At 52.6% G+C, this 45,419-nt stretch carries 37 protein-coding genes and 2 tRNA genes (1 of these 39 only partly in view); 20 read left to right on the top strand and 19 right to left on the bottom strand.

Translation table 11 applies throughout. The features are described from left to right. Nucleotides 1-421: 421 nt before the first annotated feature. Nucleotides 422-4,297, bottom strand: a complete 3,876-nt coding sequence (locus QEH59_RS11170) for a methionine synthase (protein WP_308985454.1) — start codon at nucleotides 4,295-4,297, stop codon at nucleotides 422-424. Nucleotides 4,298-4,426: 129 nt separating this feature from the next. Beyond that, on the bottom strand, nucleotides 4,427-5,488 hold the full coding sequence (locus tag QEH59_RS11165) for a lipid A deacylase LpxR family protein (protein WP_308985453.1): 1,062 nt from the start codon (nucleotides 5,486-5,488) through the stop codon (nucleotides 4,427-4,429). A 92-nt stretch (nucleotides 5,489-5,580) separates the two neighbouring features. Here QEH59_RS11165 and QEH59_RS11160 point away from each other — a divergent pair, with 92 nt between their 5' ends. Beyond that, entirely contained in the window at nucleotides 5,581-7,215 is a 1,635-nt protein-coding gene (locus QEH59_RS11160) for a Na+/H+ antiporter NhaC family protein (protein WP_308985452.1), read from the top strand. Nucleotides 7,216-7,229: 14 nt separating this feature from the next. Here the strand turns inward: QEH59_RS11160 and hemA are convergent, their stop codons facing one another. The 7 genes from hemA to QEH59_RS11125 form a co-directional block, all read right to left on the bottom strand. Further along, nucleotides 7,230-8,279 carry a glutamyl-tRNA reductase gene (hemA, locus tag QEH59_RS11155; RefSeq protein ID WP_308985451.1) on the bottom strand — a complete coding sequence of 350 codons (1,050 nt, stop codon included), beginning with the start codon at nucleotides 8,277-8,279 and terminating at the stop codon, nucleotides 7,230-7,232. Nucleotides 8,280-8,297: 18 nt separating this feature from the next. After that, nucleotides 8,298-9,158: a cytochrome C assembly family protein gene (locus QEH59_RS11150; protein ID WP_308985450.1), complete on the bottom strand. Its 861-nt coding sequence runs from the start codon at nucleotides 9,156-9,158 to the stop codon at nucleotides 8,298-8,300. A 9-nt stretch (nucleotides 9,159-9,167) separates the two neighbouring features. After that, the gene (locus QEH59_RS11145; RefSeq protein WP_308985449.1) at nucleotides 9,168-9,632 is read right to left on the bottom strand and encodes a type II toxin-antitoxin system VapC family toxin; all 465 of its coding nucleotides are present in this window, start codon (nucleotides 9,630-9,632) and stop codon (nucleotides 9,168-9,170) included. Then, nucleotides 9,622-9,873, bottom strand: coding sequence for a hypothetical protein (locus QEH59_RS11140; protein WP_308985448.1), 252 nt, complete (start codon nucleotides 9,871-9,873; stop codon nucleotides 9,622-9,624). The genes QEH59_RS11145 and QEH59_RS11140 overlap by 11 nt, the downstream gene beginning before the upstream one ends. Nucleotides 9,874-10,003: 130 nt before the next feature. Beyond that, a complete protein-coding gene (gene hemH, locus QEH59_RS11135; protein WP_308985447.1) occupies nucleotides 10,004-11,074 on the bottom strand; it encodes a ferrochelatase in 1,071 nt (356 codons plus the stop codon). A 152-nt stretch (nucleotides 11,075-11,226) separates the two neighbouring features. Then, nucleotides 11,227-11,856 (bottom strand): hypothetical protein, encoded by a 630-nt coding sequence (locus QEH59_RS11130; RefSeq protein ID WP_308985446.1) that lies wholly within the window; start codon nucleotides 11,854-11,856, stop codon nucleotides 11,227-11,229. Beyond that, nucleotides 11,846-12,532, bottom strand: a complete 687-nt coding sequence (locus QEH59_RS11125) for a DUF502 domain-containing protein (protein WP_308985445.1) — start codon at nucleotides 12,530-12,532, stop codon at nucleotides 11,846-11,848. Before QEH59_RS11125 ends, QEH59_RS11130 begins: the two co-directional genes overlap by 11 nt. A gap of 218 nt (nucleotides 12,533-12,750) precedes the next feature. On the opposite strand from QEH59_RS11125, the gene QEH59_RS11120 reads away from it, so the two are divergent. The 4 genes from QEH59_RS11120 (at nucleotide 12,751) to QEH59_RS11105 (ending at nucleotide 17,579) form a co-directional block, all read left to right on the top strand. Next, a complete protein-coding gene (locus tag QEH59_RS11120) occupies nucleotides 12,751-13,329 on the top strand; it encodes an HAD family hydrolase (RefSeq protein WP_308985444.1) in 579 nt (192 codons plus the stop codon). Nucleotides 13,330-13,583: 254 nt separating this feature from the next. Continuing rightward, nucleotides 13,584-14,924 carry a bifunctional UDP-3-O-[3-hydroxymyristoyl] N-acetylglucosamine deacetylase/3-hydroxyacyl-ACP dehydratase gene (locus QEH59_RS11115; RefSeq protein WP_308985443.1) on the top strand — a complete coding sequence of 447 codons (1,341 nt, stop codon included), beginning with the start codon at nucleotides 13,584-13,586 and terminating at the stop codon, nucleotides 14,922-14,924. 17 nt (nucleotides 14,925-14,941) lie between these two features. Beyond that, nucleotides 14,942-15,718, top strand: coding sequence for an acyl-ACP--UDP-N-acetylglucosamine O-acyltransferase (gene lpxA / locus QEH59_RS11110; protein ID WP_308985442.1), 777 nt, complete (start codon nucleotides 14,942-14,944; stop codon nucleotides 15,716-15,718). Between the two features lie 229 nt (nucleotides 15,719-15,947). Then, nucleotides 15,948-17,579 (top strand): alpha-amylase family glycosyl hydrolase, encoded by a 1,632-nt coding sequence (locus tag QEH59_RS11105; protein WP_308985441.1) that lies wholly within the window; start codon nucleotides 15,948-15,950, stop codon nucleotides 17,577-17,579. A gap of 60 nt (nucleotides 17,580-17,639) precedes the next feature. Here the strand turns inward: QEH59_RS11105 and QEH59_RS11100 are convergent, their stop codons facing one another. From QEH59_RS11100 to dgt, 4 genes are all read right to left on the bottom strand, one after another. Then, the gene (locus QEH59_RS11100; protein WP_308985440.1) at nucleotides 17,640-18,803 is read right to left on the bottom strand and encodes a MalY/PatB family protein; all 1,164 of its coding nucleotides are present in this window, start codon (nucleotides 18,801-18,803) and stop codon (nucleotides 17,640-17,642) included. A 74-nt stretch (nucleotides 18,804-18,877) separates the two neighbouring features. Then, on the bottom strand, nucleotides 18,878-19,504 hold the full coding sequence (gene tmk / locus QEH59_RS11095) for a dTMP kinase (protein WP_308985439.1): 627 nt from the start codon (nucleotides 19,502-19,504) through the stop codon (nucleotides 18,878-18,880). Further along, nucleotides 19,505-20,614: a PfkB family carbohydrate kinase gene (locus QEH59_RS11090; RefSeq protein WP_308985438.1), complete on the bottom strand. Its 1,110-nt coding sequence runs from the start codon at nucleotides 20,612-20,614 to the stop codon at nucleotides 19,505-19,507. A gap of 164 nt (nucleotides 20,615-20,778) precedes the next feature. After that, the gene (gene dgt, locus QEH59_RS11085; RefSeq protein ID WP_308985437.1) at nucleotides 20,779-22,065 is read right to left on the bottom strand and encodes a dGTP triphosphohydrolase; all 1,287 of its coding nucleotides are present in this window, start codon (nucleotides 22,063-22,065) and stop codon (nucleotides 20,779-20,781) included. 56 nt (nucleotides 22,066-22,121) lie between these two features. Between dgt and QEH59_RS11080 the strand changes: the two genes are divergently transcribed. Next, nucleotides 22,122-22,754 (top strand): hypothetical protein, encoded by a 633-nt coding sequence (locus tag QEH59_RS11080; protein WP_308985436.1) that lies wholly within the window; start codon nucleotides 22,122-22,124, stop codon nucleotides 22,752-22,754. Nucleotides 22,755-23,070: 316 nt separating this feature from the next. On the opposite strand, the gene QEH59_RS11075 is transcribed toward QEH59_RS11080, so the two are convergent. The 3 genes from QEH59_RS11075 to QEH59_RS11065 all read right to left on the bottom strand — a co-directional run bounded on the left by QEH59_RS11075 (nucleotide 23,071) and on the right by QEH59_RS11065 (nucleotide 25,965). Continuing rightward, nucleotides 23,071-23,158, bottom strand: a tRNA-Ser gene (locus QEH59_RS11075). Between the two features lie 67 nt (nucleotides 23,159-23,225). After that, the gene (locus QEH59_RS11070) at nucleotides 23,226-24,773 is read right to left on the bottom strand and encodes a YifB family Mg chelatase-like AAA ATPase (RefSeq protein ID WP_308985435.1); all 1,548 of its coding nucleotides are present in this window, start codon (nucleotides 24,771-24,773) and stop codon (nucleotides 23,226-23,228) included. A gap of 217 nt (nucleotides 24,774-24,990) precedes the next feature. Continuing rightward, nucleotides 24,991-25,965: a hypothetical protein gene (locus QEH59_RS11065; RefSeq protein ID WP_308985434.1), complete on the bottom strand. Its 975-nt coding sequence runs from the start codon at nucleotides 25,963-25,965 to the stop codon at nucleotides 24,991-24,993. 164 nt (nucleotides 25,966-26,129) lie between these two features. Here QEH59_RS11065 and coaE point away from each other — a divergent pair, with 164 nt between their 5' ends. The 10 genes from coaE to QEH59_RS11015 all read left to right on the top strand — a co-directional run bounded on the left by coaE (nucleotide 26,130) and on the right by QEH59_RS11015 (nucleotide 40,169). Next, nucleotides 26,130-26,750, top strand: a complete 621-nt coding sequence (gene coaE, locus QEH59_RS11060; RefSeq protein WP_308985433.1) for a dephospho-CoA kinase — start codon at nucleotides 26,130-26,132, stop codon at nucleotides 26,748-26,750. An 80-nt stretch (nucleotides 26,751-26,830) separates the two neighbouring features. Beyond that, nucleotides 26,831-28,897, top strand: a complete 2,067-nt coding sequence (rho, locus tag QEH59_RS11055) for a transcription termination factor Rho (protein WP_308985432.1) — start codon at nucleotides 26,831-26,833, stop codon at nucleotides 28,895-28,897. Between the two features lie 45 nt (nucleotides 28,898-28,942). Next, nucleotides 28,943-30,664 carry a GspE/PulE family protein gene (locus QEH59_RS11050; protein ID WP_308985431.1) on the top strand — a complete coding sequence of 574 codons (1,722 nt, stop codon included), beginning with the start codon at nucleotides 28,943-28,945 and terminating at the stop codon, nucleotides 30,662-30,664. A 44-nt stretch (nucleotides 30,665-30,708) separates the two neighbouring features. Then, nucleotides 30,709-31,788 (top strand): type IV pilus twitching motility protein PilT, encoded by a 1,080-nt coding sequence (locus QEH59_RS11045; RefSeq protein ID WP_345785340.1) that lies wholly within the window; start codon nucleotides 30,709-30,711, stop codon nucleotides 31,786-31,788. Nucleotides 31,789-31,828: 40 nt separating this feature from the next. Further along, complete coding sequence (locus QEH59_RS11040; protein ID WP_308985429.1) at nucleotides 31,829-33,517, top strand: GspE/PulE family protein; 1,689 nt, start codon at nucleotides 31,829-31,831, stop codon at nucleotides 33,515-33,517. A gap of 15 nt (nucleotides 33,518-33,532) precedes the next feature. Beyond that, nucleotides 33,533-34,786, top strand: coding sequence for a type II secretion system F family protein (locus QEH59_RS11035; protein WP_308985428.1), 1,254 nt, complete (start codon nucleotides 33,533-33,535; stop codon nucleotides 34,784-34,786). 182 nt (nucleotides 34,787-34,968) lie between these two features. Then, nucleotides 34,969-36,366, top strand: a complete 1,398-nt coding sequence (gene lpdA, locus QEH59_RS11030; protein WP_308985427.1) for a dihydrolipoyl dehydrogenase — start codon at nucleotides 34,969-34,971, stop codon at nucleotides 36,364-36,366. A gap of 77 nt (nucleotides 36,367-36,443) precedes the next feature. After that, complete coding sequence (locus tag QEH59_RS11025) at nucleotides 36,444-37,424, top strand: hypothetical protein (RefSeq protein ID WP_308985426.1); 981 nt, start codon at nucleotides 36,444-36,446, stop codon at nucleotides 37,422-37,424. Between the two features lie 252 nt (nucleotides 37,425-37,676). Next, nucleotides 37,677-38,657, top strand: a complete 981-nt coding sequence (locus tag QEH59_RS11020) for an AraC family transcriptional regulator (protein ID WP_308985425.1) — start codon at nucleotides 37,677-37,679, stop codon at nucleotides 38,655-38,657. 192 nt (nucleotides 38,658-38,849) lie between these two features. Continuing rightward, the gene (locus tag QEH59_RS11015; protein ID WP_308985424.1) at nucleotides 38,850-40,169 is read left to right on the top strand and encodes a PepSY-associated TM helix domain-containing protein; all 1,320 of its coding nucleotides are present in this window, start codon (nucleotides 38,850-38,852) and stop codon (nucleotides 40,167-40,169) included. A 24-nt stretch (nucleotides 40,170-40,193) separates the two neighbouring features. On the opposite strand, the gene QEH59_RS11010 is transcribed toward QEH59_RS11015, so the two are convergent. Next, the gene (locus QEH59_RS11010) at nucleotides 40,194-40,526 is read right to left on the bottom strand and encodes a YkgJ family cysteine cluster protein (RefSeq protein ID WP_308985423.1); all 333 of its coding nucleotides are present in this window, start codon (nucleotides 40,524-40,526) and stop codon (nucleotides 40,194-40,196) included. Further along, nucleotides 40,514-40,951: a L,D-transpeptidase family protein gene (locus QEH59_RS11005; RefSeq protein WP_308950566.1), complete on the bottom strand. Its 438-nt coding sequence runs from the start codon at nucleotides 40,949-40,951 to the stop codon at nucleotides 40,514-40,516. Before QEH59_RS11005 ends, QEH59_RS11010 begins: the two co-directional genes overlap by 13 nt. A gap of 101 nt (nucleotides 40,952-41,052) precedes the next feature. Between QEH59_RS11005 and QEH59_RS11000 the strand changes: the two genes are divergently transcribed. From QEH59_RS11000 to mnmL, 4 genes are all read left to right on the top strand, one after another. After that, a complete protein-coding gene (locus QEH59_RS11000) occupies nucleotides 41,053-42,072 on the top strand; it encodes an aspartate-semialdehyde dehydrogenase (RefSeq protein WP_308985422.1) in 1,020 nt (339 codons plus the stop codon). A gap of 131 nt (nucleotides 42,073-42,203) precedes the next feature. Continuing rightward, nucleotides 42,204-42,596 (top strand): hypothetical protein, encoded by a 393-nt coding sequence (locus QEH59_RS10995; protein WP_308985421.1) that lies wholly within the window; start codon nucleotides 42,204-42,206, stop codon nucleotides 42,594-42,596. A 395-nt stretch (nucleotides 42,597-42,991) separates the two neighbouring features. Next, a tRNA-Ile gene (locus QEH59_RS10990) sits at nucleotides 42,992-43,067 on the top strand. A gap of 400 nt (nucleotides 43,068-43,467) precedes the next feature. Next, on the top strand, nucleotides 43,468-44,412 hold the full coding sequence (mnmL, locus tag QEH59_RS10985; RefSeq protein ID WP_308985420.1) for a tRNA modification radical SAM protein MnmL/YtqA: 945 nt from the start codon (nucleotides 43,468-43,470) through the stop codon (nucleotides 44,410-44,412). 61 nt (nucleotides 44,413-44,473) lie between these two features. On the opposite strand, the gene QEH59_RS10980 is transcribed toward mnmL, so the two are convergent. Next, on the bottom strand, nucleotides 44,474-45,419 hold the 3' portion of the coding sequence (locus QEH59_RS10980) for a type II secretion system F family protein (protein ID WP_308985419.1). It continues 200 nt past the right edge of the window; 946 of the gene's 1,146 nt are visible here — the last part of the coding sequence; its start codon lies beyond the right edge, outside the window; the stop codon is at nucleotides 44,474-44,476.

The raw sequence follows: 45,419 nt of genomic DNA, 5'->3' as shown, positions 1-45,419 counted from the left end.
GCCATTGGCCCAAAGTCAGGATAAGAAGCGAATCCAGAGAACCAGTTCTAATTACGGTCTTAGAAAGGGCACTTTGAATTATGCAATGGCATTGTGACAAGTCGCGCCCCTACGAGAGAATTAATCTTCGTTGGGTTAATATTTTTGGTAGCTTCGGTTCTCAGAACCGGGGAGATGCCGCTCGCCCCCGAAACTTAGTTTCGAGGTTACCCTTTCGGAGCGTCTACTAGAGCATACAATTCTTAGAATTGCCTTCAGTCTTGGCTTGGCCGCGGTGGGCGTGACAAGTCGTGTGCTTAATTCGGTGTTGCCTGGGGGCGCTACGTTTGCTGCGGGCGGCGGCGGAGCTAACCCGCCTACGTTGTGAACTTTCCACTCCTCACTTCCCACTCTCCACTTCCTACTGGCGCGCGCAGCGCGCCTAGTAGCCGCGGATCGGCGCTAGCCAGCGTTCGGCTTCTTCGAGGTCGAAGCCTTTGCGCTTTGCGTAGTCTTCCATCTGCTCTTTGGCGATGGGGCCGACTTGGAAATACTTGGCCTCGGGGTGGGCGAAATACAAGCCGCTGACGGCGCTGCCGGGGGCCATGGCGAAACTGCTGGTCACGGTGGCGCCGGTGTTTTTCTCGGCGTCGAGGAGCTCCCAAATTGTGGCCTTCTCGGTGTGGTCGGGCTGGCTGGGGTAGCCGGCGGCGGGACGGATGCCGCGATACTGTTCTTTGATTAGGGCTTCGTTGTCGAGGCTCTCATCGGCTGCGTAGCCCCAGAGCTCTTTGCGCACGCGCTTGTGGGTGTATTCGGCCAGGGCTTCGGCGAAGCGGTCTCCGAGGGATTTGACCATGATGGAGTTGTAGTCGTCGCCGGCGTCTTTGAATTCTTGAGCAAATGTATCGACTCCTTCAATACAGCAAACGAAGGCGCCGCAAGCGTCTTTGAGGCCGCTGTCCTTGGGCGCGACAAAGTCACTGAGTGCGAAGTAGGGCTTGTCGGTGTTCTTCTTTTTCTGCTGACGCAGGGTGTGGAAGGTGACGAGTGGTTCGCCGCTGATGGGATCGTAGAGCTCGACGTCGTCGCCGATTGAATTGGCGGGGAAGAGGCCGACCACACTGCGCGCGCGGAAGCGTTTTTCTTCGATGATTTGTTTCAGCAGTTTTTTCGCGTCTTCGTAAATGACCTTGGCTTGCTCGCCGTATTTCTTGTGTTCGAGGATTTTGGGGAAGACGCCCTTGAGCTCCCAGGTCCAGAAGAGGGGGGAGTAGTCGAAGTGTTCGGCTAGTAGCTCCAGGTCGATGTGGTCATCGACGGTGAGGCCGGGCTTTTGCGGTGCGATGAGGTCTGCTTGTTTCCATTCGGGCGCGCAAGCTTGTTTACGCGCTTCGGCGAGTGGAATGAGGTCGGTGGCCTTTTGGCTGGCTGCGAAGCGCTCGCGTTGCAGCTCGTTTTCGGCTGCGACTTCGGCGGCAAAGGTGTCGCGTGTCTTAGGGTTGAGCAGCTTGTTGCAGATCTCAGTCACCAGTGAAGCATCGCCGACGCGCACGACGGGTTGGTCGTAGTGCGGGGCGATCTTGATCGCGGTGTGGGCCTTGCTAGTGGTCGCGCCGCCGATCAGTAGCGGCTGAGTGAAGCCGCGCTTTTTCATCTCTTTGGCGTTGAAAATCATTTCGTCCAACGAGGGCGTAATGAGACCGGAGAGGCCGATGATATCGGCGCCCCAGGCTTCGGCTTCTTCCAGAATCTTGTCGCAGGAGACCATCACGCCGAGGTCTTTGACTTCGTAGTTATTACAGGCGAGCACCACCGCGACGATATTTTTGCCGATGTCGTGCACGTCGCCCTTAACGGTGGCGATGAGGAATTTACCGGCGGAGGAACTTTCGGTGGCGTTGGCCTTTTCTGCTTCCATGAATGGGAGCAAGTGGGCGACGGCGCGCTTCATCACGCGGGCGCTCTTGACCACTTGCGGTAGGAACATGTCGCCATCGCCGAAGAGTTTGCCGACGACTTTCATGCCGTCCATCAGTGGGCCCTCGATGACGTCGAGCGGCTTTTCGTATTTGAGGCGCGCTTCTTCGGTGTCGGCGTCGACGTGGGCGACGATGCCTTTGACCAGTGCGTGCGAGAGGCGCTCTTCGACGCTGCCTTGGCGCCAGTCGTCCTTTAGCTCAGTCGTTTTTTTTTCCGCTGCGGCGGGAATGGCACCACTGCCGGATTTCAAAAAGGCTTCCAGAATCTCCGGATTCTTTTCCTGAGTGGCGCGTTCGAAGAGTGCGCGCAGCGTGTTCATACCTTCCAGCATGGCGGCGTTGATGCGTTCTTCAGGGGTGCCTGCGCCGAGCGTGACGGTGCCGGCTTTGATGGCTTCGGCGAAGTCGATCAGTTTCTCGGTGGCTTCGTCGTTGCGATTGAGTAGCACATCTTCGACCAGCACTTTGAACTTCGGGTCGATCTCGTCGTAGGGCATCAGCATGCCCGGATTGACGATGGCCATGTCGAGGCCGGCCGCGATGCCGTGATGTAGGAAGGCCGCGTGCATGGCTTCGCGCACGGGATTATTACCACGGAAGGAGAAGGAGATATTAGAGAGGCCACCGCTGGTGCGGGCACCGGGGCAGCGTTTTTTAACTTCGCGCACCGCTTCGATGAAGTCGACCGCGTAGTTGTTGTGCTCCTCCATGCCGGTGGCGACGGTGAGGATGTTGAGGTCAAAAATGATGTCCTGCGGGTCCATGCCCACCTCTTCGGTCAGGATCTTATAGGAGCGCTCGGCGATGGCGATCTTGTCATCCTTGGTGGCGGCCTGGCCCTTTTCATCGAAGGCCATCACAATGACCGCCGCGCCGTAGCGCATGACTTTCTTCGCTTGAGCACGAAATTCGTCTTCGCCGCCCTTGAGGCTGATGGAGTTGACGATGCACTTGCCTTGCACGCACTTGAGGCCCGCTTCGATGACCGACCATTTGGAGCTATCGATCATGATGGGCACCTTGCAGATGTCCGGCTCCGAGGCGACGAGGTTGAGGAAGCGTGTCATGCAGGCTTCGCCGTCGAGCATGCCTTCGTCGAAATTGATATCGATGACTTGGGCGCCTTTTTCCACCTGCGAGAGCACGATGGCCAGGGCACCGTTAAAATCGTCGGCCTTGATCAGCTTCTTGAAGCGTGGGGAGCCCGTGACATTGGAGCGTTCGCCCACATTGATGAAGGGCGTCTCGCCCATGATGATGTTGAGCGCTTCCAGACCACTGAGGCGTTGTGCGGGCACCACGGTTGGAATCGGACGTGGAGCGTATTGGGAAACCTCTTTGACCACGGCGCGGATGTGGTCCGGCGTGGTGCCGCAGCAACCACCGACCAGATTGACCAGGCCCGCCTTGGCAAAGCCGCCGACAGCGCTGCCGGTGTGATCGGGCGTTTCGTCGTAACCCGTGGCGGCCAATGGATTGGGTAGGCCCGCATTCGGATAAACGTGCACGTAGGTGTCGGCCACACGTGAGAGCTCTTCCAGGAAGGGCTTCATCAGGTCGGCACCGAGGGCACAGTTGAGCCCGACGCACATTGGCTTGGCGTGGCGGATTGAGTTCCAGCAGGCCTCGACTGTTTGACCCGAGAGCGTGCGGCCCGATTGGTCGGTAATGGTGATCGAAACGATGACCGGGATCTGCGCTTCCAGTGTGTCCTGGAAGTCGGCGATGGCGTGCAGGCAGGCCTTTAGGTTGAGCGTGTCAAAAACAGTTTCTGGCAAGAGCAGGTCGACGCCGCCTTCGACCAGCGCTTCAGTTTGCTCGTAGTAAGCCTTGTAAAGTTCGTCGTAGCTCGTGGCGCGAAAGTCGGGGCTATTGACGTCAGGCGACATCGAGCAAGTGCGATTGGTGGGACCGATCGCGCCCGCGACGAAAGTTGGGCGGCCCTCTTTTGCGGAGACCTCATCGGCTACCTTGCGGGCCAACTTTGCGGACTCGATGTTGATGTCGCGCACGCGGTGCTCGAGGCCGTAGTCGGCCTGTGCGATGGTGGTGCCACTGAAAGTGTTGGTCTCGATGATGTCCGCGCCCGCCTCGAGAAACGCGCGATGGATGTCGGAGATGATGTCCGGGCGGGTGATGGAGAGCAGGTCGTTGTTGCCCTTGAGGTCGCCCTTGACCGCGTCAAAGGAAGCGTCACGAAAGTCCTTTTCCTCCAGCTTGTGTTGCTGGATCATGGTGCCCATCGCGCCGTCCAAAAAGAGGATGCGCTCCGCAAAAAGATCGGCCAGTTGTTGGCCCTTGGCAGTCAGTGGTTTGTTGGAAATTGGATGGCTCATATCTAAGTATCAACATATCCTTATATCTTGATATGTTTAATGCAAGTGGAGAATGGACTTATTTTGGTAAAGGATCGTGTTGTGTTTGAGGGCTATGCAGGAGCCGGGACACTCCCGATACCTTGCAGTTTAAAAGCTGCTGGTGAGTCGTAGTAGGATAGAACCGTAGCGGGAGCGGTTCTCCTGATGTTCGAACTCGTCGCCGCGAAGGGTGTGTGAGAGGCTGACTTCGATCCATTTATAGCGGGCTGCGATGCCGAAGCTGAATTCGCCGACCCAAGGTTCTGAGTTGACTGATTCATCCCAATCGCGAAAGACGGGGCCGTCGAGTGTGATGTCGTGGAGCACGGCATATCCGCGTGCTCCAGTGTAAGCGTAAATAGAGAAGTCTTGGTTGGCAGCACGTCCATTGTCGAAGATGGTTGCGGTGAAGCTGCCGAGCTGTACGCGAGGAGTGATATAGCTGTTGGGGAGGTTATGTCCTATGCGAAGGAGTGCGCCGAGGTAGGCGTCGGTGCGGAAATTACCAAGAGCGGCGCCCCATTCGTAGAAACCGTCGATTTGCAGTGGCCAGTTCTGAGTGTGATCGAAGAAGCGGAGTCGTTGTTTATGATCCAAGTGTACGTTAATAGTTAATTCTGCGGGTGCTTGTGAGTCCCACCCTTGGAAGATCGGGCTGTCCGATATATTATTATGAACCCACTCTTGTACTTCCTGCGCGTAGCTATGTTGGCCAGTCGTGCCGATGGAAAGTGTGGCGCTGCTGGCAGAATCACCCGCGCTGGCTTGTAGGGAAAACTCCAATCCCATCCAGCCTGCGTAGGGGCGTTCGCCTTGTGGAGGGGTGGCTGTGGTGGTATTCTCCGGGGTGAACATGAGCTGCGTAAGGCCGATGCCATATTGAAAAGTGCTTTCCCCTTCATCGGGGAAGCGGAAGTGATTGATTGTATTGCCACGTTCGGCTCCTGTTAGGCGTCGCAGCGTTTTTTCTAGAATGTAGTGTTCTTCGGAACCAGATGCGAGTTGTCGTGCAAATGCGATGCGTGCACCATTGGTGTAGCCCTCGTCAGTGCCTGTGAGCAGGTCGTTATCCCATTGCCCGATAAGTTGCCACGGACGTTCTGCTGCGGTGGAGAGGAGGGAACTGCCGAGACTGCAGAGGACTAGAAGGAGTTGATGGTGTATTGCCATGGAGGGACAGTTTTAGCAACAATCTGTCGCTGGCAAGGCAGGTTTCATGCAGGTGCTGGACAAATTATAAAATCTTTGCAGGCTGCGTGGATATGCCAACAAAGACTACACATCGCGTTTGGGGCGCAATCGTGACGACGGTGGTCGCTTTGGGGGCCAGCATGTATGTGGCCAATCACGATAGTGAGTGGCGCACGTTGTGGCCCAGTTTGGCAGCTTTGGCAGTGGTGTTCGCTTCGGGGAGTGCCTTGGTTGGTTTGTTGGTGGGAGCGATGTGTGGCGCGATTTTATTGGCCGAGGGCTCGTTCACTGGCACCGTTGAGCAGTTAGTCATCAAGCAGTTTTGGCCTATCTTTGGTTCTTCTTGGAAGTTGAGTGCGATGCTTTTTACTTTGGTATTGGGAGGTTTCGTGGCTTTAGTTGAAGCTGGAGGTGGTTTACAGGGCTTAGTGCGTCGCTTGCTGGGCACGGGGCATGCGGCGCATCGGCGCATGCAAACCACTGTTCTAGGTTTTGGTTTATTGGTGTTTTTTGATGGTTTAGCGAATACGATGCTGATTGGTCGTCTTTTACGTTCGGCGGCAGATCGGTGCGGTGTCTCACGAGAGAAGTTAGCCTACTTGGCGGATACGACGGGTTCTGCAGTGGCGTGTTTGGCCTTTATATCAACTTGGATCGCCTTTCAGCTCTCGATGATTCGTGAAGGTTTTGAGTTGGCTGGGCAGAATGAGGTGAGCGCATATAGCTATTTCTTTAGGTCGTCGCCGACGAATTATTATTGTTGGTTTGCGCTGGTGCTGGCCCTTGTATGCGTCTGGAGAGAGTTTAATCCCGGTCCGATGGGAGGGGTTGAACGTGCTGCGCGTCGCTCGCAAAAGTCTGTTGAGGTTGCGGCGTCAGATGTGAGTGCCAGCCACTGGGGACTGGCGATTATTCCGATCGCAGTGCTGACACTTTCGATTCCAGTGCTAACTTATGTGTTAGGTTCAGATAGTCTGTTTCCGTTTAGTTTGAGTAAATTTGCGCTGGCTTATAGTGTGGCTGAAATTTATGTGCCGCAGATTTTAGTCGTTTCGAGCCTGTTGGCTTCTTTGGGGGCTGCCTTGGCATATAGGATGGGGATGCGCCCAAGTGCCGCAGGTCGCGTAGTTCCCAGTTCGAGTGCAGTTTTTATTGCAGGTGTTCGTGAGATCGCTGTGCCTGTTATGATCTTAATTGCAGCGTGGATGTTGGGAGCGGCGATCAGTCAGCTCGGGACTGCTGATTGGTTGTGTGTGAGTCTGCAAGGGCGCTTGCCCGTTTACTTATTGCCGGCTGGCACCTTTGTCTTGGGGGCTGCGATTTCCTTTTCGACGGGCACTTCGTGGGGGACGATGGGGGTGCTGATGCCGTTGGCGATTCCGGTGATTTATTCTTTAACCTCAGGTGAAGTCGATATGGAACGTGACCGTCTAATTGTGGCGTCGATTGGTGCCGTCTTTAGTGGCGCGGTCTTCGGTGATCATTGTAGTCCCTTTTCGGATACTACTATTGTAGCCTCTATCGCCTCGGGAGTGGAGCCTCTCGATCATGTGTGGACGCAGTTACCTTTCGCATTGATTGCGGCATTCGTGGCGGTGTTTGTGGGCTTTGTGCCACTGGGGTTCGGACTGCCGGCCGTGCTTTGTCTGATCGCTGGTGGCTTGGTGCTTTGGGCACTGCCAAGTGTGTGGAAAACGGTAGGCTGAGATTAGGGTCTAGTTTAGATGTTTCGCATAAGCTCCCTGCGACGAAGTTGCAACCAGAGGTTCCACGCGTGCTTCTTTAGGATTTCGCGGGCGTTATCGATCTCAGCTTTACGGGCGGTCAGGTTTTCGTTGGCGATGGTGGATAGGTCGTCAAGATTGTAGAGGTAGACATTTTCAATGTCTTCGACGGCGGGATCGATGTCGCGGGGGAGGGCTAGGTCGATGAGGAAGCAAGGGCGCTCGGGGCGGCGTTTCATGCTTTGCGCAATGATGCTGCGATCCAGTATGGTGCCGGGTGCGGCGGTGGAGCAGATGACAATGTCGAAGTGTTCCAGTTGCGCTTTGAAATCTTCAAAATCAATCGCAGAGCCGCCGAGTTCGTGTGCCAGTTTGTGAGCATTCTCGAAGGTGCGGCTGCTGACTGCGATGTCGTCGGCGCCGCGGCTCTTGAGCGCTTGCGCGGTCTTTTCGCCCACTTCACCGCTACCGAGTAGCAATACGCGGCTTTTGGATAGCTGGCCGAAGATACGGCTGGCTAGATCGACAGCGACGTTGCCGATGCTGATTTGGCCGCGGGTAATGCCGGTCTGCGAGCGGGCGGCTTTGGCGGCTTGAAAGCTCTTTTCAAAGAGGCGGTTGAGCACATTGCCCGTGCACTTGGCGTCGCGTGCTTTGGTGTAGGCCTGCTTGAGTTGGCCGAGGATTTCGGTCTCGCCGACCATTTGCGAGTCGAGGCCGGTGGACACCTCGAGCACGTGTTGCAGCGCTTCGAGGTTATTATGGCTGTAGGCGTATTGCTGGAAGAGTTCGATCGGCACGTTTTGCTTTTCGCAAAACAGTTCACGGATTTCATCCACGCGTTCGATTCGATCGGCCAGCCCGTAGATTTCGAGGCGATTGCAGGTATTGAGCACTAAGCACTCACGAATACCTTCGTGTCCGTGCAGTCGTTGTTGTAGTTCGAGTGCCTGTGGCTGTGTGAGTGCAAAGCGCTCACGCACATCCAGTGGCGTCGCGTGATGCGAGGTGCCCAGCACAAACAGAGATTGCAATACGTCGCTCATGACCAATACGAAATGTGCTTAACGCTCGACGCGGAGGGGCGCTCCAGTCGCTTGAGATTCGGAGTCGCGGGCAGATTGCACCGGCCAGAGTGAGGCGATTGCTAGCACGAAGAGTATGATCGTAGCTATCGCGTGGCGCCGTGTGACGAGTTTCTTTTGAATGCGTAGCACGAAAACGGTGAGATAGCCGAGCCAGATCAGGCAAGTCGCGGTGAGTTTAAATACAGGCACTAGTTCGTGGTTATTGACCCAAAATATGGAGCCAAAGATCAGTGAGGCACTGAGGACAATTACACCAGTGATCAGTAGGCGTTTGGCCATGAGATCCAATTGTTGCACGGAGGGCAGGTATTGGTAGAGGCCTTTGAATTGCTTCTTTTTGAGCCCGTGTTGCTGGATCAGAAACATGATAGAGACCAGCGATAGGATGGCGAAAACACCGTAGCTAAAGATGGCGAGTGCGGCGTGCAGTTCGATCCAAGGGTTGCCACCGAAGATGCCGGGCGGGTAGGCGCGATCCCATGCGGGCACGGCAAATACGCCGGCCGCGAGCAGGGCGGCGAGGCCGGCGGTGAAGAAGCCGAGTAGGCGCAAGCGGAAGGCTGGACCGATGATGAAAAAGAGCAAGACCAGCGACCAGGCGATGAATTGCGCCACTTCAAAGATGTTGCCCAGTGGGCAGGCCTTGATTTCGGCGCCACGCAGGTTGAGCCCCAGTGTTTGGATTAGAAAGCCGCCCACCAATAAGGCGAACATGACCGCGCGCGGGTAGACGCGCCGCATCAGCAGAGCGACCAGCCCAAAGGCAAACGCGCCCCCGTAAATGGCGGCGGCCACCGCGAAGGCGTTTTTATCGGTCATGGCGATTTCGTTGAGCATGGTTGTGAGTTAATTCTTAAAGGTTTTGCTCAGGTCGATATAGTTTACTTGGAGCCCCGTCTGCTCCGCGAGCTGTGCCTGGCGTTTGTCGCAAGTAACAAAAGTTGTGATCTTGCTAACTATGGCTGTGGCAACGTGGAGAATGTCGAGCGTACGACAAAAAATTGCAGCAGAATGGCAGCGTGAGAGTTCGAAACTCTCATTCTCAATTAGTAAGGGATCGGGGCGCAACCGTAGCAGTCGGCCATTTGCAATATCTTCGTCTATGTAGAGGAGTGCTTGCTCTAGTTCTTCGGCGTGTATTCGCTGGCGGCCATAAAGTACCCGCAGAGAGTTTCTGAGTTCCATTTCCCCAATAAAGCTGAGTGGAAGTATCGCTTGCGATTGAGCGATCGCGACAGTTTCTCGGCTTCCATTTTCTTCGTTGTAGAGCTTTAAGAGGGAACTGGTATCAAAGTAGTGGCTAATATTCACCGCGTCCTTCACTTACAATGTCGGACCCCATGTTATCCATCGGTCTTGGACGGTCTCCGTAAATGCTCTTGAGCCGTGCCATTAAATCCGGCCATGGCTTCGGCTCTTTCGTTTCTTGGGCGGGTGTGATGTAGGCCACGGTGTCTTCACCCATGACCCAGCGCAGTGACTCGCCCGCCACGACGCGTTCACGCACCTCTCGGGTGTGCTTCTGCAGCTCGCGCGTGTTGATTGATTTCATGGTAGACATTGTGTCTGACATCGGATTTGGGTCAACTTTATTTACTTTTTCGCGCTTTAGTGCGAAGCCTATTGAGAATCAGAGCTTAATTAACGCAGGCGTCATAAATGAAGCCTCTACATTAGGATTATTATTTTCGTGCCACGTAGGCGGGCGGTGTGGCGTGTGCGGTCTCGTAGGCGCCGTTCTGCCAGTCACGTACTTTGCTCGCGAGGAAATCTATAAATGCCGGAGACTCGTTGAGGCAAGGGATCTGCTCAAACGCTTCGCCGCCGGATTCGAGGAAGCTCTCGCGTCCGCGCATGGCGATTTCCTCCAGTGTTTCGAGGCAGTCAGCGGTGAAGGCAGGGCAAATGACCTTAACATTCTTGTGCCCGTCTTGGGGCAGCTGCTCCAGCACCTTGTCGGTGTAGGGTTGCAGCCAAGGCTCACGTCCGAGGCGGCTTTGGAAGGTGATCATGTATTTGTCTTTGGGTAGATTCGCCGCAGCGACGAATTTCTCCACTGTCATGGCGCACTGGTGACGATAGCAAGTGGCGTGCGCGGGGTGGCAGGTGTTGCAGCAATCGTGGGTGGTCATGCAGTGACTGTGCGATGGGTCGCCTTTGACCAAGTGACGCTGTGGGATGCCGTGGAAGGAGAATACCAGCTTGTCGAAGTCGCCTTTCTCGATGGAGGGCAGGGCGCGTTGGACCATGGCGTCGATGTAGCTCGGCTCTTGGTAGAAGGGCGGCAGCAGCGTCGTTTTGAGGTCGGGCTTCATCTCTCGCGCGGCGTCCATTAGCGCCACCACTGCGGTCTCGTAACTGGACATTGCGTAGTGCGGATACATCGGGATGATAAAGAGGTCGTCGACGCCTTGATCCAGTAGCTCTTTAAGTGCATCGGGAGTGGAGGGGTTGCCATAGCGCATACCGAGGCCGACGGGAATGTCGATTTGAGCGGCGAGGGCCGCCTGTTGCTGGCGGGAGGTGACGATCAGTGGCGAGCCTTCGTCCAGCCAGACTTCAGAATAGGCTTCAGCAGATTCGCGCGGGCGCGTGGGTAGGATCAGGCAGTTTACCAAGAACCAGCGGATCGCATAGGGCGCGTCCAATACACGGCCATCCATGAGGAATTCGCGCAGATACTTGCGCACATCGCTGACTTCGGTGGAATCGGGCGAGCCGAGATTGAGGAGAATGACGCCTTGTTTGGACATAGGCTAAGAGAAGGTCGCCTAGCGCCATTTTGTCAAACCGAAGAGTTAAATCAAGGTCTAAACCACATTATCAGCCTGACAAAAGAGCGCCACGTAGGGACGACTGGGATTGAGCAACTGCTTGTAAGCTACAGCAGGGGGGGGGGCTGGAGTTACGATTCATGGGGGACGATGAGTTCGGTATGGTGTCGCATCCAATCAGTTAAATGTTGTTCGATACGCTCGCAGTCGGTTTTTGCAGCTTTGTCCAGCTGTGAGGGAGCGGGGCTGCGCAGCAGTTGTCTGGCTTGCCCTCTTAGGTCGATGCGAAGGGTGGGCCACCATGATTCACGCACAGGATAGCCTTCGTCTTTGAGTAGCAGGTAGAGAGCTTTGAGGAGGACTACTTCAGGCGCTTTGCCTGCAGCAAAGGCATCCAAGGAGCGGGCTGTCAATTGGAAGAGTCGTTCAGACTCCGGCATGTGTGAGGCATTGCTGACTAGTAGTTGGCTCAAGCGCGCAGCACAGCTCAAGCTATGATAGTTCTGGCCAATAGCCTCTCTACGTTGAAGTAGCAGATACTCTTGAACAAAGCGCATGGTCCGTTGCTGCGACATTTCAAGTGAGATGGAAGCCTGATCGAAAAGGTCGGGCGTGGTGGATGTCTGAGCCCTCTTAGATCTGGAGAGGCGCTTTAGGCATAGAAAAATACCACTTTCTGCGCTTAATAGGTAGAGCTTTAGAAAGGACTCGCCAGAGGGTTCAGTTTTTAGCACGAGCGCCTCTTCGTATTTAGTTGTCATCGGGAGGGGCGCAGCCTTCTGCTTGGTTTGGGTTCTCAATTGGCACCGCTTCTCCTGTTTTCGGATTGGGGACCAGTGCCCCACCGGAAATGATGAGTTTCATGCCATCTGCAATACTCATGTTGAGGCGAGTGATGTCTGCTTCTGGTAGCATCAGTAGGAAACCACTGGTTGGGTTGGGGGTGGTGGGCACAAAAATATTGACGATATGTTCGCCTGTCACGGCTTGTGTTTCACCCTTGGCAGTGCTGGTTAGAAAACCGAGCACATAGCAATGCTTGCGTGGGTATTCGATTAAAACAACCTCTTGGAAGACTGCCTTTTTTTGTTGGCTGAAGGTGTCGACGATCTGCTTGACTGTGCGGTAGACGGTGTTGATGAAGGGGACTTGGTCTAGCAATCGCTCTAAGCCGCTGAGGATGATGCGGCCCAGCACGAAGCGAGAACCATAGCCGAGTAGGGTAATCAATAAAAAAACAACCAGAACCGAGATCGCCTCGAGCCCGAATTCGATGATGGGCTTACTGCGCCACTCTGGGTCTAGATACCAAAAAAAGAAGTTGCTTGCTGGGGTACCCAACTGTTCGAGTAGAAAGTTGATCACGATGATCGTGACTCCCAGCGGGAGCACGACGACAATGCCAGTAATGAATGCGTTTCGAAGAGAGCGGAACATGATAGGGTGAAGATCGGCGGCGCTAGGAGAGCAGGATTCCCAGGGCGAGGCTTCTCGCAATGAATTAATGCGTGGATGTAGAAGATCTGTCTATACTATACCTGAGCATCGATTGATCAACGATTGTGCGGGTCTAGGCTTTGGGACATTCTCATCGAACGTTGACGAGTTCCAGCTCCTGTGTTCTGTGCTTTTTGAGAACCAATTTTGGAAACTATATGATCAATTTACATCACACCTACGATGGTCTCGTCTTTGACATGGACGGCACCTTGGCAGATACCATGCCGACACATTTTGTTGCCTGGTCGCGTTCCATGGCCGCTCATGGTATTGTGTTTAGTGAAGAACGTTTTTACGCCCTGGGTGGTGTGCCAGCTCCAGTTATTGTCGAGATGCTGGCGCGGGAACAAGGTAAGTCCGTCGATGCGGAGGTGGTGGCCGAGGCGAAGGAGGTCCTCTTTCTGGAATTACTCAAGGATGTGCAGCCAGTGATTCCGGTGCATGCGATCGCTGAGTTTCATCGTGAGCATATGCCGATGGCGATTGCAACGGGCAGCCCTAGATGGGTGGCTGAGAAAATTCTCAAAACGCTTGGCATTTATCAGTGGTTTGGCGCGGTGGTTGGGGCTGATGATGTGGTGAATCCAAAACCGGCTCTCGATACCTACCTGCGTGCAGCGGAGCTCATTGGCGTGGATCCTCTACGCTGTCATGCCTTTGAAGATACCGATTTAGGCATGGAAGCGGCGCGCAATGCGGGCATGACTGTGATTAATATTAACACGCTTCTCTAGGGGCGCTGCGGGTGAAGCAATACCGCTGGTGACTATTTGGAGCATCACTCGATTCGCGATCTGACTTCTAGCAACTTTGGGCGCTTGGCTGTGAATCCTGTTCGAGTGAGGCCTGCCGTGTGTTTGTGTCGTGGGTTCTGGAGTCCTCAGCTAGAGAAAACCCATGCTTTACATAATTGTCACCGAGACTAGGCTCGCACGTTTTTTACAGTTGAGCGGCTTTGCAGCTCCGCATTTCGAATAATCCATTTTTTATGAAACAACGCACCATACTGAGGGAAGTTTCCATCAAGGGCAAATCGCTACACACTGGCGAAGAGGTTAATCTGACCTTGAAGCCAGCGCCAGAGAACTCTGGAGTGGTCTTTCGCCGCATCGACTTATTTGGCAAGCCTGAGCTCAAGCCGCTGATCGATCTGGTTGATGATCTGGTGCGCAGCACTACGATCGCCGATGGACATGCCAAAGTACATACCATTGAGCACGTACTGAGTGCACTAAGTGGTTGCGGGGTCGATAACGTGATTATCGAAATGGATGCTAGTGAGCCTCCTATTCTTGACGGTTCTGCTAAGCATTTTGTGAATCTCATCCAGCAGGCCGAGCCTGTGGAGCAAGATGCGGAGCGTGAATACTTCGAGCTCGAAGAGCCGATTTCAGTCACACGGGGGAATTCATCGATTATCGCTCTGCCGCACAATGGTTTTCGTATCACCTGCACTTCAGCGGACGATCGTGGTATTCATACTCAGCATCTGAGCTTGGATATCGACCCGGAGACATATATCGCGCAAGTTGCGCCTGCGCGCACATTTACTATTTACGAAGACATTGAGGAATTGCTCAAGCTCGGCAAGATCAAGGGAGGAAGTCTCGACAGTGCGATCGTGATCAAAGGCGATAAGATTGTTTCTAAGGAGCCACTGCGCTTTAAGGACGAGTTTGTGCGCCACAAGATGCTGGACATTATCGGGGATATTACCCTCGTTGGGATGCCGATCAAGGCACATATCGTTGGAGTGCGCCCCGGACATGCGTTGAATGCAGAACTGTCAAAGGTACTACGCAAGAAGCTGTTGGAGAAGATTAAAGGCGCCAAACAGAAGAAGGAGGAGCGCAAAAAAAAGTTAGTCTCGGTCGATGCTGCAGAAACGGTTATGGATATTCGGCGTGTGCTCGATATTTTGCCCCATCGCTATCCTTTTGTGATGATTGATCGTGTGATCGAGATTGTTAGTGAAGACGAATTAGTCGCGCTCAAGAATGTGACGATTAATGAGCCATATTTTCAGGGGCATTACCCAGGCCGGCCAGTAATGCCAGGAGTGCTGCAAGTCGAGGCGATGGCACAGGCTGCTGGTGTGTTGCTGCTACGTAAGCTGCCCGTCGGAGAGAACAAAATTGCCTTCTTTATGAGCGTGGATAAGGTTAAATTTCGTCAAGCCGTCGAGCCAGGCGATTCGATCGAGATTCGTGTGAAATTGATCAAAATTCGCGGTAATAAAATCGCGACTGCCACGGGGCAGTGCACGGTCGGTGGTAAGGTCGTGTCTAGTGCGGAACTCATGTTCATGTTGGCTGATGCCACAGATTAACCTTAACTCATAGATCTATGGCCACGGACATTCATCCGACCGCAATTATCGAACCTGGTGCTGAGCTGGAAGAGGGGGTCCGTGTGGGAGCCTACGCTTATATCGGTCCCCAAGTTACAATCGCAAAGGGCACAGTGGTGATGCATCACGCGACGGTGGATGGTGCCACCACGATGGGAAACGATAATGAAGTGCATCCATACGCCTATGTCGGCGGTAAAACGCACGATCTTAAATATCGCGGAGGCTGCCCTGGGCTAAAAATCGGTCGCGGTAACGTCTTTCGAGAGTTTACGACTGTACATTGTGCGACCACTGAGGGGACGGATACCATTGTGGGCGATAATAATCTAGTGCTCGCTTACAGCCACATTGCGCATGAGTGCATTGTGGGAAATCATCTTGTGATGAGTAGCCATGCTGCGTTGGGAGGGCATGTCCAGCTTGGCGATCATGTTAACGTTGGCTGGGGGGCAGGTCTACATCAGTTCTGTCGTGTCGGCGATTATGCAATGGTAGGCGCGGCCTCGAAAGTTGTGCAAGATGTGCCGCCTTACATGATAGCCGATGGTAGTCCTGCAATGGTGCGCACGACTAATAAAGTCGGCCTGGAACGTGCTGGATTCACTCCGGAGGATATTAATCTGGTGCGGCGTGTTTTTAAAATGTTCTATAAAGAAGGGCTTAATCGTCGTCAGGCAGCTGAAAAGCTTAGCGCGGAAATGTCTGTCGAGAGCGAGATCGTTAAGACCTTTTTGAGTTTCGTTCACGCTAGTGAACGCGGGCTCTCTTAAGGGGGCCGTAGCTTAGTCGTTCCCTTCCATTTGCCAGTAGTCAGCAATATATTTGTAGTTACTTGAGTAATTGCGCATAATTGCATTGAGTTTTTCGTGTATTCGATTGCTAGTTTTTGCGAGCAGTTTCACGCGTTTCGTTATCATGTATTCTCACTCAAGCGAGTGACTGAATTGATATGATATTAGAAGGAACCGGCTCATGCAATGAACACTTATTGAATCTACTATGTCTACAGAACTCGAGAATCCTCACTATCCCCGCTGGCTCAAGGATGCGATCTTTTATGAAGTGTACCCACAATCGTTTCGCGACAGTAATGGGGATGGTATTGGTGATCTGCCAGGTGTGATTGAAAAATTGGATTACATTCGCAGTCTAGGTTGCGACACGGTGTGGTTGAACCCTTTTTATGCATCACCTTTTCGCGACGCGGGTTATGATGTAACTGACCATTATGCGGTGGCGGAGCGCTACGGGTGCATGGAAGATGTCATTCGTCTGTTTGAGGAAGCGCATCGCCGTGGCATGCGGGTAGTGCTTGATTTAGTTCCCGGGCACACGGCTGAGTTGCACCCTTGGTTTCAGGCATCGGCCAAACATGAGCGTAATGAGTATTCCGATTATTATATTTGGACGGATTCCGTGCTTACGTTGGGGGAAACTGACTTGCGTATGATTGCGGGTGATGTCGAGCGTGAGGGGGCGCATGCGATCAACTTTTTTTCGCACCAACCTGCGTTGAACTATGGTTATGCGCATCCTGATCCAAACTGTAGTTGGCAACAAGCCACGCATGCACCAGGTCCGACTGCTGTGCGTGCGGAGCTCAATCGGCTGATGAGATTTTGGTTAGAGCAGGGCTGTGATGGCTTCCGCGTAGATATGGCGCATTCCTTGATCAAAGGTGGGGGGAATCAAGCGGCGATGCATGAGTTGTGGGCAGAGGTGAGGGCATGGATGGATATTGATTTTCCTGATGCGGTGCTTCTGGCGGAATGGGGGAAGCCTGCTGAGGCCATTCAAGCCGGCTTTCATATGGATTTTATGATTCATTTCGGAACATCGGCTTACACTTCGCTCTTTCGTAAGCAGTGGGGCTTTAGTTTTAGTCTGAATCCATACGGATGTAGTTTCTTTGATCGCTCGGGGCGCGGTAATATTCGTGAGTTTGTAGACGTTTTTGAACGTGAATACGCAGGTTCTAGAGGAAAAGGCTTTGTGAGTCTGCCGACTGGTAATCACGATGTGGCGCCTCGACTTGCTGATGGCCGTGACGCGGAGGATTTGAAGGTCGCCTACGCTTTCTTGCTGACGATGCCTGGTATACCGACAATTTACTATGGTGATGAAATCGGGATGAAAGGAGTTCAGGGGCTACCCTCGAAGGAGGGGGGCTACATTCGTACTATGGTGCGCACGCCGATGCAATGGGATGCGTCGGAGCAGGCAGGCTTTTCGGAGGCAGCGCAGAGCGCTTTTTATCTTCCGCTGGAGGAACGAGCCGACAGGCCGGATGTGGCGACGCAAATGAGTCAACCAGACTCATTACTGCATTGTGTCAGACAGCTTATTGCTTTGCGCCGGGCAATGCCTGCTTTGGGAAATGAGGCGGACTATCGTACGCTTTTCGCCGAGCCAGGGCAGGTGCCCTATGTCTATCTCCGTTCGAACCAGGAGCAGCGGGTAATTGTTGCAATTAATCCAACGGCTCAAATTGCTAGCGTATCTCTGAGCACTTCGATTGTGAATTTGGAGCGAGCGGAGCTTGTTATGGGAGTAGGAGAACTAAAGTTTGAGGCAGACGCGAGCGTGCTAACTCTGCCTTCAGTTTCATTTGGCATCTGGTGTCTTACTTAAATTTGAGAAGGGAAGTGGGCAGCAGCTAAGCCCTAAGTGCGGCAGTGACTCTGACACTGCTTAAGCTTCATTTGCGCGAGCAGCTTTGGCGATAAGAGCGAGTCCTTCTTCCAATCGCTTACGTGGGCAGCCGAAGTTTAGGCGTAAATGTTGTGCCCCGTCGAAAGGAGTGCCATCGCTGAGGCCGACTCCATGTTTTTCGAAGTGTCCAACTGGGTCCTTGAGGCCGAGCCGACTCACATCAAGCCAAGCCAGATAAGTCGACTCCATCGGGCGGAAGGTGATATCCGGTAGTTCGTCCTTAATGAAGTCGTAAATGAGCGTGTAGTTGTTTTGTAAATACTTGAGTAGTGCTTGGCGCCATGGCTCACCATGATTATAGGCTGCGGTGATGCCGGCATATCCGAAGCAATTGACTTCGGTGATGATACCTCGAATTGTTTTTTGAAATTGAGCGCGCAGTTTCGGATTTTCGATAACGGAGAAGGCGCAGGCAAGTCCGGGTAAGTTATAGGTCTTACTGGGTGCCATTAGGGTGACCGTACGTTGTGCGATGCTTTCATTCAGCGTGGCAGTTGCGATGTGTTGGGCGTCTTCGTCGAAGACGAGGTCACAGTGGATCTCGTCGGAGATGAGGATCAGTTCGTGCCGCTCGCAGAAGTCCGCAATGGAGGTGAGTTCTTCCTTTGTATACACGCGGCCGACAGGGTTGTGTGGGCTGCAAAGTACGAATATTTTAGTGTTGGGGCGCACCGCGGCTTCCATTGCTTCGATGTCGAGGGTCCATTGGTCGTCGGTATTCAAGCATAGTGGAACTTTGATAAGTTCACGCTCGGCGTAATCGGGTGCGGTGAGAAAGGGCGGATAGACCGGGGTGGCTGTCATGACGGAGTCACCGGGCTCAGTGAAGGCGTGGCAGCAGAGATTAATGGCAGGCACTAGACCTGGCAGGAAGTTGAGCCAGCCAGCCTTAGCGCTGTAATCATGTTGCCTCTCCAGGTAGTTGAGCACGGCTTCGACAGGTGCATCATGGGGAATGGTGTAGCCAAAAATGCCGTGGTCGAGGCGTGTTTGTAGTGCAGCGAGGATTTCGGGAGCAGAGGTGAAATCCATGTCGGCGACCCATAGTGGAAGAATTTGGCGTCCTTGATACTTATCCCACTTGAGGCTACCATAGTGATTGCGGTCGGGGCAGGTGTCGAAATTGTACATTGCTTGAGTCATGATAAGTGTAGTGACAAGCTTCCAGCTTGTCGGAGTTAGGGCAAGCAACAAGCTATTAGCTGTTTACTGCGAGATTAAAGGTGAGGGGCGACGATCGCCCAAATTTGTTCCTCCAAGCTCTGAATACTCTGGTTTCCATCTAATACATGGAAGCGTTCGGGATGCGCTGCGGCCAGACTTAGATAGCCCTGTCGAACTGCGTGGAAAAATTTGATACTCTCTTGTTCCATGCGGTCGAGTTGCCCACCGCTGCGTTTGTGTGCGCGAGCTAGACCGATCTCTGGTGGCAGGTCGATCAGCAGGGTGAGGTTCGGCAGCATTGGGCCGACTGCAAATTCGTTGATCGTGGCGACAGAGTGTGGATCGATTGCCCTGGCGACACCTTGGTAGACAGTGGTGGAATCTAGAAAACGATCGCAAATGACGATCTGGTCGGTGGCGAGCGCAGGCTCGATTAATTCACGAACATGCTGCGCGCGGCTGGCAGCGAAGAGCAACAGCTCTGCCTCAGCAGACATACCTTGCCCGGCGTCATCGTGTTGCAATAGCTCGCGAATGGCTTCGCCAAGTGCTGTGCCACCGGGCTCTCGAGTTTGGGTGACGCTGCGTTTAGCGGCCTGCAGCCGAGCTTTAAGAGCGGCGATTTGAGTCGACTTGCCGCTGCCTTCGCCGCCTTCGAATGTAATGAATAACCCAGCCATTTACCAAGTGGCGATGAAATCTGAGAGATCTGAAAGTGTGGGGCTGACAGCTGTGCGCACGTAGAAGCCAGATGTGGCGACGGCAACCGTGAGGGCCGCCTCGGGCGTCAGCCCGATCAGACGGGCAGTGACGAAGCCAGAATTAAAGTGGTCGCCAGCGCCTGTGGTGATTTTAGGTTTCTCGCAATAGGGACCTGCGGCGTAAGCGGTGCCTTCGGGGGTGGCGCAGGCTGCATCTGCAACTGGATGAATTACAACAGTGTTTAACTGAAGTTTCTCACGTATGCGAGCAGCCATACTTTGTAGGTTTTCGGGGGTATTGTTCAGCGGTGCAAAGCCTAGTAGTGCATCGACCTGCTCAGCTTCCCGTAGGTTGAGGCCGAGAATGACTTTACCGAATGCTTCAAACTTAGAAAACACGTCGAGCACTTCGAGTAGATCGGCCTCGGAGCGTTTTTCGGGGTCAGCAAGGTCGAAGAAGAAGGTGCGCTCCCTGTTCTTTGAGCAGCTAGGCAGCACTTTTTTAAGGAAGCTGTTAAATACATCTGTGAGAAAGGGGATCATGGTCCAGTTGACCATTGCGATCAGGTCGGACTGGTCGAATACTTCAATCAGTTTGTCTTCGCCCGGGAGTTCACAGAGCCGCTCGTAGGTGATTTCATCCAGGCTTGCCATGGTACCAAACATAATTTTGCCATCATTAAACTCTGCCGCATGTGTGACGCCTGGGTCGGCGATGGAAATGGCTTTGGTTTTTTTCGCGAAATCGCTAAAGACTTGGTGGATGGCGGGCTTGCCCAGGGCGCCTAGGTAGTGAACATTTAAGCCATGGGCGAATTGCGCATTGGCCATAATGGGACCGTTGCCGCCCAGTTTCTCGACGATAGGGGCCATCTCTATATTCGCGCTCTTGCCTGCGGCTGAGCCGATGCGTTTGGCAAAGTCTGTAATAGTGGCTATCGCCTGAAATTGATCTCCGGGGCCCGAGCGTTGGTCGACTGGATGCACGATAACATCAACGAAGCCGTCGATTCCGACGAGCGCATTTTTTGTCGCGGCGAGTGAACTTTTGTCTGCGAGTTCCTGAAGAGTTTGGGTCTTATATTCCATGCGATTGTAGATAACTATAGCGTGAAGAGATAAGGGGAGGTCTGCTCGCGTGCAAGAATGAACCTTGCCGTGATTTGGATGTATCTGGTGAAATAAGAAGGTGATGCACGCCTTCGTGCTGTGCTTATGCTTAGTCTGTTTTGACTTTGCCCTCGGCACTGAGTCTATTGTATTTCAGCAATCGATCCGAAGTCGGCATCAAAGAGCCGCTTGTAGGTGCGCACCGCCAAGCCGTCAGTGAGTCCTGCAGTGTAGTCGCAGAGTCGCCGATAGCGTCCTGCGGCTGTGGCTTCATGATCTAGTAAGGACTGCACTGAGGCGGGCAGCAGGTTCAGCCCCTTGCTTGTTGGATCTGCGCAATGCTCGCAGAGTGCACTGAATAAACGTTCTAAAATGTAACCACCTTTAAACTCAATCTGTTGCAATTGAGTGGATTTGAAGATGAGATCAAGCGCTATGGATTTATAGAGTACACTCTCGGCCTTGACGACTGGGTCGATTTCCAGATCAAAGGCATAGCGTTGGGTGCGATCACTCATAAAGCCTGTGCGCGGCTTCAGGGTACAGGCATGAACAAAGGTGCCGACTCGGCTGCCAAAGTAGGGCTCATAGCTATTGGCTTTGATTTTTTCGCAGAGCTTTTCGACCAGCTTGCTTTGTGCTGTATCCAGCGTCTGCTGCGAGGCCCAATCTGTTAAGCTGCCTACATTAATGTAGCGGGCGTGAATGCCATCGACGATGTCGTGGAGTGAGTAGGCCGTATCATCAGCCCAGTCCATTATTTGGCATTCGATGCTTTTGAATTTATTGAGAGCCTTGGGAGTCTGTAGCTCGTTTGGGTAGGCTTGCTGGTCGAAGACAACATCGCGCCACTGTGCTTGCTCGTTATAAATGAAGTGGTTTTCCGGCGGGCGCTGAGCATGTTTAATCCAGTCGCTTTGTGTCGCTTTGTATTTCATCACACCGTCGAGAAAGGCCCGTGTCGGGGCGATCCCTTTTGTTCGGCCAGGGCGCTCGTAGATCAGCTCTGTCAAAATGCGGAGCGTTTGGCCATTGCCTTCGAAGCCGCCATGGGCGGACATCAAGTGATTGAGCTTACGTTCGCCAATGTGGCCGAAGGGCGGGTGCCCCAAGTCATGTGCCAAGCATATGGCTTCCGTCAAATCCGCGTCGATGTGAAAGCTTTGATTGAGTCGTTCTGAGCTAGCGAGTAGGAATTCGCAGATGGAGCGTCCCACTTTGGCGACCTCAATTGAGTGGGTCAGGCGTGTGCGGTAAAAGTCGTATTCGCCTGATTGAAAGACCTGTGTCTTCGATTGTAAGCGTCGAAATGGGTAAGAAAAAATGATGCGGTCGCGCTCGATTTGAAAGGCGCTACGATAGTCGCCTGCAGGCGAGGCGGTCTCGGGGAAGCGCTCGAGGTCGAAAGGAGAGTAAAATTTATTCTGCATGCATACGGATTTGTTTGTCTAATAGAGTGAGCGCGTTTAAGAGTGTCATCTCAATAATGAAATACCCCATTCGTATAGGAATACTCGCGACTGTGTTTGCGGGATTAATGATCACTTCGTTGTTTCCATTGACCGTGGATGCACGAATCGGCGAGCGACGTGAGTCGATTGAACGTCGCTTGTTTGGGTCGGGCGGTATTGTTTATCGCGATGAAGATATCGAAAGCAGTCGTCGCAAGGGGATGCCTTATCTGAAGTATTTCGATTATTTGCCAAGCTCATCAGATATTAGAATATACTTTAAGACAGCTGATGGGCGACGTCCGGCTTCCTCAGAGCTGGAGGAAAAGCGTATTGCGGCTGGATGGGATTTGCATGTGATCTATGTCAATGGGGAGTCTAGGATTGAGGTCTACAAGCGTAGTCAGGCAATTACTGAGCCTGAGTTGAATCATTTGTTAGCCCTGCATGCTGAAGGCTCTTTTTGGAAGCGTCTTAGCAAGGAGGAAAAGGCTAAGGTTGTGAGTGCCTTTGAATTTGATATGGTTCGAGATGACGGTCGAGTACGCGCTAAAAAATTGGGGGGGAATGCGATCATGTTCTTCGATACCGAGGTTGACACACGCCTGGCTGCGATGAACACCAGTGACTTACAGGAAAAAGCACCCATGAGTGTGGAAGGTTTTTAGTCGCGGCGGACGACAGGTCGAGTGTTTCACCTTCGGTAACTCCTTTCGTGTATGGGGGGCATGCTCTCCCTTTGGTCGAGCTTCAGACCTATCGTCTGAACGGTCGCTTTTTCCAGCTTCGTGGCTTTGAGGGCTAGAGCTTCGAAATTGAGTTTCGGACGAAGCCTGGCGGAGAGAGAGGGATTGGTTTTGCTTCGCAAAATCTCTTCGAGATCGCCTACGGCGCCCCATCTCCAGTCGCTGCGCTTCTTACGTCGAACTTCGTTCTCATCCCTTGTTCCGGCTGCGCCGGATAGCTTCACTTGGCTTTGCCAAGTGGCGGAGAGAGAGGGATTCGAACCCCCGGAACCTTTCGGCTCAAAAGTTTTCAAGACTTCCGCATTCGGCCACTCTGCCATCTCTCCATGCGCTTGAAGGCGTATGTTTAGAATACGAGTTCGGTTGAGTGCAAGCGGTAATTTTGTTTTTTACTTAATAAAAGAGGTTCCGGTCCAGACTGCGGTACTGAATTGCCTCCAGTAAATGGGCTGTTTCAATGCGTTCGCTGCTCGCAAGGTCTGCGATGGTGCGGGCCACTTTGAGAATCCGATCGTAGGCACGGGCTGACAGGGAGAGTTGCTCCATCGCTTGTTGCAAGAGATCACCTTGTTCTTTGTCAATTGTGCAGTGCTTGCGGATTTGTGAGTGTGACATGCGTGCATTACAGCGATCTGATGCGAGCTGTGTTTCTTGGAAGCGCTCGTTTTGTATGGCTCGTGCGGCTTCGCAGCGGGCTCGCATCATTTCTGAGCTTTCGCCTGGTTGCGAATTGCGTAGCTCTTCGATCCGTAATGCGGGGGCTTCGGTATGTAAGTCTATACGATCAAGTAGGGGGCCGCTGATTTTTGAGCGGTAGCGTTGGATCTGAGGCACCGTGCATCGGCACTCGCGAGAATTGTCACCGGAATATCCGCATGGGCATGGATTCATTGCCGCTACCAACATGACGGAACAGGGGAGTGTGATCTTGCCCGCACTGCGCGAGATGGTGACTTGTCCATCCTCAAGAGGTTGGCGTAGCACTTCGAGTGCGGAGCGTTTGAACTCAGGTAACTCATCCAGAAAGAGTACGCCATTGTGGGCTAAGGAAATCTCGCCGGGGCCAGGGATGGAGCCTCCGCCAAGTAGGCCCACATCGCTGATGGTGTGGTGCGGCGAGCGGAAGGGACGTTGGAAGTAGCGATTGTCGCTGGAGAGTGTGGTGCCTGCTGCGGACTGAATGCTGAGGATTTCCAGAAACTCATCGATCTGAGGCTGCGGCATGATGGTCGGGATTCGTTTGGCGATCATGCTTTTGCCAGAGCCTGGGCTTCCGATCATTAGCAGATTATGGCCGCCGCTGACTGCGATCTCAACGGCGCGTCGCACGGCCTGCTGCCCTTTGACTTCGGAGAAGTCGATGCGCTGGCTTTCTGGAGGCGTTTGAAAAAAGCTGCTTTGGTTTGTTGCTAGGGGCTTAATGATGTGCTCGTGATTCAGGAAGCGCACGGCTTCGTCGAGGCTCGCGACGGGGTAGATGGCAACGTCGTCGACTAATGCCGCTTCATCGGCTGATTCCGTCGGCACGATCAATCCACGTTTGCCGAGGCGCTTGGCTAGCATCGCCATGGCGAGCGTGCCTTTGACTGGGCGGGTCTTGCCAGAGAGGCTGAGCTCGCCCGCGATGAGAAAGTTTTCCAATTCGGCATCTTCGCACTTTTTCATGGAGGCGAGGATGGCGAGAGCGATCGGTAGGTCGTAGGCGGGGCCTTCTTTGCGCAGGCCGCCGGGGGCTAAGTTGATGGTGGTGCGCGTGGCTGGCGTGCGAAAGCCACTATTGGCCATGGCGGATAGCACACGGTCTTGCGATTCCTTGACGGCGGTATCGGGCAGGCCGACTAAGATGAAACGAGGGTCGCCTGCTTCGCCTGTATTGACTTCGACTTGTACGAGGTGTGCGTCGACGCCGACGAGTGCTGCAGACTGTGTGATTCCTAGCATAGCTTAATTGAGTTTTTACGAGGGGTGAACGTTCTTTCACTTATAGTGTTGATGCATGCTTGCTTGTCTAGGTTGTAGTTTATTCTAGAAAAGCAGTCCCGGACGGGCTAAGATTCAGTGTTTGAAGGAAGTGCACCGTTGCTCTGAGGTGTCAAGATGTAGGGCTTTGTCCTCTGTTGCTGCATTTGTGCACCTGCTGGTGAGGCTTATGGGGTGTCTAAGTCTGCTTTGAGATTTTCCAAGTGTGGATGTAGCGTTCAAAATCCCTTTGAAAGTCTGCACTGAGTGAGGTGCTTTTTAGCATGCCATGCAGATGTTCGCGGACTGTGTCCACGTTGGCTTTTAATACAGTGATTTCGTGTGCTTCGCCCATAATTGTGCCGCTGCCTAGGTCGCGTGATTGCTGATCCAATACCTTGGCTATGGATTGGTGTACTTTGGGGTTTGCCCGCAGATATGTGATGAGCATCGCATTGCTTTGCGACCTTGGATCTGCGAAATAATGCAAGAAGTGACTGATCGGTTTTCTGACACTGCTTCTCGGTGGACGGATCTCTGTAATCACGGTGTATTTAGGCCGCTCGGCACTGCCATACCACCAAGAGCTGCGCTTATTTTCGTCGGGCGTGAGCTCGAAGAATTCCTCTAATAAGCGTTCATATTCCCGCATGTAGCTTTTAGAACGACGTTCCCAAGAGGAGTAAATGCTGTTTAGATTGCTGCGGTCATAGCGAGAATCAAAGCCAGACATGTCAAAGAATCCTGTCATCGGTGGCACGTCTAAGGTGATTTCTTGTGCCGCTTCTTTGTTTACTTGATCGATTAATGTTTCCAGCGAGCGAAGGTTTTTGTAGATGCCGAGTTTTAGGTTGATCGGTTCTTCTCCGGCTTGGAGCCTTTTGTAGGCCGCATAGATGCTCGGTTGTCGGGTTTGCAAATCGTCTAGGTCAAATGAAGCCCACTCTACAAAAATCTCCGGTTGGCCTTCCGTCACGGTTAGGTATACGCCACTTGAGTTGGCTTCGCGAAGGCCTGCGAAGTCCAGGACGCTACCATTTGCACCTTTGATTGTGACTGGTGCTGCAAACGAGGTGAATGGAAGGCATGCAATCAGTGAGATAGTCAGCAGTAAGGTGAGGTTTTTTGTTGTTTTTACTGCGGCGGTCCATGGCTTGCTGAAGGGGTTTTTCATTCTATTTTAATGACGTTAGGAGTGAGGCTGCGCAAGTTGAAAACAAGGAGCTCCGCTAGAAAAAAGAAAAGTCCATCCTTGCATCGGTACTTAGCATGCGAATTTTGTGAAGGGGATGTGTCATTTACGATCCGCCTTCGCCTACTGTTTTTATCGATAATCTTATGGATACCAATGCAAGTGTCAGCGAATTTAGACTGTCTTCTCGTTTGATCGGGTTGACGGGAGGAATTGGCTGTGGGAAATCCACTGTAGTGGGTTTTTTTAACGATGCAGGCTGGCGCACGATTGAATCGGATGCAGTCGTGCGAGATTTGTTGTCAGCGAACACTGAGGTGCAAGCGCAATTACGTGGGCGCTGGGGCGAGGCTGTTTTTACCGGGAGTGGTGTGGATCGGCGTGCGGTGGCTGCTCGTGTATTTGAGCAGGAGTCCGAGCTTCGATGGCTGGAGGATCTCCTGCATCCACTGGTTCGAGAGCACTGGCAAGCTAGTATTGAAGAGGCGCCTGACGCTGATTGGTTGGTGGAGATTCCCTTACTCTTTGAAAAAAGGCTTGAAACCCTCTTTGATTTAACTGTCTGTGTTGCAAGTCCTCCTGATGTAGTTGAACGGCGTATGGTTGCCAGAGGTTACACGGGAGCGGAGGTCGCGCAACGCCGTGAGCGGCAGATGCCTCTTGAAGAAAAAGTCGAGCGCGCTGATTATCTTATCTCCAATGCCGGAAGCCTTGAATTTTTGAAACGACAAACCACGAGATTAATTGAGCAGATCACCACACTATAGGGATGGATTACTTTGATTTGCTTGATCCCTCTGAAAATACTTACCCAGCGACGCCTTGAGCGTCCTATAGACATACAGCCATGAGCTCTGACGAAGAAAACAACGCCCTCCCTCTGGAGGATACCTCCACTGCTGCTGAAGCGGCGCCCCGTAAGCGTGCGACCAAGAAGGCCGCGAAAAAGGCGGCTAAGAAAGGCGCCAAGAAAGCTGCTAAAAAGGCAGCCAAGAAGGCTGTGAAAAAACGGGCGACGAAGAAACGTGCGGCGCGCAAGCTTGTGGATGACGCGCAGGCTGATATGTTTACCCCGGGCGAAATTACTCCAGCTGCTGTGCAGGCTGCGGCACTTGAACAGACACCGCGCGGCGAGAAGTCGGTTGCACGCGAGCAGCCGGTTATACGCGAGCAGCCGGATGTGGCTGGTTCCAGTTCTGGGGATGAGGTGACTTTTAGTGCGAACATTAAAGTCGATCAGTTTGAAGAGCCGGAGGCTGCTCCAGCGGGGAAGGGCACGCCTCCGCCCCGTGAAAAACGTGAGCCGCGTGAAAAACGTGAGCCTCGTGAACCTCGTGGGCGTCAGTCCAATGCAGGTGAGTCGCGCGGGGCAGACGCTGCCGAAGGCGGTAAGCCGTCTGGAGCAGGTCCGCGGCAGCCGCATCCGAATGACCGTCACAAGGGCAACGGTAAATTTAACAAGAATAATAAGAATAATAATAACAACAAGCGCAAGCGGGGTAAGAATCGCTGGGATAAGAATAAGGGGCGTCGTAACCGCGAGGAGGATACTCCGATTGAATTTGGCGATTTGTTGGATTGGGAGGTTTTGGCTAAGCGTGAGGAACTGCTTGCCTTGGCTGATGAGTTGCGTTCGGGTGGCGGCGAGCCTTTGGACTACACACGCATATATAATATGCTGTTGCCGGAATTGCGCGAAGAGGTGGCAGGCTTGGACCTTAAGGTGCCGCATGCGCCGAATCGTGATCAGTTGATCAACGCGCTGGTGGCGTATGCTGCAGAGAAAAAGGCAGCGATTCTGACTACTGGAGTGCTTGAGATCCTTGAGGACAATGAGGGCGGCTTGCTCGTTTATGAGCGTGATAGTTATCGTGTGAAGGCGCTGAGTGCATATGTGCCACAGTCGTTTATCGAGCACTATGGCTTGCAGCGGGGGCACATTGTGAAGGCGCAGCTGCAACCGCATCGTGAGGGCGAATCGTGCCCGGTTGTCGTCAAGGTAGAGACTGTGATGGGGCAGGACCCCGAGACATTGAGTGAGATTGTGCCTTTTACGGAGCGCGTGCCGTATTACCCCACTTCGCGTATTCTGATGGAGGCTGACTCGGAGGCGAAGTGGGATAACCTCTCGATGCGTGTCGTTGATTGCTTGACGCCGGTTGGATTTGGTCAGCGCGGACTAATTGTTGCTCCGCCTCGGACGGGTAAAACTGTTTTGATGCAGGGAATGGCGAACTCTATTCAAAAGAATTACCCAGACGCCCACTTGATTATACTTTTGATTGATGAGCGACCTGAGGAGGTGACGGATTTTCGACGTCAGGTGAATGGCGAAGTGATTAGTTCGACCTTTGATGAGGCGGCCGAAAGTCATGTGCACGCGGCGGAAATGGTTATTGAGAAGGCACGCCGTATGGTGGAAGTCGGTAAGGATGTGATTATTTTGCTGGATTCGATCACCCGTTTGGCGCGTGCCTATAACACCACCATGCCAAGTAGTGGTAAGATTCTTTCCGGTGGTGTGGAAGCCAACGCTCTGCAGAAACCGAAGCGTTTCTTTGGGTCTGCGCGCAATATTGAGGACGGTGGCAGTTTGACAATTATCGCCACCGCGCTGGTGGAAACTGGCAGTAAAATGGATGAAGTTATTTTTGAAGAATTCAAAGGGACGGGGAATATGGAGCTTCATTTAGACCGCGGTCTGTCCGATAAACGAATTTTTCCAGCATTAAGTATGGATAAGAGTGGCACTCGGAAGGAAGAGTTGCTTTATCATCCAGATGAAATGCTTAAAATTTATTCATTGCGCAGAGCTATGAAAGGCCTACCGTCGACTGATGCTATGGAAATGCTCATTCAACGTATTAAGAAAACCAACACTAATGCGGAGTTCTTGATGAGCGTCGCCCGTTAATTTTTATTCTCACCATTTAAGCCCCACCCCGATACTTATCTATCTGTGACTTCCGCCGACGAATTTGTTCTCCAACTATTAACTGATAAAGGCCTCCTCGAAGACAGTGCCATCGAATCTGCACGTGCTCAGGTAACCGAAGCCGGTTACGAGGGCAGTGAAGATACTGCGATTCTAGAAGCACTCCTTGCCGAGGCGGCAGTGACTCAACTGCAAGTGTCTCAGGTGCTTGCCGAAGAGTTTAACATGGAGACAGTCGATCTGGCTGATGTCCGTGTTTCATCCGAGGCGCTTGAAGCGGTGCCTTATGAATTAGCGAACCGCTATAAGGTCGTGCCGCTCGAGGTGGATGACAGTGAGGCTGAGCTCGCAGTGTTTGATCCGCTCGACATGGATGCGATCGACAGCATTAGCCACGTGATCAAGCGCTCTATAGTTTGCCGGGTGGCTCCACTCGAAGATATTGAGAAGGCGATACATCAGTATTATGACGGTGCGCGCAGTGAGCAGGTTGATGACATTTTTTCAGGGATGGAAGATCCCGACGCCTTGCCCAGTCAGATCGACCTCCCAGAGGTTGAGAATGCGAGTGAGGAAGAGGCGCCCATTATTAAGTATGTGCACATGGTCATTTCGGAGGCCCTGAAACGCCGTGCTTCAGATATTCACATGGAACCATTGGAAAAGCGTTTTCGTGTGCGTTACCGTATTGACGGTGTGCTGCACGAGGTGGAAAACCCGCCCAAGCGGCTGCAGCCTTCGATTGTCTCGCGAATTAAGTTGATGTCGAATGTGAGCATTGCTGAAAAACGAGTGCCACAGGACGGTCGTATCAATATTAAGGTGGGCGCTAAAATCATTGACCTTCGTGTTTCGACGTTGCCGACAGCCTTTGGTGAGAGTATCGTGATGCGTATTCTTGATAAGGAAAGTTTACGCTTGGGTTTGCCCGAACTCGGTTTCTTTAGTGATGACCAAGCTGCTTTTGAAAAGATCATCGCGCTTCCGGACGGTGTGTTTTTGGTGACCGGACCGACCGGTTCAGGTAAATCCACGACGCTCTATTCTGCGTTGAACTACATTAACCATCCCGACCGTAAGATTATCACCGTAGAAGATCCGGTGGAGTATGAAATGGCGGGTGTGAATCAGGTTCAGGTGCGACGCGATGTTGGGATGACTTTCTCTGCTGCCTTGCGTTCGATGCTTCGTCAAGCGCCCAATATCATCATGGTGGGGGAAATTCGTGATAAGGAAACTGCCGAAATCGCGATTAACGCTGCGCTTACCGGCCACATGGTGTTCAGTACCTTGCACACCAACGATGCACCTAGTGCGGTCAGTCGACTCATTGATATCGGCATCAAGCCATTCCTTGTGGCTGCGGCTGTGCGTGCGGTACTGGCTCAGCGATTGGTGCGGCGCAACTGTCCTAATTGTCGTACTAGCTGCGAGCATGATGAGAAATTACTGAACTCGCTGGGCATTCGTTCAGATCAGGCTGTGGATGCTTCCTTTATGAAAGGTGAGGGCTGTTTGAAGTGCAATGGCACTGGCTTCCGTGGCCGGGTGGGCATTTTTGAAATGTTCAGAGTCAATGAAGAGCTGCAGTCGATGATTTATGAAGAGGCGAGCTTGGTTGCACTGCGCGATAAAGCTCGCGAGATGGGGATGCGTAATATGCGGGAAGACGGCATTCGTAAGGTGTTGGCTGGCGTGACGGTGCCGCATGAGGTGCTGCATGCGACTGTGTCGGATTCAATTTAATTGATTAATTAGATACGTCTTAATTTGAACCGGAGCTGCTCACGATGACCTATGAAATGAATGACCTTTTGGAACTGATGGTCGATCAGGGTGCGTCGGATTTGCATATTCGTGTGAATCAACCGCCAACGCTTCGTATTAGTGGTTCGATGGTGCCGGTCGAAGGTCCGAAGCTCGATGCCGAAGCCTCGGAGGATTTGATGAAGGCGATTACTTCAGTTTCCAATCAGGAGCAGTTGAAGACTACTGGGGGCGCGGACTTTGGTTTTGCGTATCAAAACAAGGCGCGTTTCCGTGTGAGTGTGATGCGGGCTAAAGGCTGCTATGGCATGGTGCTGCGGCAGATCCCTAATGATTTATTCACTCTGGGAGATATCGGCCTGCCGGATAAGATTAAGGAATTGATCAGTCGTCCACGCGGATTGATTCTAGTGACTGGCCCGACTGGATCTGGCAAGTCGACTACCTTGGCCTCGATGGTGAATTGGATTAACGAAAATAAAGAGGGTCATATCATCACCATCGAAGATCCTATTGAATATTTTCATGATCATAAAAAGTGCATTGTCACCCAGCGTGAAGTCGGAAATGACGTCACTTCGTTTGCCGCGGCGATTCGAGGTGCACTGCGCCAGGACCCCGATGTTATTCTGGTGGGTGAAATGCGCGATTTGGAAACGATTGAGGCGGCCGTTGGCGCCGCGGAGACGGGACACTTGGTATTTGCCACCTTGCACACTACGGGTGCTGCCCGTACTGTAGATCGAATCGTTGATGCATTCCCTGCAGATATGAAGGACCAGATGCGCACTCAATTGGCCGCTTCAATTATTGCGGTGATTTCTCAGGTCCTTTGTAAAAAGGTCGGAGGTGGGCGCATTGCATCATTTGAGATCATGGTGACAACGACTTCGATCGCCCAATTGATTCGAGAGAATAAGACCTATCGTATCGCCTCAGACATTCAGACTGGCGCGAGTCGTGGTATGATCAGTCTCGACGCCCATTTGCTTAGTCTCTTTAATCGCAACTTAATTAGTGCTGACGAGGCGCTAGGCAAATCCCAGAACTCGGATTCGATGCGCGAAAAGCTCATTGAAAACGGTGCTGTATTTTCAACTTAAACCATTTTTTCAACCCCGACGATTCAGAGATCCTACCTCGATGTTCGAAGATCATAACGATACAATTTACGAAATAATTAAAGGTGCCGACTTGCTCGACCCTGCACAGCTTGATGAGCTCAACGAGTCGCATCTGCATACCGGTAAGTCACTGGCAGATGCCGTGATCGATTCGGGTGTTGTCGATCGCGGACAGATTCTGGCTGCGGTTGCTGACTACCTCGGTTACGAGTATTTAGCCTCGCCGCCGAATCAGATTGCGGAGGAGATTACTTCCACCGTGCGCGCCAGTGTCGCTCGTATGTACGCCGTTGTTCCTTATCAGGTGGATGATACCTCGGTCTCCTTGCTCGCGCAGGACCCCTTTAATCCCGCAATTATTGATGACCTGACCTTTACGCTCAATAAGGACATTACAATAGTGGTCTGCAATCCGGAGCATATTGATTCCCTGCTGACTTCTACTTACGGGGAAGAAGATTCCTCGATTGATGACATCCTGGGAGACTTGGGAGAAAGTTTTAATGATTCCCAAGACGAGCTCTCTGAGGGAGATTTAGCGGATATGGCGAATCAGACGCCCATTATTCGTTTTGTGAATTTGGTGCTTCAGCAGGCGATTAAGGATAAGGCATCCGACGTTCACTTCGAACCCTTTGAAGATCAGTTCCGTATTCGTTATCGGATCGACGGTGCGCTGTATGAAATGGCACCTCCGCCCAAGAGCCTTGCGGTTCCAGTGACCTCCCGTGTCAAGGTGTTGTCTAATATGAACATTTCGGAGACGCGGATTCCGCAGGACGGTCGTATTAAAATGACTATTGCGGGGCGTCCTGTCGATCTACGTGTGTCCACGCTGCCGACTCAATTCGGCGAGTCTGTCGTGTTGCGTGTGCTCGATAAGTCGGTGGTCAATCTGGATTTGGAGGCGCTCAGTTTGCCAGACGATATTCTGCAAACGATTCGCGATCTTGTGGACCGTCCCAACGGTATTTTTATTGTTACCGGGCCGACTGGATCTGGTAAAACCACAACCTTATACAGTGCCTTGCGTGAGGTGAACGACGTTGAGACTAAGATTTTGACTGCCGAAGATCCTGTTGAGTATGAAATCGACGGTATTATGCAGGTTGCGGTTAATCACCAAGTCGGCCTTGACTTCTCTCGTGCCTTGCGAGCCTTCCTACGTCAGGACCCTGATAAGATTATGGTTGGTGAGATTCGTGACTTGGAGACTGCTCAGATTGCGGTTCAGGCTTCGCTAACCGGGCACGTTGTGTTGAGCACGCTGCATACGAATGATGCTCCCGGCGCCGTCACACGTTTGATTGATATGGGCTTGGAGCCCTTCCTGATTTCCGCCTCGCTTGAAGCCATCCTGGCACAGCGCTTGGTGCGCCGTATCTGTCGCACTTGTCGCACTGCGTATGAGCCGGGGCATGATTTGATTGAGATGCTGGATGTGGATCCACTCGAGATTGCTGACAAAGATTTCTACTACGGCGATGGCTGTCCTGAATGTAGTAATACTGGCTATCGCGGTCGTATTGGTCTATTTGAGATGATTGTCGTTTCGGATGCGATTCGTGAGTTGATCAATAACCGCGCGCCGACCTTGACGATTAAGCAAAAAGCACTCGAGCAAGGTATGCGAAGCTTGCGTGACGATGGCTTGCGTGCCATTTTTGACGGTAATTCTACGATCGAAGAAGTTCTAAAATATACATAAACCTCCAAACTCCCCATGGCAAAATTCAAATACACGGCGATTGACGCCAACGGTAAGCAGAAAACCGGTACAGTCGAAGCGGCGAGTCAGGACGAAGCGAGCTCTAAGCTGAGCGCCTCCGGTCTGATGCCGACTAAAATTGTTGAATCAGGTGGTAGCGCTCCCGCTAAAGCCTCTTCGACTAAAAGTAGCAAAAAAGCTAAAAAATCCGGTGGCTTCGGTAAGGTCATCAAAGGTGAAGATCTCACCACTTTTACTCGTCAATTGGCAACGCTGCTAGATGCAGGTCTGCCGCTCTTGCGCGCACTGGAGGTGATGATTCGTCAAGAAAAGAATGCTCGTTTTCAAGCGGTGCTCGAGCAGATTGCCGATCAAGTTAAGTCGGGTAACTCTTTTTCGGATGGGTTGGCGCAGCATCCTAAGATCTTCGACCGTCTCTTTGTGAATATGGTGCGAGCCGGTGAAGCTGGGGGTGTGCTTGATGTTGTGCTCTCGCGTTTGGCGGGTTTCATGGAAAAAGCCCTCAAAACCAAGAAAAAGGTTAAAGCAGCGATGGTCTATCCGATCGTTGTGGTTGGGGTTGCAGTTTCTATTGTGGCCCTGCTAATGGTGGTCGTGGTGCCAAAATTCCAGACCATTTTCGATGATATGCTGGAAGGTGCCGCATTGCCTGGACCAACGCAGTTGGTCGTGGGGATTAGTAATTTCATGCGAGATAACATTGTACTCACTTTGGTGCTGATGGTGGTCGCCTTTTTTGGCATGAAATTCTTCTTAAAGACGCCGTTCGGTTCCAAGATGTTTAATTGGCTCTCTATTAACACGCCTAAGGTTGGTGATCTAGTGCGTAAGGTTAACATTGCGCGTATCACCCGCACCTTCGGTACTCTCCTTTCCAGTGGTGTGCCTATCCTACAGTCGATTACGATTACTAAAGATATCACTGGCAATAAATACTACGAGAATGCGCTGACACGCATCCACGATAGTGTGCGTGATGGCGAGTCGCTCGCATCTCCTATGGCTCGTGAACCGGTTTTTCCCAATATGGTGACCAGTATGGTGGACGTCGGGGAAGAAACTGGTGAGTTGGCTGAAATGCTGAATCGTGTTGCGGATAATTATGATGAAGACGTGGATAACGCCGTGGCCGGTATTACCTCGATCATCGAACCCGTGATGATTGTCTTCCTTGCGGTCGTTGTCGGCTTTATCGTGATTGCGCTGTTCTTGCCAATCGTTGAAATCATTAAACAGTTGACTGGTTGATTCGTCCGGCACGCTGTTAATTCTTTCCGAGCCCGTAGCACTCTGTGCTACGGGCTTTTTTCGCTGTTTTCACTATAGAGCGAGCAAAGACCGCTTTTCGACTTCCTTAGCCTATGGTGTCCGCATTTGCTGTTTTGATAAGAATTGACTCAGAGCCGAACTTGACGCTTTTAATTTAGCTTATGTCATCGACTAAAAAATACGATCTCGTCGTCATCGGCGGTGGCCCTGCGGGCTACGCTGCAGCTATCCGTGCCGGTCAACTTGGCAAAAAAGTTGCCTGCGTTGAGCAAGAGCGCCCGGGCGGCACTTGTTTGAACTGGGGCTGCATTCCATCCAAGGCATTGCTTAAAAGTGCAGAGCTTTATAATACGATCCAGCATAGTGAAGATCTTGGTATCTCGGTGAAGGGCGTTGATTACGATTTTTCGAAGATTGTAGGCCGTTCGCGCAACGTGGCAGACACGATGGCCAAAGGCATTGGCTTTCTCTTTAAAAAGAACAAGGTCGATCACATCATCGGAACGGGCACTATCAATGTGCCCGGCATGGTCGAAGTCACTGAGGGGAAGGACAAGGGGAAGATTCTCTCGACTGAAAAGACTCTGATTGCGACAGGCTGCAAGCCACGTCGTTTACCCGACTTGGAGGTGGACGGCGAACGTGTGATGACTTCTCGCCAGGCGCTGGAAATGAAAAAGCAGCCGAAGTCCATTGTCATTGTAGGTGCAGGCGCGATTGGCGCAGAGTTCGCTTACTTTTTGAATTCCTTTGGCACTAAGGTCACCTTAGTTGAAATGCTGGATCAAGTGCTCCCTGTTGAAGACCACGAAACAGCTGCTGTTGTCGAGCGATCCTTTAAGGAAAGTGGGATTGATTGCCGTGTCTCCACTGCAGTGGAGAATATCAAGGTCAGCGCAAAGAATGTGAAGATGGATCTGGTCAAAGGCGAAGAGAGCGAGAGCATTACCGCCGATTCTATTTTACTCGCGATCGGAGTGGTGGCCAATACCGAGGGCTTATTGTCTCCACGTACGAAGCTGGCGCTTGATCGCGGCTATGTGAAGGTGGATGAAAACTACGAGTCTTCCGTGAAAGGTATCTATGCCGCTGGTGATATTATTGGGCCGCCCTGGTTGGCTCACGTCGCGACTTTTGAAGCCATTCAAGCGGTCAATGGCATGTTCGGGCACGGTAAGCCTGAGCGTGTGCGTGAGTTCCCAGGCTGCACATACTGTATGCCTCAAGTGGCTTCGATTGGTAAGACTGAAAAGAAGTTAAAGGAGGAGGGGATCGAGTATAAAGTGGGCAAATTCCCATTCCAAGCTTCGGGGAAAGCGGTGGCCTCAAATCATCCGGAGGGCTTTGTTAAGATGCTAGTCGATCCTAAATATGGTGAGATTCTGGGCGCGCACATCGTGGGTTCCGATGCGACTGAAATGATTGCAGAATATGGCCTGGGGATGAAGCTGGAGGCTACGGCCGAAGAGATCCACAATACGATTCACGCACATCCAACGCTGAGTGAGGCGATGATGGAGGCGGCAGCGTCTGTATTTGGCGAAGCAATTCATATTTAAGTCTCTGATCCCTTAGTTTGTTCAAAAGGCCGGATTCACTCGAAGTCCGGCCTTTTTTGTGTCATGATACCAGCTTGATGATTAAGCCAATCGATCGAGGAGGCTTGCTATTGCCTGAGTGTCAACTGTGGTTGGATCCGCGTAAGCGTAAGTCTTTTGCGGTGATCTCGCATGCGCATGGCGACCATGTAGCAAGCCATGATTGCTATTTGGCCACTCCCGAGACCATTGCCCTGATCCGGGTGCGTAATGGGAATGCGATGGCCAACCGTGCAAAAGTATTACCCTTCGGTGAGGTCTATGTCGGCCCAGGCTATCGACTGCGTTTTTATCCTGCCGGTCATGTGCTCGGCTCGGCTATGGTATATATAGAGACGGATGCTGGAGATACTTTCCTGTATACTGGAGACTTTAAAACGCGTCAGGGACTCTCCGCTGAGAGTATCGAAATTCCACAGGCTGATACTCTGGTGATGGAAACTACCTTTGGGCGGGCGGAGTATGTGTTTCCCAGTTTTGAGGCGACTTGTGAGCGGGTGCATGCTTTTTGCGATCGCGCGCAGGTGGACCGGCATACGCCGGTTCTATTAGCGTACAGCTTGGGCAAAGCTCAGGAAGTATTGAAGGTTCTAGCCACGCGCTCGCAGACTTTGATGGTGCACAAGAGCATCGCAGCGATCAATCAGGTCTATAATGCCTATGAGCAAGTGATGCCACAAACACGCCCATTGGATTTTCTTAATATGCGTGAGAGTATCGTGGTGATGCCGCCTGCTGTGTTAAAAAAACTGCCGCGTAAGGATTGCTTAGTCGCGATGGTGAGCGGCTGGGGTATGAATGATTCCGCTAAGTATCGCTATGGCGTGGACGAGGTCATTCCACTGTCTGATCATGCAGATTTCCCTGATTTACTGCAATTTGTGGATGTCGTCGCGCCCCAAACAGTTTACACCACCCACGGGTATCAACAGGAATTCGCCGCGAGCCTAAGAGCTCGTGGCTATGCCGCATGGTCATTGGTGGGAGAGGATCAGTTGGAATGGGCCTTTGAGCCGTGATACAGAGTCTCATTATCACTTGACGGCGCTTAATTGCTGGTTACCTCTTCACCTTTCAGCTCTCGAGGCGCATGACGTTGCTGTATGAAGGTGTCTCGATTGTGAAACATTCCTACCAAACAGATTTTCGCTCTCTTGCTTATTTATGTGCTATGCTGCTACACGCTACGGTTTCTATGGATGTTTTTGCATCTGTTGTGTCTTTTTGAATTTAAAGTGCTTGGGCTTGGGTGAGGCGGTTCGCAAATACTGATGCAAGCGCAGCAATCAGGCATATTTTTGAGCGAAGTGCGGGAGGCGGCTGCGGTGCCGGCTTGTCCTTTTCTGCCACCTCAACGCTGGGACTGGGAAGGGCAGGAGTTGTATGGACATGCGGAATGGTTTCAGTTGCGGCCTGGGCTTGATTACATCTATGCAGAATGTCGCTTGAATGGACCGAGCCAGTGCCGAATTGATTTGGCGGGGGCGTATTTGGTAATCGGTTATGTGACGCGGGGTTGGGCCAAGTGGGCGACTCCTGATGGAGCTGTGGAGAAAATTGAAGCAGGACAATGGTTTACCATGCCACGTCGTGCATTTGCGATTGATCGGACCGATGCGGATGGGGTGGCCATGGGGCTCTGTATTTGCTCTCAGGCGATGGCTCGTCAATTGTCAGAACTGTGTCCACCAGGGGAGGTGGGAGCGCAGTTGCAGCATTGGGTTGCATCCGAGGTGCAGCTTGAATTGGCCGGAGGGCCGATGGGGGTGAGTACATTTGCACTTGCTCGGCAGGTGGCCGCGCACGAAAGCTCTGGTTTGAAGCGACGGCTCCAGATTGAATCCAATACTCTTGCATGGATTGCCGAGTTACTCAGTCAAGGTGAGCCAGTCTTAGAGCAGACTGCTTCTGCACTGAATGCAGACGACCGTGATGCTGTCGAACGCCTGTGCCAGCAAATGCGTGCTGAGCCTGGATACGAGTACTCTCTCGATGAGTTGTGTCAGATCTCCAGCTTAAATGAGCATAAGCTGAAATCTGCTTTTAAGCTACTATACGGTAAGACTACCTTCGGTTATCTGCGTGAACTGCGTATGGATCATGCCGCTCATTTGTTGAAAGAGGATCGCTTTAGTGTGATACAAGTGGCCAATGAGGTCGGATATTCTAACGCCAGTCATTTTGCCCGTGCATTTAAAATGCGGCACGGTCTCTTGCCCAAAGCATATCAATGTTTGCATCGCAAGCGGTGAGGCTCAGGCAAATTTGGATTTCGTAGTTATGAGCAGACTAGACTTGCTTATACTCGTGGCTGTGAGGCGACTGATCGGGGATTTGCATTGAGTCTCTTATAGAAATTTTAGCTAATGTATCGGGTGCATCAGAATTCTGCATACCCTGCGGAGTCGTGTATGCGTTTGTTACTGATGCGCATTTTATTTTTCATGAAACGCTTTCGTAAAGTAGTCTTTCGGGTGCATCTCTGTGTCGGAGTTGTTGCTGGGCTTATTATCGGATTACTTTGCCTGACTGGGGCTGTGCTCGCTTTTGAGGACGATTTTATCGCAGCGGCTGAAAAAGACTCAGTCATTCTGGAGCTTGCTGCCGCAGCGGAGCGCAAGGCGATCGACGAGTTGGTGCGTATGGCCCAAGAGGCTGAGCCGGATGCGATATTTTCGCAGATCGTGATTGCCTCCGAGCCGAGCACTGCTTGGCGCTTGAACATCGGACGCCGCGACTTTCGCTATCTCAATCCTTATACGGGAGAGATTTGGCAAAGCGAAGCGCAGGGATTGCGCGATTTTTTCTTTTTTAATTTCGAACTGCACCGTTGGTTGGTTTTGCAGGGTGACTCGCGTGATACCGGGCGTATGATCACCAATGTCGCCAACCTGGGCTTTCTCTTTCTTTGCTTGAGTGGCCTGTATCTGTGGTTCCCACGCGTGTGGCGTTGGAAGGCCTTTCGTGCTGTGCTGATGCTCAAGCGCGGCGCTAAAGGCAAGGCGCGTGATTTTAATTGGCACAACGTTTTTGGTTTCTGGGCGCTGATTCCGCTCATTCTGATGATTTTGACCGGTGCGTATTTCTATTATGATTGGGCCAAGGCGGGAGCTCGGGGGCTCTTGGGGCCTTCTGCGCCACGTCCGGGGACGCAGCTGGTGGCCAGGGGAGCCGCGGCGGCAACGAGTGGTGCGCCGCTCAGCATGCAGGCCCGTTTCGATGTCGCTAGCGCATGGAGTGCCGATTGGGAAGAAATCACTATGCCGATTGTCAGCAGCGCGAGCCGTGGACGACGCGCTGCGGGGCGCGGTATTGGATCTGGAGCCGGCCGCGGCTCTGGACTGGCGCCAGGTGGTGGAACCGGTGGCCAGGGTGCAGGCGATGGCAGTGGTCCCGGCGGTGCTATCGTCGCCGGCAGTGGTCCCGGCGCGGCTCAGGGCGGCGGACGACGTGGTCCCAGCGTCGATCCTGCTGTGGTTTTAGTGCAAGAGGCGGGACAATGGTTTCCGTATAACCGCCCTTCCGAGCTCTTGGTCGATCTGCATTCGGGGGTGATCACGGCTCAGCGTCAGCCCTCAGATCTCAGCCTTCGTGAGAAATTACACAGTTCCTTGCGCTACATTCACACCGGCGAGGCCGGGCTGTTGCCAGGTAAAATTATCGCCTTTCTTGGCTGTTTCGCCGGGCTGATCCTTGTTTATTCCGGCTTCGCTTTGAGCTACCGCCGCTTGATGAGCAGCCGCCGTAAAAAGACAGCGAGTTGATTCGTGGAGGGCAATGCTCACTGGCTAAGATCCGTCTTGGCGTCCGATTCCCATCCGCTCCCGTGCCTCGATGCATTGAGCACTGCCGGCTTCAAACCGCCTACAGACTGCCGGGCGGGTGGCGTATATGCGGCACAGCTGGTCTTCTTTTAAAAACGCACAGCTCTCCAAAAAGGGGAGCGGGTGCATTTGGTAAGCTTTGTCCTGGGTGGCCAGGTGGGACTCCAGTTGTCGAGTCTCACGCCGGATCGCGGGTTCGCGCTCGGCATCGGTCTCGCTGGCAAAAATCGGAAAGCAGCGGCAGCAGGCGCCGCAGTTTTCACAGTCGTATTCCAGGCGCGGCATTAGCGTATCCAAACGAGATCGCCTGCCTCGACTCGCTCAAAGAGCTCGATCATTTCGCGATTGCGCAGCTGCACGCAGCCCGCGCTGGCGGGTTGTCCGATCAGTTCTTCTTTGTTGGTGCCGTGAATATACACGTAGCGATCGTAGGTGTCGCAGCCGGGGCCGCTGTTTTTGCCCGGCTCCAGACCGCGCATGCGTAGGATACGACTGGTGATCAGGCTGCGCGCGGCATCTTCCTCGGAGACCTCGGTGTAAAGTTCTCCCGTCGCTACCCGTCCCTTAAAGACCATGCCTTCCGGCGCATCGGCTCCAATCTTGTCGGCGATGGTGTGGAGTCCCGAGGGAGTGCCAAAAGAATCTGCCACACAAGAGGGCGGATTTTTTGAGGTTGAGACTGTATATTCTTTCACTAGCTTGCTATTTTCCAGAACGACCATTGTTTGGTCGGCAATTGAAACCAGCAAGCAGCGATCTGTAGGTGTTATTGACAAGGCCTCACAGCTTTGTTTTACACGCGCGCTTTCCTCTATTAAATCAAATGGCATATAACGTAGGCATCCTCGGAGCGACTGGTGCAGTCGGTCAAGAAATCATTCGTCTCCTTCACGAGCGTGAGTTCCCCATCGCGGAACTTCGTTTGCTCGCATCGGCACGCTCCGCGGGCAAGACACAATCGTTTGGCGACAAATCCTGGACGATTCAAGAAGCGACTCCAGAGAGCTTCGCAGGGCTGGACGTCTGCATCTTTAGCGCCGGGGGCGACCAGTCCAAGCTCTTCGCTGCCGAGGCCGTCAAGCGCGGTTGTATCGTCGTCGATAACAGCTCCGCCTTCCGCCAGGACCCGAACGTGCCACTGGTCATTCCCGAGATCAATCCCGACTCGGTCGACAATCACCAAGGCATTTTGGCCAACCCGAATTGCTCGACAGCGATCTCGTTGATGGGGCTCTATCCGCTGCACAAAGCCTTCGGCCTGAAGTCTTTTATCGCCTCCACTTATCAAGCCGTTTCTGGCAGTGGCGCCGGCGGCTTGATCGAACTCGATCAACAGGCCCACGCTTGGGCTGAAGGGGGTGAGATGAAGCAAGAAGTGTATCCGCATCAGATCGCCTTCAATCTCATTCCTCACGTCGACAAATTTCTTGACGACGGCTACACCAAGGAAGAGATGAAGATGCTCAACGAGGGCCGCAAGATCATGGGGATCGACGATCTCCGCGTGACTTGCACCTGTGTGCGTGTGCCCGTTTTCCGTGCCCACTCGATCTCGATCAGTGCTGAATTTGAAAAGCCCGTTACTGTTGAAGCCGCGCGCGAAGCCGTGCGTAATTTCGAAGGCGCCGAGCTGGTGGACAATCCCGCGAACGCCGAATATCCGATGCCGCTCAACTACTCCGAGGTGGTGCCTTGTGGCGTCGGCCGCATCCGCAAAGATCTGGTATTCGAAAACGGCCTCGCGCTTTGGGTGACTGGCGACCAGCTCTGGAAGGGCGCTGCCCTCAACGCCATTCAAATCGCCGAGCTCCTGCACAAAAAGGGGAAGCTCGGAGCAGCCTAACGTAGTCGGGTTGGCTCCGCCGCCCGATCGCCGAGTCTAGACGCGTCGTCTTCGCTCCGTACGAGGCAGGGCAGGGCGGCAGAGCCAACCCTGCTACGTTCGTTTCGAATTCAATCCACAATTTCGCTCTTATGTCCGAACTCCACACACTCCTCGATTTCGGCATTTGTGTGATACTGTGGCTGGTGCAGTGCATCATTTATCCGAGCTTCTTGCACATGGAGGGGGCGTCGATGATCGATTGGCATAAGACTTATGTCTTTCGTTTCACCTGGATCATCGCTCCGTTGATGATCTTGCAACTCATTTGTGCCGCTTGGGCGGTGTGGGCGTTCGGCACCGTCTTGAGCTGGCTGGTCTTGATGCTGGTCATGACATGCTGGGGGCTGTCCTTTTTTGTATCCGTGCCGCTACACCGCCAGATCGATCAAGGTGATCCGACGCAAATCAAGCGCCGGCGGCTGATCTGGACCAATTGGCCGCGCACGCTTTTATGGACGGCAGTATTTATTTTAGGTTGGTAGTTGCGGGGCAGGGCTTTTCGAGAGCTTTAAGTATGAGCCTGAATTCATGCGTTTGAAACAACGACTAAAGTCGTCAGTCTTACCTGATACTATCAGAATGATATCTATAGGCTTTTTACAGTAATAGAGTGTGATGAGCGTTGTAAAGTTTCCGCGAGTATTCGGCAGATCTGAATTCATTAGGGATAAAAGGCATCCGTTTGCCTGAACTGTTGAACGCTCTAGCTACATATTATGGGCTAAGTATCACGTTCGAATGATTTTAAATCTGTCACAGCGAGCCTATGATGAGACGATTGCTTTAATTTGTATTTGTCGTAGCAGGTGGTGATTTTTGAGAATCAAGGCTTGCTGTGTGTTGGCAGAGTTGATTTTTTGCGACACTCAATCATTTAGGGCCTGTAGCTCAGCGGTTAGAGCAGGGGACTCATAATCCCTTGGTCGTGGGTTCGAACCCCACCGGGCCCACCACTCCGAAGGAGTGCCATTTACGAGCGTAGCGAGTTTTGGGGTGAAGAACCCGCGAAGTGGGTTTGACGGAGCGAAGCGGAGATGGGGCAGCGCTTGCGCTGGTCGCGTAGCGATGCCTAAAGCACCAACCCCACCGGGCCCACCACTCCGAAGGAGTGCCATTTGCGAGCGTAGCGAGTTTTGGGGTGAAGAACCCGCGAAGTGGGATGTTCCGCACGACATCAAAATGTCGTCCCTGGTTACTTGAAGTCCGGATCTGGCCGAGCATTTGCAGCTAAGTATTTCTAGGCGCTAGCTACATCCGAATTGTGAATTATCGTGGGTGTAAGCAGTGCGTATGCTTGAGCGCAGCGAAAGAAAATTGCTTGCGATGGTGACTCGCTCGTTGCTGATTTGAGTGATGTATCCTTGGCAGCATGAGCGGCGATTTAATGCGTATCCGCAGTATTTTAAGCAGACCTTTGGCCAACGGGTGCAGAAGGTCTCAATCGATGCAGGTTTTGATTGTCCGAATCGAGATGGCACGGTTGCGTATGGTGGTTGCACCTTTTGTGATAATGAGGCCTTTAATCCGTCATACTGTCGTCCAGAGGTGAGTGTGAGGGAGCAGATTGGGGTGGGCATGCGGTTTCATCGTAAACGCTATCATGATCCAGGACGTTATTTGGCTTACTTCCAAGCTTATAGCAATACGCATGCGCCGCTCGCGCAGTTGAAGCGGATTTATGAGGAGGCCTTGGCGGTGCCGGGGGTGATTGGTTTGGTCATTGGCACGCGTCCGGATTGTTTGGATCTAGAGAAGTTGGATTATTTTCGTCAGCTGGCTGAGACCAAGTATGTTGTTTTAGAAATTGGCATCGAGTCTTGCTATGATGCCACTTTGAAGCGCATCAATCGCGGGCACTCATACGCACAGGCGGTGGATGCTATTCACCTGGCCGCGGCGCGAGGGATACATGTGGGGACTCATTTAATTTTTGGTCTGCCTGGGGAGTCGCAGGACATGCTGTTGGCGCAGGCGCAAATGCTGTCGCGCTTGCCGCTGAATACGATTAAGTTTCATCAATTGCAGTTGATCCGGGGCACCGCGATGGTGACTGATTACGAACGCCACCCTGAGGATTTTCATTTTTACCAGTTGCAGGCGTATTTAGAATTAATGTGTCGCTTTATTGAGCGCTTGGATCCGCGCATTGTGATTGAGCGCTTCTTTGCTGAAGCGCCACCCGAGCTGGATGTGACTCCTATTCGCTGGAATTTACGCAATGATCAATTGTTGCAGCAATTCGAGCGCTTGTTGGAACGCGAGAATACGTGGCAGGGGCGCTTATGTGCCTTCCGGTAGCGGTCCTCGACGTACTTGATGGAAGCCTGAGGCCTTGCTAACTGCGATGTGTGTGTGTGCCTTAACCGACCACGTTGGATAGTTGGAAGATTGGCAAGAACATGGCCATCACGATGCCGCCGATGACAACACCCAGGAAGGTGATCAGTAATGGCTCCATCAATGATGTTAGGGCTTTTACCAGTGTGTCGACTTCGGCATCATAGAAATCAGCGACTTTGACTAGCATGCCGTCGACATTGCCTGTTTGTTCGCCAGCGCGACTCATGTGTTTAATCATGGGCGGGAAATAGGGGTCGGAGGCAATGACGTCTGAAACTTGCCCGCCTTCGCTGATGTGCTTGGAGATTTGCTTGCAGGCATTTTCAACGAAGGTGTTGCCGGATGCGGTGGCGACGATTTCAAGCGTCTTGAGAATGGGGACACCTGAGCGCATCAAGATGGCGTAGGTGCGGCAGAAGCGGGAAAGGTTCACTTTGCGCGTGAGTTCACCGATTACGGGCAGTTTAATGATTAGATTGTCTTTGACACGCTTACCTCTAGGGGTGGATACGAAACGTTTGACCAGCCAGATAATGCCGGCGATGCCGAGGATGAGTAACAGGATATATGATTTCAGGAAGTCGCTGAGTCCGATTAGAAATTGTGTCGGTTTGGGAAGTTCGGCTCCAAAGTCGTTGAACATTTCGGCAAAAACCGGGATGACGAAGACCAATAGCACATTCACTAGCACGACGGCCAGACCGATGACTACGAGTGGATAGACCAGTGCACCCTTGACCTGTTTGATCAATTTGACGGTTTCTTCAAAATAGGTGGAGGTCTTTTCGAGGATTTCTGCTAAGCTGCCGCTGGCTTCACCGGCCTCTACCATGGAGACAAATAGGTTGGGGAAGGCTCTGGGATAGACGGCACAGGCCTCCGAAAATGAGCGGCCGGCGGAGACGTCGTTTTTGACGTTACGGATGATGATCTGAAATACAGGGTTTTCAGTTTGCTCTTCGAGG

It is taken from the genome of Thalassobacterium sedimentorum, assembly GCF_031127905.1.
Classification (GTDB): domain Bacteria; phylum Verrucomicrobiota; class Verrucomicrobiia; order Opitutales; family Coraliomargaritaceae; genus Thalassobacterium; species Thalassobacterium sedimentorum.
Note: the sequence above shows the minus strand (reverse complement) of the source record. Positions and strands in the feature narration are given on the sequence as shown.

Bases quoted from the DNA above. Each gene is read 5' to 3' on its own strand.
- QEH59_RS11170 (WP_308985454.1), bottom strand. From the start codon at position 4,297: ATGAGCCATCCAATTTCCAACAAACCACTGACTGCCAAGGGCCAACAA.
- QEH59_RS11165 (WP_308985453.1), bottom strand. From the start codon at position 5,488: ATGGCAATACACCATCAACTCCTTCTAGTCCTCTGCAGTCTCGGCAGT.
- QEH59_RS11160 (WP_308985452.1), top strand. From the start codon at position 5,581: ATGCCAACAAAGACTACACATCGCGTTTGGGGCGCAATCGTGACGACG.
- hemA (WP_308985451.1), bottom strand. From the start codon at position 8,279: ATGAGCGACGTATTGCAATCTCTGTTTGTGCTGGGCACCTCGCATCAC.
- QEH59_RS11150 (WP_308985450.1), bottom strand. From the start codon at position 9,158: ATGCTCAACGAAATCGCCATGACCGATAAAAACGCCTTCGCGGTGGCC.
- QEH59_RS11140 (WP_308985448.1), bottom strand. From the start codon at position 9,873: ATGAAATCAATCAACACGCGCGAGCTGCAGAAGCACACCCGAGAGGTG.
- hemH (WP_308985447.1), bottom strand. From the start codon at position 11,074: ATGTCCAAACAAGGCGTCATTCTCCTCAATCTCGGCTCGCCCGATTCC.
- QEH59_RS11130 (WP_308985446.1), bottom strand. From the start codon at position 11,856: ATGACAACTAAATACGAAGAGGCGCTCGTGCTAAAAACTGAACCCTCT.
- QEH59_RS11125 (WP_308985445.1), bottom strand. From the start codon at position 12,532: ATGTTCCGCTCTCTTCGAAACGCATTCATTACTGGCATTGTCGTCGTG.
- QEH59_RS11120 (WP_308985444.1), top strand. From the start codon at position 12,751: ATGATCAATTTACATCACACCTACGATGGTCTCGTCTTTGACATGGAC.
- QEH59_RS11115 (WP_308985443.1), top strand. From the start codon at position 13,584: ATGAAACAACGCACCATACTGAGGGAAGTTTCCATCAAGGGCAAATCG.
- lpxA (WP_308985442.1), top strand. From the start codon at position 14,942: ATGGCCACGGACATTCATCCGACCGCAATTATCGAACCTGGTGCTGAG.
- QEH59_RS11105 (WP_308985441.1), top strand. From the start codon at position 15,948: ATGTCTACAGAACTCGAGAATCCTCACTATCCCCGCTGGCTCAAGGAT.
- QEH59_RS11100 (WP_308985440.1), bottom strand. From the start codon at position 18,803: ATGACTCAAGCAATGTACAATTTCGACACCTGCCCCGACCGCAATCAC.
- tmk (WP_308985439.1), bottom strand. From the start codon at position 19,504: ATGGCTGGGTTATTCATTACATTCGAAGGCGGCGAAGGCAGCGGCAAG.
- QEH59_RS11090 (WP_308985438.1), bottom strand. From the start codon at position 20,614: ATGGAATATAAGACCCAAACTCTTCAGGAACTCGCAGACAAAAGTTCA.
- dgt (WP_308985437.1), bottom strand. From the start codon at position 22,065: ATGCAGAATAAATTTTACTCTCCTTTCGACCTCGAGCGCTTCCCCGAG.
- QEH59_RS11080 (WP_308985436.1), top strand. From the start codon at position 22,122: ATGAAATACCCCATTCGTATAGGAATACTCGCGACTGTGTTTGCGGGA.
- QEH59_RS11070 (WP_308985435.1), bottom strand. From the start codon at position 24,773: ATGCTAGGAATCACACAGTCTGCAGCACTCGTCGGCGTCGACGCACAC.
- QEH59_RS11065 (WP_308985434.1), bottom strand. From the start codon at position 25,965: ATGAAAAACCCCTTCAGCAAGCCATGGACCGCCGCAGTAAAAACAACA.
- coaE (WP_308985433.1), top strand. From the start codon at position 26,130: ATGGATACCAATGCAAGTGTCAGCGAATTTAGACTGTCTTCTCGTTTG.
- rho (WP_308985432.1), top strand. From the start codon at position 26,831: ATGAGCTCTGACGAAGAAAACAACGCCCTCCCTCTGGAGGATACCTCC.
- QEH59_RS11045 (WP_345785340.1), top strand. From the start codon at position 30,709: ATGACCTATGAAATGAATGACCTTTTGGAACTGATGGTCGATCAGGGT.
- QEH59_RS11040 (WP_308985429.1), top strand. From the start codon at position 31,829: ATGTTCGAAGATCATAACGATACAATTTACGAAATAATTAAAGGTGCC.
- QEH59_RS11035 (WP_308985428.1), top strand. From the start codon at position 33,533: ATGGCAAAATTCAAATACACGGCGATTGACGCCAACGGTAAGCAGAAA.
- lpdA (WP_308985427.1), top strand. From the start codon at position 34,969: ATGTCATCGACTAAAAAATACGATCTCGTCGTCATCGGCGGTGGCCCT.
- QEH59_RS11025 (WP_308985426.1), top strand. From the start codon at position 36,444: ATGATTAAGCCAATCGATCGAGGAGGCTTGCTATTGCCTGAGTGTCAA.
- QEH59_RS11020 (WP_308985425.1), top strand. From the start codon at position 37,677: ATGCAAGCGCAGCAATCAGGCATATTTTTGAGCGAAGTGCGGGAGGCG.
- QEH59_RS11015 (WP_308985424.1), top strand. From the start codon at position 38,850: ATGAAACGCTTTCGTAAAGTAGTCTTTCGGGTGCATCTCTGTGTCGGA.
- QEH59_RS11005 (WP_308950566.1), bottom strand. From the start codon at position 40,951: ATGGTCGTTCTGGAAAATAGCAAGCTAGTGAAAGAATATACAGTCTCA.
- QEH59_RS11000 (WP_308985422.1), top strand. From the start codon at position 41,053: ATGGCATATAACGTAGGCATCCTCGGAGCGACTGGTGCAGTCGGTCAA.
- QEH59_RS10995 (WP_308985421.1), top strand. From the start codon at position 42,204: ATGTCCGAACTCCACACACTCCTCGATTTCGGCATTTGTGTGATACTG.
- mnmL (WP_308985420.1), top strand. From the start codon at position 43,468: ATGTATCCTTGGCAGCATGAGCGGCGATTTAATGCGTATCCGCAGTAT.